Below are 53,782 nucleotides of genomic sequence, written 5' to 3'. Positions count from 1 at the left end.
GTTTTTTTTAGTTATTAAAGCAAATAAAACACGACAATCCCTGATAATTAAACCGCTATAAAAGCGCTCCTTTTGTCTTTTGAATATATTGATAAAATTTTAATAAAAAACTAGTGAAAATAAAAAGTCACAACTAGAATTGTGTTTTGGAAATTATTTAGGATAAGTTATGAAAATTACATCTAAAATAAGACTTGAAAATTTAAACCTATTAGTCAAAGAAGCTGGAGGTGTAACGCAACTAGCTAAAAGAGCAGGATATAAACAGTCTAGTTACTTATATCAAATAATTAATCGCACACCTGTTCAAAATGGCAAAGCAAAAAATATCGGATCAAATATGGCTTCAAAATTAGAAGAAGCCATGAATAAACCTAAGGGATGGATGGATCAAGATCACCAAAAAAATTCAAAATCAAATTCTGTGTATCTCGGCACTCTAGAAATCTGGGGCTATTCTAAACCTTCAGGTGACGTTGAAATAGAAGTACCGTTTTATAAGGAAATTAGTTTTTCGGCAAGTAATGATTTTGCAGAATACATCAAAGATTACAATATATATAAACTTTGTTTTGCGCGTTCTATTTTTGCAAAGCACGGCATTAATCCAGAATCCGTTGTGTGCGTTACAGCAAATGGCAATAGTATGTATCCTGTTATTCCAGATAGCAGTACTATCGGGATCAATACAGATGATAAAGATATTCGAGATGGCAAAATATATGCAATAAATCATAATGGATTACTGCGTATAAATATTTTAAAAAGACGCCCAGGAAACAAATTATTGATCCAAAGTTTTAATTCTTCAGAATATAAGGACGAAGAAGTCAATCGGGAAGAAATACATATAATTGGTAGGGTGTTTTGGTGGTCTGTTTTAGCTTAATGCGTAGATCTATTTAAGAATAAATTATAATAAAACTTTCTATCGATATTTATTACAAATAAAATGCCTAGTACACTAAGAGATCGTTTAATAGAATTAATGGCTGAGTGTGGGCTCAGCAAACAAATCGAACTAGCCAATATTGCTAAGTTTAGTAAAGAATTGGTTAATCAATGGTTTAATGGTGATACAGGCTTGGTAAAAAACCTTTGTTAGAACTGTCAAAAAATACAGCTTTTTCAGCTCAATGGTTAGCAGATGGAACAGATCCAAAATATAAAACAAATGACACTGATTCATTAGCTCAAAAATCAAGCACATTGGAAACAGTAAATAGCAATTCTACAATCCTGAAATTATATGATAGGAGTGCTTTTTGCGGTCAAGGAACCATAATTTCTGAATTTCCAGTACAGTACTTCTTAGGACAGTTGAGATTCCTAACGATGCTATTATAAAGCTATTAGGCACAACAAATTTACAAAGTGTTTAGCTTATGCCTCCTGACGGGGATTTAATGGAATCTACTATACCCAGACTCTCCATAACATTCATTAAAACTGATATAGATAAATTTCAAGATACCGGAATTTATCTTATAACATTTGATGGTTATACCTATATTAAAAGACTAGCAAGAGGGAAATCGGGGGTAATCAATGTAATATCTGATAATAAACTTTATTCATATACAGATTTTGATATTGCACCAGATGATTTAGATCGATTAATAATTCACGGTAAATTTTGGAAAGCATTACCTTTAGATTTTTTTGATATATAATTTAAATTAACAGTTTATTTTCATTATTTAAATGATTTCAGCCGTATTAACACAGTATTTTTGCATGTAAATACCGGCAGCTGTTTACCGGTGTTTTTTGTTTGAAGGACATCTAAATCTCTATAGTATACATTCCAAGCAACCATAATAAACTTGGTAGAAAAACTAATTAATTCTAAATGTTACACAGCTGATCAATTTCTAGGTAAACAATAGATTTTACAATTAACTATAATTCACAACTCTAATATTAGGATTTAAAAATGGATAGACGAGATAAAATATTGTATTTAATAAATAATTCATTCAACGGAAGCCAAGTAAAATTTGCAGAGGCAATTAAAAGATCTCCAGCTCAAGTTAATCAATGGGTAACTAATCGCAGGGCTGTTGGCGACGTTTTGGCTTTACATATAGAACGAACTTTAAATCTACCATCAGGTTGGTTAGCTAAAGAAGAAGACAATAAAATCAAAATTAATCAATCAAATGCCTTTCATCTAGGAGCACCCAGATATATATATGACGAATCATGCCCATTGGGGAATGATGAGATTGAAGTTCCTTTTTATACGGATAATATTTTAAGCTCAGGTAACGGATTTGTATCAGATATACAAAATTTTAATAATATGAAAATGCGCTTTTCACGAACAATGTTAAATCAAAAAGGTATTGATCTAAGATGTTTAGTATGTATTGTGGCTGATAATGATAGTATGGAACCAGCTATTCCAGATGGAGCAATTGTTGGAATCAATACGAGTAATACTCAGATTAAAGATGGTAAATTATACGCAATTAATCATGACGGTTTATTATGTATCAAAATCCTAAAAAGACGACCTGGCAACAAAATTCTGATACAAAGTTATAATTTTAACTCATATCCTGATGAAGAGGTTGATACAGGAGCAATTACTGTTATTGGAAAAATATTTTGGTGGTCAGTTTTGCTATAACATAAATTTATGTTTTAAATTGCAAGAAAAGAAAAAGAGAGAGATTATTACATTAAATTGCTATTTTATCTAAATAGCCGAAAACCTAGTCATTTATAGTGTGGAGGACATCAAAATTCGCACATATTAAATGGCAATACCTTGATAAATGTTGCCGCCCCAGTTGATTTTTTTCTCCCAGCTCCTTGGCTGCCTGTTGCATGGCTTCATTAATTGCAGCGAATCTTCGGGTCGTTATCTTTCCTATTGATAGGGTACGGATAAATAACCACCGCGCGCCTTGTTGCGTGCTTACTCGCCAGCGGTGTACTTACCCAAGTCACTTTTTTTTCATTCGGCCGCGCGTATTTCGGATCAACTCCCTTTTTCACGCATTCATTAGCTGTACACCCTTTACCGTAATTGATGAAACACTGTTCCTTACTTCTTTTCTCCTCAATAACGGTAAAATCCTGCTTAGAGATTTCAATGGCTCGCTTAACGACCTTAACCAGATTGGCATCAACGTCGCGTAAATTGTTCAGAGAACGACTGCCTAATTTGTACATATCAAACCTTTCATAAATAAAAAAAGCAGTCAGAACGGCTGCTATGTATAGACTATTTACATTTATTAATGTATTATTAAATTTAATCCCCTTTAATTAATTTAAAGCCCTCAAAAACTCCTCCGTCTTGAGGGTATTTTTTTGCCATAAAAAAAGCTGCCTACTGGCAGCTTATTCAATTCCCAAAAACTCACTTAGTCCATTTAATATCAAGCTTACGCTTATTTTCGGCGCAATCTTTTAAATACATATTCATTAAAACCTGATACGGTAATCCGGTTTCATCAGCCATATCTTTGAAATAAGTAATACTATCTTCATCAATCCGAATAGTGATTGTTTTCTTTAACTGTCCGGAATACGGATTGCGTTTTGCCTGACTAAAATCGTACTCTTTTTTCATAAATGTGCCTCGTATTGTTTGCGTTCTTGCTTGGTAGCAGTCCTTGCAGAAATCAAACGGATTGTATCGCCTCTTTCACAATGAATAACCACTAATATGCGTAAATTCTCACTCATCCCTAGCAATATGAAACGGTCTTCATCTTCGGAATGATCTGGATCATTAATTATCAAGGCATTTTCGTCCCAAAATACTGTAACAGCTTCATCAAATGATACGCCATGCTTTTTTGATATTGCTTGCTGCTTTTTCCTGATTCCATTCAAAGCCATTAATCATTCTATCCCCTTAGTTATAAATATATTATATTTATATGTTAAATATATAACAAGTAGTTAATTTTCATATAGATGATTTTTCATATCATCTATGGTATGGGTCTAACTTGGCAGCCGCAACAGAGAAAGCTAACAAGCAATCAAAGGTGGGAATCATCATTTTGATGACCCCTGCCAATGGCGACACTAAAGATGTTTGTTGTATTCCCTTGTGTAAGTTATTTTGGAGGTTAAATTATTAATTCCTTTGTATTTTTCTGCCATAATAATAGAATTAGCTACTGTAATAGTTGAATAAGCTATAATTAAACGTTCTGTAAAAAGTTGCTCTGAGACTGCAATAGAAAAGCCGGCATTTAGCCAGCTTGAATCTATTACACAATCAAATCACTATCAATATTAGATACTAAAACAGGGCAGTTGATTGCATAACAGAATCAAGTTGGCCCACCAGCCGGCACCCTATTTCTGATTATCATCTGTATCACCGATTATCTTTTCCGCCCTGTTACACACAGCATTAATCAGTTTTTTAGCCAGCTTTGGCGCAGTTGCTTTGTTAGAAGCCATTCCGGCAAACACACCGGCACCGGCAAACAGCCACGGGTGATCCTGTGTAAAGAAATACTCTGTTACTGCGGCTGAAAAAACCATGCCTATAATGATGAATGTCACAGTGAGCATGACGCCAGAGCGTCGGTAATCAGACACTACCAGCGAGCCCAGAAAGCCACCGGCAAGGGCAAAATAAGTCGCCAGTGTAAATGCTTCATTCATCATTCACCGCCTTTTTTATCTTCTGCCTGTTGCGTGTTTTTAATCAGATTCCTGCCGGCCAGTGCGCATATGATGGCAATCAGCGGATAAGTGGTCATGCCTGTGGACAGTGGCGGATAGGCGGCGATAAACGTTCCGGATATCACAAACCAGATCAGTGCCGACCACAATAGGCAACAACCGGAAAGAATATTGCTGCGGCTGGAATGACAAAAGGCAGTAAATAGCTGCCCGATGGCAACCATAATTAAAATGATCACAAACACCTTAGGGTATAAATGCGGGAATTTGCCGTATAAATCCTCCTTAATTATCTCGTCACCATGCAGGCCAAACACCAGTGCAAAACCCAGCATGGCGAATCCGTTCAGTACTTCGATTATTCGCGTGCCGGTACCGAACAGCCAGTTTTGCAGTCTGTCCGGTAAAAACCGGAAGTCCAGTAACCAGTAAAACCATTTAATCACTTTTATCATGACATATTTACTCCGTAAAAAAACCGCTTTTCAGCGGTTATCAGTTAATAGTTGCTTTTAGCTTCTTCCCATAGCCGGAACAGCCTGTCCTGATCAATATCCAAGGTATCAGTAAAAAACTGCCAGATATCATCATTTTCCAGTGTGAATGTCTCTGCTTCCATGATGGCATTACGCACTTTAATCAGATGAATACCAGTTAATTCTCGCTCAGCGATTTCCACCAGTTTTTCCTTATTTTTCCCGTACTCCAGCTCAATCTGAGTTAATATCTGGCTGCGATTCAGCATACCGGCATTTTTTCTTTTATCGAGCAGACGCAATTCGTCGGCATTAGACACTTCTATCCATGTTTCTGCCTTTTCTGACCATTCGCTATAGGGTAATGGCGCCTGCGTTGTTACATCATCCGGTAGCACTTCCAGTTCAGATATGCGAATGCGTTCGCTGGTTTGTTTGCTGTAAACGGTTTCGCCGCGATGATCTTCAATATATTTCCAGACGTTGCCCAACCATTGCGGAATGTAGCCTGCTTTTAATTCAGGCTCATCAGCGATGATGCACAGCCAAGGTATCAGGTAATTACCATCCGTGTTAAGAGGGTCTAAATCCGCTATAGTCATACCGATAAAATAGTTATTTTCGTCCAGCTGGCAAACGGGAATAGTTGGTGAATATTCTTTCATTCATTACTCCTTAAATTTTAATACAGGCAAGCAGTGCAATATTGCGTGGTCGTGTTTCTGCTGATGTTCTTGCTACTGCCGCATTGTCAAATTTAACTTTAAAGTTTAGTGTTAATGGTGTGACCGTTCCGATTTTTGCAGTACTTACATTCTCTCTGCTAAAAACACCATCGGAATAATCCTTACCCACAAAAGTGATATCACCAATTTCACCAGTCATACGCTGTACTGTATCTGACTGGCGGCTCCCTAACTGCCTGCCATCATCAACGCCTCTACCCTCATCATATGCGCGTAAAAACTCACCTCTTAAATCCGGCAGGTTAAAGGTAGTTTTCCCGTCCCCTGCACCGAAGCGTGTACCAATAGCCGCATACAGACTGGCATATGATATGCGTGATACTGCTGCGCCGTTAACCTTTAACCAGCCGACAGGTGCGGTATCCATAGCGAAAAACTGCACAGCTCCGGCAGGCGTGGCATTAATATCTTTGCTACCGTCAAACGGTATGCCATTAATACAGACTGCATTCTGTAGCCTTGTGGCAGTTGCGGCATTGCCTGTTGTATCTTGGTTACCTCTGGTATTCACGCCGGGCAGATCTATGTCCTGCGTACCGTCAAAGAAACCCCCGCCAATATTGCGTCCTTCAAATAATTTTGAGGCTGAAACAGCGTTAAGCCCTATGCCGGCAATAACCTCCCAGTATTGGGGATTCTGATTAGGGTTGTTGGTGTTCTTATCTGCAACTGAGATAAATACTTTCGTACCATCATCAGCCAGCAATATCGCACCTTTCTGATACCCGCCAAAAGCATCGCAATAGGCTTATCAAAATAGAACAGATTGCCTTTCTGCATATGTACAATAGTGGCGGATAAAGCGTTAAGGATACCGTTAAAGTCCATCCCCTTTGGAGGCAAGCCGCCCGATTCTATCGGCTGCATGGTTACGTTCGGGAAACCGTCGCTCCATGTTGCATCCTCTGGATCTTGCCCAGTCTGCCTTGTGTTTTGAATATTGTTTTTACTGCCGTTAGCCGCAAACGCCTGCGGGATTAATACTGGATTTTTACTCATGCGAAACTTCCCTGGTTAAATGGTTGAAAACCTGTTCCGGAAAAACCAAAAATCCCCGCGGGCGGGGATTCACGATAATCAATTAAGACGCCGGACGGGCGCGGTAATAATTGCAGGTTATAGATAATATGCCTTTCAAATTTATTGGGCGTGAATTCAAAAAAATACCGCCCTTTCATGTGGCCGGTAATTAAAAAATACACGCGCTTCTCCGGAAATATCATGCGCAGGTATTTATTAATATTTGGCGCCGTTGCATGAATAATGTTAGCGGCCGCCTTAATCATAATAAGCAAGCGGAAACGCTCATCCGATAACTTATAAGCAACAAATCGCGCTCCGGAGGCGCTAAATGGTTGGTTATTAAATGGTGTAAAAGCTTGCGGAGTGGTTTTAAAGCCGAAAGTATCAATATCATCAGGCGGAATACTGATATTGCGATTTACGCCCACAATCCGCCCCCAGATATCCAGCCCGAAACTCTGTGCAGTTTTCACATTGAAAGCCAGTCGGTAAAAATCATCAATTGATCTGGCAGGGTCTATGCATTCATTCATGCTTTCAATCAGATTGCAGATAACCGGACTGTTTGCATACTGTGACATTAAAGTGTCTTGAATATTTTTCATGATATTTTAATCTGATAAATAGAGGCTGTCGGGTATTCATCCACGCCGATTTCAAGCATGTCTGCCCATTTTTCACCGTCCTTACTCACCCGCAGCGACACAATACTTAAATGAGGAATAGCAGCAGCAACCGGACAGACAAATTTAGAAGCAATAACCGGCTGCCCGATTGCCGCTTTTGCGGCTCCGGTTGCAAAACCGGTAATAATGGCCTCTTTTACAGCCTCGCTATCCTGATATGACAGCAAATCAGGATCATCAACCATAACCTGAAAAAAAACCGGCACAAAAGCCGGTCGTAAAAATTTTACGGCGTATGTCGGCGGTCTGACAGGGAAATTTTCCGTATCCGCTATCACGCATTCTGTATTGCCATTAAAAGAACAGCCCGAGCCGGCTTTGTTCAAAATGGCACGGGCAATGGTTTCATCATCTCCGCCCACTACGGAAACCAGAATACTGTTACGGATAACCGGATAATTGGTGGTGCCAACCTGTATAGTCTCATCTGTCGGATTGTCGATAACATACACATCTTTAACATCGGCTAAATCAGCCACCGCGCCGTAAGTTGAGGCATTGGTATTTTTACTGTTAATGGCTACTGAAGCCCGCCGGCGTTTTTCAAAATCCAGCCGGCTTTCTTCTTCAACACCGGCAACGGCAGCATATGGATTGGTTACCCGATCAAGGCCGGTAATTGCTTTAGGGATACCGGTAATCGTATCGGGTACGGCATTGATATTGCCGGCAGATACGCACTGCGCATACACGCTTACTTTACCGTCCTGAGCAATGGTTGCTTCGTTAGTTAACTGCCATTTATTACCGTTATCATCATTAAATATCGTACCGGCTGGAATGGTTACCCCGGCCAGCCCGTTCAGCACCAGTATTACACTGGAATGTGTAGCCTGCTTGCGGGTCATAAAATAAATATAACCCAGCCCGTCCTGCCAGATACCCTGCGCATAACGCGGATCGAACTGATTCAGCAGGGTTATCATCTGATTGCGCTCATCGGTAATAATGGCGGCCAGAGAAGTTACTAACTGCCCTTGCGGTGTATTCATGGCCGTATTCAAGTCCTGCCCGAAAGCATTTCTGAACAGTTCCCATAAGCCACTAATTACTTCATCTGTAGACGGTGCAATAATCCCCTTATCAGTAACCTGTAATTGCGGAATGCTCATAAACCAATTACTCCCGTTTTATGATTGCTGTTGGTAAATTTAATCTGTCCGTGGATAATCCGGTCACCGTCAAGCATTAACTCTGCCTGAGCTGTGACGACTCCGGGGACGCTCAGCGCGGCATCATGAAGATGTTTGCGATATAAAGCCAGTGGATAGCGACCATTGCCAAGAATGCGCGTTAAATACGGTATTCCCTCCTGCTGGTTAAAATACATATCTTCTTTTATGGTACGGCAGGCGCTGGCAATGTCCTGTGCTTGCTGATAGGTACTTTCAGCGACAGCAATATTGCCATTAGCATCAAGCACCAGATCCCATGTATCAGGCATTAAAAATAATGTTTTCATGAATTGTGCTTCCCTGTATTGCCGTTACCAGTAGTCACACCTTTGTGAGTGTGATTTTGCAGACTGACTGAACCGGCTTTAACATCTCCATCGGCACTGATACCGCCACCACCGGTAAACTGCGCTGTCTGTAAAGCATTAACTGCATAGCTGCCTGTCGTAGTGGTTACCGCTGAAGCTTGCATGCTGATAGATGGAGCTTCCAGCGTGATACTGGTCGGTGAATGAATCACTATGCCGCTGTCTGAAAAACTGATGTACTGCTGCGGTGTGCCGTTTAAAAATCCGCCGATATACAGCCCGTCATTCCAGTCATGCTGGCGGCGGCTGCCGGGTGCGGATTCGGCTTTATTGCGCTTAACTGCGGATATGTCGCGTGAGGCAAAAGCACATAAGCCGATATCGCCTGCGACCGGATCGCAGATAACCGCATTGCTGCCGCCCTGTAAGCGGAAATACGGAACGCTGAATATTCTGCCTGGTGAGTAGACATTACCTGCACCGTCAAGCATCTGCACCAGCGGCTGTACGTTTACTTCACCCACCGGACTGACACCGGTACCTGAAACCGCCAGCACTTTGACAAGGGTTACGGTCTGAACCCGCGATATCAGGTTGGAAATAACCGCGTTAAATTCTGCTGCTCCGCCTAGTGAATGATTGATATTCAGGTTGTCCAGATTTTCATATTCTGCTGATTGCTGCATCTTTGCTGTCTCTCCATGTTGCGGCTATATCACAAAACCAGTTCCCGTCCGGCTGATTGGATTCAAGGCTTTTATGCATGCCGTATATGCGCCATTCGCCGTTACATACTTCAACCTGGCTATCCTGTATCTTGCAGATACCGCCGAAACGCAATAACGGGTCGTACAGGCATTTAAAAGTTACGCCGCGTATATCGGGTACCGGATAGCTGATCAACCCTGAGGCGGGCGTAATGACCGGAATTTTGATGTTGCGTGAGCCGCCTTTCGGTGTAACCGCAATCAGGTTATTCTCAATGTACATATCAAACTCAAAATCATGTTCAAGCGTTTTAAGCTTATCCAGATTAGAGCCGTTTAAGGTCAGGTTTTTGGTGATTGCAGATACGCCGTTATTCTCAAGCTGATAACCCATGCTGTCGCAGATATCCTTGATTGCATCGGCAATATCCACCTCGCCTTCTTTTTCATACGGCGGCTGCGGTTTTTTGTACTCCAGCATGGCCGCCTGAGATTCAATAACCAGACAGACATCGGGAGCCACGGAAAAATCCATCGTTGCAAAAGTAATATTGCCTTCAAATTCAGTAATCAGCTGCTCACCCTCTTCTCCGACTTCAACTTTTACCCTGTTCATCAATGCATCAAGCGTATTCCAGTGTACACGGAACAGTTTGGCCATTTTCTCCAGTGCCAGCCCGTAGATTCGTATTTGTGCTACCGGCATTACTGAGCCATAACCGAACATGATATTGCATATCACACGAAAGCCTGTTGCGCTGATCTGGTTATGATTGCCGGCAAAAACAATATGCTCACCCTGTTTGTCCTTGTCCCGCAGGGTAACGGTTACTTTTATCTGTTTACGTTTCATCGGTATATACCAAAAAAAACCGGCTATTTAAGCCGGTGTAAGTCGGGTTATCGCTGCCATGGGTATCTATAAATACAAGATTTTTGGTTATCGGCGTTCCGTTGAGACAGACGCGGTTTTGTACCTGTACGCCGTCTTTGTCGTTTTCTACGCTGGCAAAAAGCTGTCCCAGCCGTGTAAACAATCGGATATGCCAGCGACTGCCGTTAATCACAAAAGAAATATTCTGATTAGGATTAGCATCCAGCGGTATGGTTACTGTTCTCATTTAAACCACCCTTTAATAGCGTTTACTGCCTGATATAGCAAAGATTCCCCGGGTTTTTCGGGCTGCTTTTCTCCGCCGTCGCTTTCTTTTGCATCATCAGGATTTTTTACCTCTTCGGTATCGTATTTCACTACCACTTCGCGCACTTCTTCTAGATGGAGATTTACTTTAATCAGTTGCGCACCGTCTGACGCTTCACGCGCGGTGTCGTAACCGACAATACAGGCGTTGGTATAAACATATTCAGGTGTAATGATGTAAAACAGCAGTGTACTGGCAGCCAGTGTTTCAATCTGTCCGAGAAACACGCCGCGCATTAAAGTGCCTCCTGAGCCTTTGGTAAGCTGTACAGTGGCTTTATACGGATTGGCGACTTTGTTGTAACAGGCGAATGAGCCTTTTTCAACCGGTGCCTGTGCTATTTTGGCGGAATTACTGTACTTAAGAGAGGTAACGTTATCAGCCAGCAGAATGGGTATTCCATACTCGTTAAATACGCCCCAGTAATTACCGAATACGGCATTTATCAATGCTGCCCCGCCCAGACTGATCAGGGCATTAGTACCGGCAACATTCAAGCCTTTAAAGTTTGGTATGTTAGGAATACCGTCAATTGGCAGCATAGTCTACTCCAATAAAAAAACAGCCCGAAGGCTGCAATAGAAAAGCCAGCGCATGGCTGGCTTGAATCCGTTAAAATAAAAGAAAAAACACTAATAAATTAATTTTGAAGAAATTTTAATATCAATTCCCATATTTTTATTTGCGTTTGTGCTGAACGTATCTCTTTTTCTGCATTAGTTATTCTATCTTCATGAATTTGTATTTCATTGATCCGATTCGTTTTTTTTAATTCGCTAATCATAATATTAGCCATTTGAATTATATTAAGATACTTCTTTTCTATCTCTCTCTGAGTTATTACAAGCTTTTTAATCCACAAACAATGATCATCTTTATCACTTTCAAATTTACAAAATAAAAACATTATTATTAATGCTAGAGTATTTTTAGTAATTTCATCATTTGCAAGCCATACAACTATTTCTTCCATCATAATAATGAAATCTGATACAAACTCAAATGGCAATCCATTCTTTAACAGAAATGATCCCGCTAAGCTAACTGATGCACGTTTATTACCATCTATAAAACAATGATTTTTATTTATTGAAAAGATTAAATGAACTAATTTTGAAGAAAATGTTGGATAATACAAATCGTTTTGAATCAGTGTTAAAGCACTAATTAACAATCCCTCATCACGAAGCCCTAATAATCCTCCGCTTGCCAAAATTATTGCATCATGTTTGGCAATAGCTTCTTCTAATGTAATATACGTAATTGAATTCATTTATCACGCAAACGAATAAATACATTTAATATTTCTGGTTTTTTTAGTAATTCATCAAAGGCTTTATCTGCATCAACCGTTTTCATTCTCAATTGTCTTTCCTCCATAGATTCCTGAAATATCTTATCTGCTTTGGCTGAAACTTTATTGATAATATCTGTCTCTAATGACTTTATAATACTAAGATTTTTCTCAATATTTTCCATAATTTATTCCTCAAATTATTTTATTCTATCATACACTTTAATAAGAGTATAAAAAGCCGGAATGGTACCGGCTTGTTTTGTTAGGTGGATAATACCGTATTTAGTGGAACTACATCGGCGTATGATTTCTGACTAGCTATCCATAAATCATAATTAACCTGCAAATTAATCCAGAATTGCGGGCTGGTATTCAATAAGATGGATAACCTTACTGCCATATCAGTACTAATTCCAGCTTTCCCATTAATGATTCTAGATAGAGCTGGCCGTGTTATTCCTAAATGTTTGGCGGCTGTACTGATGCTGGTCTCACCTAAATATTCTTTTAATACTTCACCTGCATGGCAAGGATTGTACATGTTCATACGCCTAACTTTCTTTCTTTGATAATGAATTTTGATAATGAATAATTTGAATATTTTATTATAATTTTAAATAAAGTTTAATAATCAATTTTTTATGAAAATTTTAAATAAAGTTTAATAATCAATTTTTATGAAAATTTTAAATAACTAATATGTCTCAATGATAATCTTGGTAATCTACTAAATCTGCATCTTTTCCATCATATTTAAAAGTTAAACGCCAATTACCGCTTATAGTAACCGCCCAATGTCCATTTAAATCACCTTTTAACTGATGCAAATTCCAACCAGGCTTATTCATATCTTTAAGTTCTGCCGCAGCAGCCAGAGCTGATAATAAAATGCGTAACTTCTTACAATGTGCATTCTGAATACCTGCCTTAATACCTCTAAGATAAAATTGTTCAAGCCCCTTGTGTTTAAAACTATTTATCATAAGTACCTTATTGAGAAATGTATACTATAAGTATACATTAAATCAAGATATTTTACTATAAATTAAAAAAAACCACTCCTAAAAGTGGTTTTTAATATGCAATAAAATCAAATAATAAACTTAGGATGCAGCTCTTCAATCGGGCGATCTAGCCTTGAGCTGTCGCATTCCCCGTATATTACCCTCATGCGTTTTGCCAGCTCCATCAGATACTCTGCCTGCTGCTTTGTCTGTATCAACAGTTTTTTAAACACATCAGTCTTGATACAGTTATAACCGTTGATATTCTCTGCATATGTAACTCTGTTATTTTTAACAATTACCAGCCAGCGTCCGTCTGCATTGATAGTACGCAAAACATTGTTTTCAACAACAGCAGATTTAAACATATCAGGCGCATTCGGTATGCTTTCCAAGTATTTCAGAGCAGCGGTGTAATGTTCAACCGGCATGGCTCTGTAACTGTCGATGTTCAGATAGGTATGCAAACCGGCATATATTTTCTGATACGGCTCGCCTGTTCGCTGGCTGCGTTCTTCTACTGCGCGTTGTATTGTATCTGCCTGTTCTTTACTGATTAGGTGGCTGATGGCTTTATGCTGTATTCCTATAAATCGCTCACGCTCACATTGAATAAAATATTTTCGTACCTGACGACCGATTTCGGTTTTCTCAACCATCGCCAGCTCTTTAGCCATATCTAAAATTAGATAGTATTCAATTTTGCTTTGTCCGCCTCGTTTAGAATTATTCCCATTAGATGAGTTACTTAGATCGCTCGCCAATTTTGGCGAGCGAATAAAATCCACTCCATCTACAAAGCCATACTCTACAATTCTTCCCTTAATCCAATTTGATAAGTCCCGAACAACAGTGTAATTACATGTATTACAACAGACCACATTTAAATGCTAGATGTTGTGTAAAGAAATTTCCCCATTTGTATATATCAGCAATTTTACAATCACCATCTTTTTGACATCTTACCAAATAAGTAACAGTACCTTCTACATCCGTCTTTTTGGTTGCACCTACTGTTACTTGAACCATGTTTTCACTTGGCTCAGAAAACGTTAATTTAGCAGAAGGATCTAGATATAGACCCATCCATATAAATAGATAATAAAAATAATTACAATCTCTGCGTAGTCCGAGCGGTGTCTCATCTAAGCTCTTTTCTTTGGTATATTTAGAATATAGTCTTTTTATATTATCATCCAGATATTTTGAAAAAAAAGAGTAATGATCTTTAATAGTTCTATAATCTGATTTGTTATCTTTTGTTTCGTCTGCTTTTAATTTAGATATATTTGAATCATACATCCCCTTTATAAATTGTAATTGTGGACTTTCCGCATTTGCACATGCACCAATAAATAAACCTAATAAGACAAAAAGAATTTTTTTCATTTTTTTCTTTCTGATAAAAAATTTCAAAATATTTATTTAGCTAAGTTATGTTATTGAAACTCCAAACTGGTTAAATAAATAGTTTATTTATTTCGATGTTTTTTGATTTCGGTGCGATAAAAATCATCAAGACATTTAGACATTTTTTTGGTAAAAGGTTTTCCCCTTTCAAATATTTCGGTAATTTTGCAATCCCCGTCTTTTTGACATTTAACCTGATAAGTAACTGAACGCTGCTTCAAGTCTTTGGTTGCACCTATTGTTACTTTAACCCTACCTGTGCTTGGTTCGGTAAATGTTAGCTTGGCCTTTGGATTTAACTCATTCACCTGCCATAAAACATCATAATCAATACAAGCTATACCCTCAGTTGCCTCTCCGTATTCATCATTTCTATCGTATAATTTTCTGATGTTGCTATCAAAATATTTTACATAGGAATCATAATCATAATTTGTTTCTCTGGTCTCAAGCTTTACGCTTTCTTTATACATTCTTTTTATGTACTGCACTTGAGGGCTTTCGGCAAAAACGCCTGAACTGATACATAATCCCAAAACAGCAAGTAATAGTTTTTTCATATAACAGAACTTTCAAGTTAATTAAATATATAATTGTTTATTTTCTAAATCGCACGCTGTCGATTGTGTACAGCATGGCTGTTGAAACAATTAATTTCTTAATCATGTCATCAATACTCTAAACTGATTAAAAATATAGTTTTGTGTTTCTTTCATCGCGACCATAGTATTCAAACTAACAGTATTTGATAAATATTTAACATTTATGCTTTTATATTAACCACAACATTGCAACGTTCTTTTCCGAACACTTTGGCTACAAATTCACTATTTGATAGCACTGATAATCTCAGGCAATCTCCATGCAATTATAATCATCAGAATAATTAACGCAGCCGTCCACATGGTTTTACGTAATTCTTTGGGTGTGCACTACTTGAATTAAAAAAATCACTCCGAAAAGTGGTTTTGATTGCGTAACAGAATCAAGATTAAAGTTTATATCCCTCAAGCTCTTTGGTTTTGGCTTTTATCAGCTTTATTCTACAGTTAAACCGGTTAATTTCTATCTGCACCTCCGTATCAGCCGGCTTTTCTGAATTGCATTCATTATCCGCACTCTTAGTCCAACTTTTAAGGTTTGAGCTTAACTGATCTCTAATTGATTCTGGTATAGCATCCCATGTTGTTTCTAGTGTTTTTATTGAATCATCTGCTTCTTGCTTTAATTTCTGTAGCTTTGCTTCTTTTACGTTGGCATAAACTTGATCCTGCTGTGCTTGAAGTTCTGAAATACGGCTACGCGTCAATTCAGTCTCACAGTTTAAATATGCTATTTGGTTTTCTTCAGGTGAGGAGTACGCATTAGATTGACACTGTTTTTTCTTATCACGATTCCAAATGACTTGTTGAGATTTTAAATAATTTCGTACATCTACATCCATATTCTTCCATAAAGTATTTATTTCGTTATTCACTGCCGTATTTTCAAGTTTTGCACTTTGTAATAAAGCTTGAATATCTTCCTGAGATGTATTTTGATTATCTGTATTAGCAACTGTCTGCGTGTTATTTGATACTGGAGTATTTTCAGTCGTTTTTTTGTTACTTGAGCATGTTTCTAACAATACACCAACCACCACAAAAAAACCAATCGTTGCCAAGATGCTTTTTAAACAGCCGCCATTTTTGGCGACAGCAGTCGCGCTAGATGATGCAGCCGCAGATGCACTTTGATTAATGATAATCTGCGGCTTTGTCTCAGTTGGCTTTGTTTGAGCTGGATCACCATACCCATTATTATAGGTAGATGTATTACGGGCTTGGTTTAGTAATAAAGCTTTGTGTTCTTCATACTCTTCCTGAGTTATTGCCCCTTTTTCCAGTAATTCATACAAGCGTGTAAGTTCATTTGTTAATGATGGTTTAGACATAAAAAATCCTTATGCAGTATCAAAGTTTTTATCTAAGTTACTACAAACAAATCAAGATGAACAAAACCTCAAACATGCTATACCGGATAAAACAGATTTCTTCATGTTCTTCAAATTCCAAGCTGGTTAAACGTAAGTTTATTTCTTTCGATGTTTTTTGATTTCAGTGCGATAAAAATCATCTAGACACTTAGACATTTCTTTAGTAAAAGGTTTTCCCCATTCAAATATTTCAGTAATTTTGCAATCCCCGTCTTTTTGACATTTAACCTGATAAGTAACAGAACGCTGCTCCATGCCTCTGGTTGCACCTATTGTTACTTTAACTCTACCTTCACTTGGCTCAGAAAACGTTAATTTAGCAAAAGGATTCATGTCTTGCCCTTGCCATAAAACATTATGATCCAGACAGGCTATGTCTCCGCTTATTTCCTGATATTCATTATTTCTTGCATATAGTTTTTTTATATTCTCATCGAGATATTCTAAAAAAAAAGATTCATCAACATCTTGATAAATATTTAAAGCACTATCTTTTGTTATACCTCCTTTTAATAGAGATGCATTTAAATCATACATCCCCTTTATGTACTGTACTTGAGGGCTTTCCGCATTTGCACATGCGCCAATAAATAAACCTAATAAGACAAAAAGTATTTTTTTCATTTTTTTCTTTCTGATAAAAATTTCAAAATATTTATTTAACTAAGTTATGTCATCGATACTCCAAGTTGATTAAACATATAGTTTTGTGTTTCTTTCATCGCTGCTACAGTATTTCCACTAACAGTATTTGATGAAGTGTTAACATTCATATTTGGTATATTAACATTAACATATTTTCTATTGTCTGTATGTGTTGCTGTATTACCTCCAGCTAACTGATTGCCTTGGCTAACTCATTTTGATATTCGATTTGCGTTATACGCCATTTCCATATTAGCAGTCTGTTTAAAAAAAGTATCCCGTCTGTCATGCCCGCTCTTGTATTTTGGGTCATCCTGTCGCCAGATAATATAATTATCACCTAATATTTTGTGTCCTTTATCGTATGCGACATTCGGATTATCCAAAAATTCTTTTTTGGTTTTGGAGTACGCGGGGTTGTTGGATATTTCAGACAGCATATACTTAACCATTTCATCAAGTGAAGCTTTTGATCTGGTTATTTTCCCGTTTTTATATAAACCCTTTGCTGTTAATTCCGCAATTAGCTTTTTAGCCCGAATTCCCTGCCAAGAAATCAGTCCAATATTTGTTGCGCCATTTTTCGGGTCTGTATGCGAACCAAAAAGAAAATCCGGATTAAATGAATTTTCCCGACCAATCTCAGCAGTCATTATTCTCGCTTGCTGTGCGGACAAACCGTGTTCACGAAGAGATGTATAGATTTGCTGAGCATAATTCATATTTCCTTTTACAGGTACACTGGCTGCCGTTTTCTTCTGGTTTGGCGTTTCTGATGATTTCATACGTGCAATAACCGGCGTAATTTTACCTGCTTTGATCGCAGCAAAATAATCATCTCCAGGAGCAGCAGTGTTCCCTCTTTTGTTAGTCTGAATGTAATCTGAAACCCAATATTCACCATTAAATATTGCAACGTGCCCATGCGGATGCCCTGCTATGCTTGGTATGGACATAACGTCTCCTTTCTGGGCAATATACTTACCATTGTAGGCAATACTTTGAAATTTTCCTGTTTTAAGTAAATTACCTGCTACATCGCGCCCATGTCCCCAGATTTTAATACCCTGTGCTCTTAATGCGTTATTAACATATTCAGCACACTTTTGCGCACTAGCCTTTAAAGCATGTCCGGTGGCGTAATCCGCTGTTTTCACTGCTGTATCCGCAGAAGTACCGTTAGAAGCTCCTTTCTTTCCAATCACAATTGGCTTAGTTGGTGGTTTATAAGAGCCGTTTACTTCTTCATATGTTTTGCCTCCGTGAAATAAACGATACGCACTTTCACCGATGAAATCGGATATATCCTCTTTTTTCTCACCCGTCGCCTTGGCAATCATTTCGGTAGCCATATCAGAAAATGATGCGCTTAATTTTTTAAACGACTCCCCAAGTGCATCAATCATTATTTTGCTGTTTTTAATGCCATTAGCAAAGGCTGTCCAGTCAAACAGAGATTTACCGCCCTTAGCCCAAGTGTCGTAATCGTCTAATAACAACAAGAAAGCTGCACCTAAAGCAGTAATGGCAATCGTAACTGGGCTGATGGCTGCACCCAATAACCCAAATACTTTAATTAACGGAGTAAACGGAGCAATAAACGCCAACAATGCACGTCCAGCACTTAGTAAGGTAGGAATCAGCAGCATACCGATTACGATGGCTGCGGTCTGGAATACCGCTTTAACAACCTTTTCATGCCGTTGCAGAAACTCAAAGAAGCTGTTTACTACCTTAATCAGAGTAAGCAATATTGGTGTTAATGCATCACCCACCAACTGCTTCATGCTTTGCCAGTGTGCGCTCAATATCGCCTGCTGTTTGGTTAATTCGCGACTACGGACAATGGCTTCCCCGTCTGAGTGATACATTCTTTTCTGAATATCCAGAATTTCCTGTAACTCTTTGCGACCAGAAATTAAGGCGTTGATTGTGCCGTCATCAAAGCCCATTTTTTTACCGATTGTATAAGCCTGTTCTTTTGGCATTTTCTGGAATGAATCAGCCAGATCAAGCATTACATCATCCAGCTTGCGAACCTTACCGGCATTATCAACAACACTGACGCCCAAGGCGTTGAAATAAGGCAGCATGCTGGCGTCACCAAACATAACCAGCCCATTCATAGCCTGCTTAATGCTGGTTAAAGAGGCTGTCATACCCTGCGCACTGCCACCGAAAGCGCCTGCCGCATTCTGCCAGTCTGTAATACTCGCGGTAGCCATACCTAGCTGACCGGAAAGTTTTGACACTTCCATATTGGCATGCGCAGCATCATTAGCCAGTTTAAACAGCCCTGTTGAGCCGATGATTACAGCAAAAAATCCGGTTAGCTCCTTAGTTACTTTTGCAATGGCCTGACCGAATTTTGCTGTCTGTTCGATAGAGGAATGATATTTCTTCGCTAGTTCCTCGTTAGCCTTTCCAGCCTGCTTTGAGGCTTTTTCGGTTTTATCCAGAGACTTTTCTAGTGCCTGATTTTTCTTTTCCGCTTTATCTGCCTGCGCAGCAAATTTAGATGTATCAAGCATTAGCTCGACAAGCATTTGTTCAACTATATTCGTTGTCATACTTATTCACCAACATTTTGTTATGTTCAGAAACCTGATAAACCTCAAGAATATTCAGCACATCCTCAAGCCCCAGCACACTATCAAGCTCAACGTAAGAAGCCAGTCCGGCTGTAATAACCTGACTGGCTAAAGAAGAGACATTCACTGTTTGTGCAAGTACGCCTTCACGGAAAGGCAATCCCGCCGTTAGTTCATATCTAGGGGATTGCCGTTCGTTAAAAAATCGATATGCACCAGTAAAGCCTCTTTGCGTAATTCAAACAGTGTTTTTAAATCCTCAATATCACTTTCTACGTTCAGACTGCGCGCCAGTCCGCCAGATGGCACTATCTGCACGCAGGTAAGCAGTTCATCCAGTAATTCACCGCCTATCTGCGGGTCTATCCTGCTGATAACACTAATGGCCAGTTTTGCCATTTCCAGCATGCCGCCGTTCGGATTGATACCCGCTGTATCAATGCCGCTTCCGGCAAGGGCAAACAGAGCGCGTTGTGCCCATTTATCCGCCTGCATAATCGGCATTTCGGTGATCAGAAAGGTTTTACCTTTATCGCGACCAGTATCTATGTTGATTGTTCTTGTTTTACGTGCCATCAGTTAGTCTCCTCTGCGCCATTCAGAACTAATCTGAATGTGTACTGGCTGCCTGCCAGTAATTTCTGACCGGAAGCCCCGCCGGTTAATTTAACCAGTGCACCAGTAGCACTGTAGCGTTTTTTTACAGACGGGATTTCAACCACAATATCAATCGGGCGTGTTTCCATATTGGCATTAAAGTCTTTGCGAATATTCTCCATGTGCTCGATTGACGGGCTGTTTGCTTCTAAATGCAGCGTCCATTCCACTTCGTGCGGCGTATAGCCCATTGACTGTTTACCATCCACACCCATGCGGGTTTCTGCGATATTGGCATCACCAAAGCCCCATGCGTTATCTGCCTGAAAGCCTTGCATCGTAATATAGTTGTCGTATACACCTGTGCAGCGCAACATAAGTACGGAATTGGCTGATGTAATCGTTAGCGGGTTATGTCCCATTGGCATGATTTAATCTCCTAAAACTTCAAAATTGTTTAATAAGGGCTGTAACTGCTGTATATAAGACATTATTTTTGCCTGGTTAATTGGCTTTTCAGTTTGTCGTTTGCGTAGAATTTTGCCGGCTAGGCTCGCTGTGGCAAATGACTGTTTTTCTGCTTCTAGCGCAGCCAGCAATTTAGTCATTATTGATGTATTTAGATTATTGAGCATGGACTGCATGCAATTAAATTCTTTGATATATGCCACTTTAATCTGCATAGCCTGTTCAGTGCTGTAACCCATCACCAGCAACATAAAGCCGTCTTTGGTCATCTCATACATTGGGCGAAGCTGGCCTTTACCATCAATATATTCAACCAATCCAAAATTGGATTGGATAAAAGAATCAGGTATTTGTGCTGTAATATTCTTAATATCACGCATTACATGGAAGTGTTTCTTCCCAAATGCACCAGCCACTTTAAGGCTATTTGTTTTCAATTCTTCGCCATGTACAAATACTGAATTTTCAGGTAATTCAATTTGCATTGTTGTCTTCCTAAAATGAATAAATAAAAACCCGTACATTTTGTACGGGTTTTCAGGGTGGTTTTAGAGTTGTTCCCTTATTTGATTTCAGTGTTATTGCACCGCGATAGAAGCCAGATTCACAGTATGAACACTGCCGCCGTCTGCATACCAGAGCTTTAACGGCAGTGATTCGCGCTGACCGCGTACCTGTGCTGAAGCTTTATTTATCAGCAGGCAGTAACCGGCTGTTTCAATCTGCCGAGCTGCATCAAAACCGGCCTCATAATTAATCTGCGATTTCTGCGCTTCTGAAAGGTTTACCCCGCGCTGGATACCACCAAAATTCAGCATTTCATTAATCGGGTCTTGTGCAGCTGCGCGGTGAATAGCTATACCTTCAGCGTTATACGGGATAGCTTTATAGCTGATAAGCATATTCATAAACGCCAGTTGCAGTTGAGCGTTGAAATACACCTGATTCAGGTAAGTATCCACCCAGGCAAAATCGCCGCTTACTCTGGTATTTCTGAAAAAGATAAACCGCTCATTCGCTGTTGCCCACGCGCCATAATAGGCGTAGCCGTTGCTTTCCAGTGCCGTGGCATCTTTAAGGGCGGTGACAGAGGCAGCGATACCACTTTGCCGCTTGAATTCCATAGTCGAGCGACCGTTTTTTTCACTAAAGTTGATGGAGGCGGCATAACCGCAGGCCAGCCCTGCCTGTTCGAGTGTGCCGTAAATCGCTGTTGTTCCGGATATGGCATTTTCTTTAAGCCATGAGGCAAAGCAGTTGGTATTATTGGCAATCAGGGCAGTTGGCTCCTGCGCATAATAAACAAACCAGTAACGACTGTTCTGTTTGCTGTTCCACTTAGCCAGTGCTTTCAAAATATCCTGAGTAAATGCATCGCCAATGGTAGTAATAACAGCATAATTCAGGGTATAGCCTGATACTCGCTCCATTACAGAATCCGGACTGTCTGCCTTAGTGGCATTATCGGCAATCGCCCCAGTATTTTCAGTCAGGCAGAGGGCTTCTGCTGCTGTTCCGCTGGCAAAGGAAATAGCCGAACCTGTACCGGCAGACGGCGAGCTGATAATAAATGCCTGTAACTGCGTATCAAAGACAACATCGTTAGTTAAAGCCTCTTTGATTTTTATCGCGGCATCACTAAAGCTTTTGACTTTACTTAAATCGATTGTTGCAGTGGTTACCGTACCATCTATGGTTAGGGTTATTTCCCCTTTGATGGCTTGCAGTTCATTTAACTGCAATGATTTAACACTGGCACCAATCAGCCGTGCACTAATATCTGTCTGATTGTATCGGGCGATAAACAGGGTTGCGGGCTTGATGGTTGAACCGGCATAACCATCAAAATAACACTGAGCAAACTTATACTGTTCACTGTTATAACCGTATACAGTGCCTACATCGGCGGCACTGGCATACTGATTTATCGGGTAAATGCTGCTGTCTGACAGTACAACGGTATTTAAGTCCAGCGCATCACCGCCTGTACCGATTACCGCCGGATTGACGGTAACAATATTACTTGCAGGAATTGAAGGTAACATAATATTTCCTATGGGTTTTTCAAAGTTATAACCGGCATGTCCAGATAAGTCTGTTCATGCGAAAATTCAGGGTTGTATTGCAAAAGCAGCTCGACCATCCAGCGTTGCTCATAGCGTGACTGCTCATTGATAAACGTCATCTGTACAGGGTCTTTGCAGTAAAGCGGCTGGCAGGATATAAGCCGCGCTGTGGAATAGTGGCTTTTCCAGAGATTGCACAACTTACGCGCTTTATCGCCTGAATCAGCACCATAAAAATCAATTTGCAGGGTTATCTCAACAGACTGCTGTACAAAGGTCTGATTGTCTGCCGGCTCGTAATAATGCGCGGAGACATCCAGTGCCTGCTCAAACAGAATTGACATAACAATCGCCTGATCAGGTAAAGGTGCATCATTCTGGTAACCCTGTATGACTGATTCAGGCGGGCATAAAAAAAGCCCGAGCAGATATGCGCGGACTTCTGTGTAAATCTGTTTATGCGTTACTGTCGCCATAGCAGCACCTTGCACCATGCCGGAAAGGATTCCAGCACCTGTTTAACCATCCATTCTGATGTTTCGTTTTCGCCGTATGCGGTAAAAATTACCCGTTCCGCACCTTTGCCCTGTGAGCGGCGGATTGCAGCTATCTGACCGGTTAGATAGGCATAGATAAACTGCCCTTGCTGGTTAATCAGGTTAAGGTGCTCAAGGTCGGCAGAGGAAATGCTTTGCAACTGAATAGTTATAGGCTTTTCCTCAAAGCATGGCGCAACGGTACCGGATTCATCTACTGCTGAGCCGGAATTGATTTTTAATACTGCCTCCTGATCAGGATTAACCCCGGCAATAATGCTGTTAGCCATTCCTCTAAGATTCATCATTATCTGATACCTCTACACCGATCGATCTGGACATCTGCATAGTGTCACGCAATGGAGCGTCTCTGCCTTTTCTGGCGATAGTCGCTTTAGAGTTAGGCGGGTCTGTCCATGTCATGATTGATTCAACCAGATCGCCTTTCATAGCCTCGCCGACCAGTTCCAGTCCTTTAACCGCGCCATGCTGGCTGACCAGACCCGGTAAAGCCTTAATCCATTCGCCCTTATGTGTCCGTACTGTTTTACGAAAGAATGAGCGCGCCGGAATGTTGATTGTGTGCGCCGGTACGGTATGAGTAGTGGCAAAATTGGATTTAGACTGTTTAACAAAACGACCGTTAAGCCGGAAATCCCCGGTTTTTTCACTAACCAGCCGGTAAACGGTTACCTGATGTTCCGGAACCTGAATCTGTGCGCCGTATTCATTCCAATAAGCAACTTGCGCAACATGTAAAGGCTCGCCATCGGCTTTTGCATAGGTGGCTTCTTCAAAAATACCTGCCTGCACCTTTTTGTTTTTACCGGCTGCATATTTTTTCAGTGCATCCGATAAATCACCGATTTTTTTCATACTAACGCCTTACCGGCATGGGAAACTTGCCGAGCACATAAAAGAATGAGCGGTATTGTTTGATCAATGCCCAGTAACGCGCCCCGTATGGTGTCTGCTGGTACCACTTTTCCGACTGGGTAGTCTGGCCATTATCCAGTGATACAGACACACTGCCCTCAGCAGCACTGGCAACACGACCGACTGCCTCGTTACCGCTGTCTGTACGCTGCTGTAAGGTAGCAATATGCGCCACCAGCAGAAACAGCATCAATTCACGCTCATCAAGATTTTTAATAATGCTTTTATCGGTGTTATTGCAATGCATGCAGGCTTCAATAAAAAACATGCTAAGCTGATCATCTGTTGCAATGATTTTCGGGTACAGTTCCCGGAACTTTAAGAGGTTAAACTGAACAATACCGCTCATAGTTGCACCTTATTCCAGCTCGTTGTTTTTGGGTGGCGAAATAGGCTCTGTGCTGGATTTAGTTTTGCGTTTCTCTTTAGCTTCTGCCGTAGTGTCTTTGGTGTTGCTGTGCGCAAAAATCAGTCCGTTCTTAGTAATATCGCGATCCTTATTTTTGGCCAGCCATGCCTGCCAGAAATTCGCCGGCACATTTTCGGTAATACCATGCCCGCCAATAACATTAGATGTATTAAACCCGTTAATCTTTACGGTTTTATCATCAACCTGTAAAAGCAAGCCATTGGCTATCTTGCACCCGATAATAACTGTGTCATTCGACATATGAACTCCTAAAATAAAAACCACCCCTGAGAGTGGTCGTCTTTATATAAAAATTAAGAAGCCAGCATGCTTGCAATAAACAGCGGCCGGTAAATAATAGCCCCCAGTGTTCCCTGTGACCGCTTCTGCTCATAACCTGATGACATCTGAATCAGCGGGTGTACACGCATTTTTTCGGTAAATCCCAGTTCTACTGTTGGCTGACCTTCGTACTCGTCTACAATTAACTGAACTAATTCGCCAGCTTCGGTTTTATATTCCGGTATTGTGACTATTTTCAGATTCGGGAAATTTTTATTAACCTGATCGGTCACGTTTACATTGTAGGTATTGGTTTTCGTTAGTTGTACAGATGCATTTGGAGACAACAGCATAGTCATTGGTGTTTCAAGATCAACCAAGCCGTCCGTTTGTTTTATGAGCTGAGCGAAAAGCCGCTGGATTGAATCATAAACCTCTTGTCCGTCCATGTTCTCCCATGATGAATCAACTATTGACGGCAATAGTCGAGGATCATTTATCAAACCATAATTCTGCAAGCCTTCAATTCCGCGTAGATAGCTCTTGTTCTGGAATTTATTTAAAGTCAGGGCAGCCGCAATCTGCTTACGGCTTGCCCAATCCAGTCCGGCGGCACCAGCTATTGCTAATTCCCGTTCACCAATACGAATAAATGTCTGGTAGTGATAGGGCTGACGAGACGGATAGTTAACATTCGCATCACTTAGCCCGTTGTTATTGAAATCACCATAGGACGAAGTCTCACCAGTACTTTCCAGTACCTGAAATGTCACTGTTGTTGAGGTAAAGTCACCTTTTTTACATTCAGCGAATGCTTTTGCCGTTTTCATTGGCGTTACCAATACCTCAATAACCTTTGGATCAACATAAGTTGTAAACAAAGCGGGAATGCCGGCATTTGGCGAAGTTTGCAGGTTGCTGGCACTATCCATAGCCAGCGCCATTCGACTTTTATCGGTTAGCTCTACGGGAGCCTTACCCGTTGCAAATACAATCCCTGCACGTTGATTTAAAGTATTAAAATTTAATTCCATTTTAAATCCTTTTAATGTTTTGAAATCTTGGCTAATGCACCAGCTTCTGCTTTGCTGGCCACAATAAAGCCTGTTTCTTCATAACCGGCAGGGGCTGTATCGGCGGCAACAACACTGCCATTAGCCGTACTGGCAAAAACTTTCTGTCCGATATTTGCGCCACCAGCGAAACGAGCCCAAAAATCGCCGCCATCATATAGCGTTACGATAAAACCTTTTGGAATGGTTAAACTGGATTCAGCCAGATATTCATTAAGGAGTGCGGTATTGTCTCGGCGCACAAACCCGATTAATCCATTGGCAACTTTGGTATTAGTAGCCAATCCTGTTTCAGGATCGAACCATGCAAAGCTGCCAACAATTACACCTGTATCACCAGCTTTGATTTGCCCTTCACCTGCAAGTACAGAGTAATAGGGATTGGTAGAGGCAAAATCGCCCTCAACACCAACCGGCAGATCATTATTTAAATGTGTTTGAAATCCCATTTTTAATCCTTTATTTAAAACGTTCTGTAAGCTTATCCGCAGGTGCCAACATGCTATCCATCGCCACGGCGGGTTTAGGTGCCGTTGTAATAAGCATTTCAACCATTGCCTTATATGCACTAGGGTGCACGCCTTTGGTATTTACGCCTTTTTGCTGTAAGGCATATTCATAAACCGCCTCGGCACTGTCCATAGCCACTACACCAACCAGCGGCTTAACCTGTTCGCGCGCTTCAAACAGCGCAGTAACATCCTTTACCGCTGCCGCACGGATTGAATCGGCATCCATAGCCGGCTTGGATTTTTCTGTATCGTCCGGCTCTTCGTCTTCTGCCTTTTCTTCCTTGCTATCAGATTCCTCATCTTCGGCGGTTTTTTCTGTTTCATCTTCGTCTTCCGCTTCTTTTACCGGCTCTTCTGTGTCACTGGCAGCGGGTACCAGCATATTGTCTGCAACCGTTTTAATCACTCCCTCGACAACATCCGGCGTAATATCGCCATCCATGCCCATAATAGGCTTTAGCACTTCTGCTACAGCCTTAACTGCACCTTGTTTCAGCTTCATTGAATTCTCCATAAGTCCGATTGGTAAACCATCTGCAATAACTGCATCTCTTCCTATCCGTCCGCGTTCAACCATAGCTACATGATTGCCGTGGATATTCCTCATAATTCCGTCATATTTCTGTCCCTCAAATTCGCCCGAAGTCATATCTGCGGTGTAGGCATATCCGGCAGACAGTTCGTTCAGCTTTTCGTTTTCAATCAGTGCAATGGCTTCTTTGTCAAAAATACGCAAGCTGGCATAAACATCGTTACCCTCTAGCTGTGGGTTAATTACTGTCCCTACCGTAATATCGTTATGCGGCTCTTCTGCGCTGACCGGCGTATGCCTGAGCAGCAATTGCACCCCGTTAAAAGAAAGGAGAGCTTTTTCAAGCTCTCCCTTGTCACGTAGCAGGTAATAGATTTTGTCCGGTTGCAGTTGCAGCCTTTCATAATCCGGTATTTCCCGCCCGAAATACGGATTAACGGCAGCCTTACTGATAATTGTTCGTTCAACCAGTAAATGTCCGTTACCATCATAAGAACGCATGGATTTATCCATGGCCAGAGTTTTTTCGGTCATTGTCCTATCCCGTCTATAATGCTTTTACTGCCGCAGCGGCAATTAATCAGCATGCCCGGCTGTACCCATTCGCCGTCCAGATACATTCCTTTGCTCACCTCAAATACTTTACCGTTTGCCTGTAAATGTGATTGCCGTGGCTTTTTGCTGCGGTGTGAATGCAACCATATTGCTTTGGTAATACCCAGCTCCTGCCGTTTGGCGCATTCAATTACTGCATGTGCCTTTGCTCCCTGATCCCTTGCAATCAGTTCAGCACGGCGTTTACTGATGTCATAATTTTTTTTCAGTTCTGTTGCCAGCCCTGAAAGGTCATAACCGCTGGTAACACACTGCCATACCCGCTTCTGTACCCGCTCCAGATACTGTGAAGCAATGGATTTAATCTCCCCGACATTAGTTTCAATTGTCGCCTGTAACGCTTCACGCTGATATGGTGTTATCTGAAACCGGACAGTAAAACCGGCTTTGCGCATGTGTGTTTTTAACAGGCTTTCGTAGTTGGTTACGGTTTTACTGACAAATGCCTCAGCAATTTCCGGTGCCAGCTTGTCCAGCCTGTCTGACCATTCAGACGCCAGAAAATCAACTATGTGGGCAACCCAGTCGACTATGCCGTCCATAGCCATCTGAGCTTTTTCCTGAGCGGCACGTTTGCGAAATTCTGTCACCAGCACCTGATTCACTTCATCGGAAATCTGATTAAGCAGTTTAATAAGTGCTTTGCGGTAGCTGTTTTCTATACCGGCATTAGGCCATAGTGCCGGCAGTGTCGCCGGCTTCTTCCTGATTATTGCCATGATTAAAATCCCACTGCGGCTGTTCCGGTACGTCTTCCACATCAATACCTGAGTAATCGCCGCTTTCATCTTTAGCCAGACGCGCGCGTACTTCTTCCTGAGAAAGCACACCGGCGCTAATCAGTACATTGTCTCTTTCCGCCTTAACTTTATCGGTGTTGGCTTCCTGTTCTTTATTTAACTGCTCCAGCGGTTTAAATACAAAGACAATCTGCGGGTCTATTTCCCCGAACAGGTCAAGCTGAATCAGTTTGATAATGGCAGTAAGCTGTGGCAGCAAATGCGCCTCCTGCATACCGGAGATGTACTCGTGATAAACCTGAATCTCACCATCACTACTGGCGTTTAATCCGCTTGGTGTAATCCCCAGCAATTTAACCAGTGGCGTACGGCTTGGTGCGGCCATTTGTTCTTGTGATTTCTGCAGTAGGTTATCCAGCGTGGATAGCGGTGTGTTGAATTGGAAAAACTCTTCATTATCGTTATCCAGCAGCATCAGATTCTGATTGCCGCGTAATTGCGAAAACAGTTTAGAGCGCAGCAATAACTGAGTAACACCATCATCACCGCCGGCTAGGATATTGCTCATATCGGTTTTAATGCCGGTGAGAGAAAACGAATGAATCAGCTCAGACACACTGTCAACTGTACGCTGCCACCTTTCCACATACGGCTGCATAAGCTGCAACATGGATATACCACTGAAGTTATAGGCAGGCTTGAGCATATCCGTCACCGGACGCATAACCAGTGTTAGCAAACGGTCTGCATGTACCTCTTCGCCCATAACAAACCATTTTGACGGCTTAAAGAAATCCGCAGCAGTTGCATCACTGGCGTTGTAAAAACTTGGTGTAGTCCAGATCGGCTCAATCAGTTTAAGCCCTTTAAGGCAGCCTTTACCCAATACTGCCTTATCAATCAGAAGCGGTATGTCTTTTTGGTTTTCATGCCCTTTGATATTAATGAATATTTGCGAACGCCCGAAAATCATTTCATTTTCAATATGGCGGCGCATCAGCTCACGAATATTCAGCGCATCCATACGCGCTTCAATGCTTTTGATTTTGTCGCGGTAGTCTTTATCGTTGCTGTCACTGGCGACTTTGACTTCGCCCCATGTGCGGGTCATTTCCTGCGCAGTGGCTTCATAAACGCAGCGGTAATCCGTAGACTGGGACATGCTGGCCAGTGCCTGATACCCGATAAAGCATGGGTAAAAGTGAGGCGCGTTAATATCAAAAGTATATGAAGAGGTGAGACTGTCCTGAGCAATAGCCGGCTTTCTGCCCTTCGGTACCACACCAGCAGGAATATCAGGCATTTGGTAGCCTTGTGGTGGAGTATTCGCTGATTGCATTTCTTGCATAAAGGCAATTGCCCGCTCATTGGCCATACTTTGCTTATGCTTGGCTTCCAGCTCAAGCTTTTTAAGCCGGTTAGCCTCTTCCTGCGCAGCCAGCTCACGCTCTTTCAGTTTGTTGCGTTTCCAGAATTTCATCATAAATTATTCAGACTGTTAGGATTGATATTTAAACCAACGGATACCGGAGCAAAAGCCATGATTAAGGCATCAGCACGGTTAGGTGATGGAATGCCGCGTTTTTTCATATCCTTTTTACTTTCTACCCGCACCCGCCCGTTATCGTCATACGCTACCTGCGGCCGGCTTAATTCAGCCTTAAGATATTCAATATCCCTGATACTTCCATCCAGACTGATCAGCTCATCCGCAGGGTAGTTATCGCCTTTCTCAACTGCACGCCACGTCTTGTAAAACCGGTCGCGCACATGCCACCATGCCTGTGCTTTGATATTGGCAAACATATCTTTGTTCTTTTTAGCCGGCATATACAGCGATTCAGGCTTATAAACCTTGCCGCCGGCATTAAATCCCACTGTCTGAATGCGGCCTTTTTTACGCCCAAACTGAGCCTTGACGCCGGCACCCACACCAATACTGTCATATATAACCTTATCAATATTGGCCTCTATTGCGTCCTGATAGACTTTATCAGCGGAATAGATGACATCCTGCCCGCGCCATTCATCCATACAGAACACAATCGAGCCATGCCGGCTGACAGTTGCGTTAGCGTCCTCGCCCTCGTCTGCCACATCAAACCCTAAAATACGTTTGCCTGCTGCGGTTAAATCCAGACGGGTATGCGCATTTGTTGCCGCCTCAATCCATGCCGGTTTAATAATAGCCAGCTCACTGTCTGCCACCGGCTCACCAAGCCAGATATGCCGGTATAGCTCGTAATCCCGTTCCTTGCATGCTTCCATCTCTATTCGCAGCACTTCTGGGAAGTTCGGGTTATCTTAATAGTTGGCTTTAATAACAATTGCATTATCCGGAGGGCGGATTACAAAACGCTGGTGCGTATCGTCCAGCATATTTTTCGGATTGTAAGAAACCCATATCTCACTGCCCGGTGTCCGGATTGTAGGAATCAGCGTATCCCACATCTCCTGAGTGATACTCTCCGCCTCTTCTATCCAGCATACACCGGCGCCCTCAAGTGACTTAATTTTTCCCGGGTCATTCTTAATCCCGAAAAAGATAAAGTTTGTACCTGTGCCTCTATGGATAATGGTTGATTTCTGTACTTCAAATTCATCATCATAGCCAAGGCGGGAAATAGTATTTGAGAGTAGCTTGTGTACTGAATCAGCAATTGATAGCTGCAACTCACGTACACATGGGATAGTCGTTTTTGTACGTCTGGCTATTTCAATTGCCAGTTCAGCAAACATCCACGACTTACCCGATCCGCGACCACCATACGCAACCTTGTAACGCGCCGCTCTGGCAAATCTGGCAAAGTGTTTACTAATCATCTGCCTGCTCAAATATCGCACTAATCGGGCGTGTTTCTATTTTTAACTCGCCTGATACAGAAGTCTTTTCATTAAACGCCTGTACAGTTACATGCTTGCCCAGTAATTCAAGATTCTTCACCTTGTCCGGCCATTTAATCTTTTTGAGAATACTCTGGCCATCTTCTTTATCCATCATGGTAAGCACATCAAAACCGCTTAATGTCTTTCTCCATACTTCCGGCCATTCCTTAACCGGCAATACCGAGCCATCAGCATTAAGAATGTCCGCTACATCCATCTGATCAATCTCAACCAGACGTTGCAGAACATAATCAGCATTAATCTGTGTACGCATACAGCGTTTCTGCTTTGCTTCGTTCAGTGCCTTTACAATGTCAGGTTTTCTGAGGTTTTCATACCCTACTTCACTTGCCGTTCTGGCACTGTATCCTGCCCTGATTGCAGCCTGTGTGGCATTGAAATCTATTAGATATTCTTCAACAAAACGCTGCTGTTTTTCTGTTAATCCGCTCATGGCGGAGTTGTTGGTATCCACCATGGCAATCTCCAATAAAAAAAGCCCACGCGCGCGCGTTAGGCTTGTCTCTTTTTTTGACGGTTAATATGCATACACCAACAAAAAAAGCGGATTAGCTATTAGCCAAACCGCTATAAATATCTCATGTAATATAAGTAATTTGCTACTAAACCCAATAAAAAACCAGCCTTTTTTAGCTGGTTATATTAAAAAATTGGTTACGCTATACCGTAAAGTCATTTTAATTACCTTTTTCTCTGTCAATTTTGCACGCCTGTAGATACCGGCGTGGCAACATTCGAACTCAACATTGACAATATGCTGATAATTAAAAGCCCAACTTTAGTTTGTTGGTTTAATATACAATTATTATCAGTCATATGCAATAGTTATTTGATAAAAAAGTGAATAAATTTATTATGTTTCTGCATTAGCATTCAAAAATCATTTAATACCTTAACATCCCAGACTTCACTGTTAGTTTTATAGTCATATCTATCTACCATGAAAAAACCGCCGTACTCAAATGATTACAGCGGCTTTAAACATAATAATTTCAATTCTTACATATATTTTGCACGACTGTGCCAAATGATGTCAATAATTTTTTAACAGATTAACAGCTTATCAGTAAAACCAAACAGACACAGTTTGTGTGCTTGTTCGGCATACTCTTGCCTGTAGTCTGTTGGTCTTGCCATGTTATTAATTCCTTATTTCTTTGTCATCCTTTATATCGCCATGATTCGGTATTTTTATGATTCCTACCTTACACATTAAGTATTTGAAAGTATCTAAGATAATAGGGGTATAGAACTAATTTTGTCGTCTAACATTTTTATTAACTCATCTTGATTATTAGCGGTCTTATGACCAAAAGTGTCATCCCTTAAAGTAACCGGGTAAGTGCCATACTGAGTTTTTAGTTTGATTAGTGTCACTTTATCTGATTTTTCACGTATTATTGAAAGCTCAAATGGCACATCATCGCTAAATTCGATATTAAACTTATGATTATTAAATGAGTATTTATTGTTCAAATTTTCACAAAATCGATTTAATGTTTCTGTTATCTCAGAATCAATTTTTGCAGTTGCTTTCGCAGACTTTATAGCTTCAGACCCTTTAATCAGCATAGCTTCATATTTATCATCTTTAAGGTCATTAAATGTCGGCCAGCCTGATTGACAAATAAGCCTATATAAAGCTGATATCAGTACTGGTGTTTCTAGCATTCTGAATAATACTTTTTCAATATGTTTTGCACCTTTTAAAGTAATACTTTCAGAGGAACCTATGTGTCTAAACTCTTTAAAAGCACCAGTATCATCACGGTTGATTGTTGCCAGCGTTACAAATTCGCTACCCTTATGAGCTTGAATTAGAATAATGTCATTATTATCAGGACATGTGTATATAACTGAAACTGGGCTATCCTCGTCATTTGTAGGCTTATAAACATAATTACTGATATAACAATTTAATGTGTCTACGTAATCATTCAGAACTTCAAGCAGGGCTTTGGTCTCATTATGATTAAACAAAAACTCTTCCAGCCCAGTATAAAATGCAGCTATCATTTCATGTTTTTTTATCATATTTTTCTCCGATAACAAATCCCACGCATGCGTAGGATTGACTCTTTTTTTGGCTGGTTAATATGTATATTGAATCGCGTGAATAAGATTTATATATCTTTATCTAACGTCTTATCCGAAACATAGCATAATTATAAATTTTCACTCCCGCTCTTTCAATGCTAAAAGCTTGAATATTCCAAATTTTTACTTAATTTAATCAAAATATCACTCATTCCTACCTCTAGCTTATCTATACAGTCACAATGCAGCTTGTTAATGATGGTTTTAACATGGGATAACTTCCTGTTCAGCCTCTGCGCTCCCCAGTCGAATTTATCCTGTAGCTGTATATAGGTTTTATTTCTGGTAAATAGGTATTCCAGCAAGGCATCACACTCTAACGGCTGAATATATGAATCTCTGGCTAATACGTAGTTTGTTAAATCAATTATGCCAGACAGGTTATAGCCGTATTCTGCATTAATCAGCGTCCATTCAATATCATTTAAAATACGTTCTACACGAGTTAACAGCATAGAGCTGTTTGCATGCATATCATGCTGGCTTAGCCCTGATTTACTTCTGTCAACTACGCCTCTGGTTTTAATCCATTCCTCAATGCGTGCTGAATTACTTTTACCCATGATTAGCGTATTTTTTATGAAAAACACTTCACACAGCATGTGATCTATTGATTCATACATTATTCAGCTCCTAAGCTATTTGTATCAAATGCTGGCTGTTTAGTAGCAGTTGCGTCCTCAGTACGCCCTCTGCGTGGTACAGGTGCGCGGTTTCTACATCCAGTATTGTTGTTCTTCTATCCGCCTCATCATGGCAGGCACTGCACGCATACGCGCCTAAAAGGTCACTGGGTTTAATTCCGGTACCGCAACTACCTGCCAGTCTGTAATGAGCGAAAACCACTGTTTCAGGATTACCGTTACAAATACCAGGCATGCGTACCTGGCATTGCTGCCCTCGTGCTGATCGGGTGATTTTGCTCATAATTAATTCCCTAAAGATAAAAGCTGATCAATAGCCTGCTGTGCTTCATCTTTACTGGAGAAGCGGTTGCATAAAATCATGTTCCAGCAAACGGTGAAGCAGGCTTTATAGAAGGCGTTAAACTCGTTCTGCTCCATACTGGCAAAACTGATTGATTTAGGTTCTTTCACTACGCCTGCCGGTGTTACGCAAATATTAAAATATCCGGCTTCGATAGTTAGCCAGCGACGAAATGAATCAATATCTTTTTCTATAACGGGCAGTTTTTCGGCACGCTTTTTAGCCAGTAAGTTAAGTGCTTCATCTGCGGCAGTAACAATAATGCCTTTATTGCCGGCGAACTTGTCCAACCTCTTAGCTATCCACAGCACAACATCCCGTTCTTTAGGGCTGATAACTCCGCCTGCCGGTTGCCAGTACTCAAAAGCAAAAGGCAGTAAGCCACCAAAGAATAAACGGTGATGAGGCAGACAGCGGCCTTTTTGTCTTGTTACTTGTATCTTTACCGCTTGGCCAACCTTAACTTGTTTGAGACTATCAGCATCAATTGCTGTAACTGGTCGCAAGCTGTTATCAACTGCCTTAACTGCTACTAATTCCATGATTAAAATTCCTCAATGCTCCAGCCACCGCCGTTCTTCTTGGCTTGGCGTTTTACCGCAATAAATTTAAGCGGGTACATATCAGCGGCTACTTTGATTTTTACCCTTGCATCATCCTGCCAGAAGCCTTTTACTTCATGCATTTCCATAGTGCCGTCACTGCGCATCACGCAATAATCCGGTGTGTAAAAGGTGTTATCTCCCAGCCTGAGTTTTACGCCTTCAAACCGGTACCAGCTTACTGATCCGTCCTGCATGGCCGGTTTTAATACTTCCAGCTCATATGCCTGTTCTGTTTTGTTTTTTTGTCCGGTTTTTAATCTTCCCAGTGCGTAAAAATTTTTTGACATCTTTTCTCCAGTATTTGTTTTTCCAGTTTCTTAAGCCACGCAGCTTTGCTTCAATGTCATTCGGGCTTATATAGATTTCTGCTAGAGCGCAGACTTCTTGAAAACCTCTACTCCTGAAATAACCCATTTCCTGTTCAACCGCCTTATCCAGATCTCTGGAATCGCCTATAGCTTCAGTAGCGTCCTGCAATGCCTGAATAATGACCATTCCCCATAAGGCTCTGCATGCGTGATATTGTTCATAAGGGGATTCAACATAATCATCCGGCTGCTTATCCATGCTGCCTCCTGACATACTTACTCCGCTTATTATTTCGGGCTTCCCACTCTTCGCGCTTTATTCTCAGATCTTCGGCTATAGGCTCAAATTTGTTGTTTGCACATTCTCTGTGACCGGGGAAATAGTGCCATTTTTCATCATGAGCACAAATGCCAAATCCGAGTGCCGCCATTTCGTGGGGGACATATTCGCCTTTATTATTTTTTTCTCTCAGTATCCAGTGACGACATGCTATACAGGTATTTTCAGACACGATGTGATCCCCTGTTAATTCAGCGCGCATTTTTGCGTTATTAAATTAAGCAGTTTTCCTAACCGGGCTTTGCCCTCTTCTTTTTGTTTATCGGTTAGAAGATTTCCGGCTTCAATATTCATGCGCTCTTCGCCTGCTGGCAATAAAGCTAAGGCATAATCGTTTGTAATTTTCCCTGTTGCTGCCGCTTCTGTGATTAGTTGCGCTAACTGTTCTTTATCAAGCCCTGCGCTAACGTACCAATCTGGCTGTATACCTTTTGCCTTCTTCTCGCTAACGATGCGCTCATATGCAGTTTTAAACGCAAGCCCTGCACGGTATTTGTCTCCTGCGTTGAATAATGCTGATGCACTTTCTGCTGCATGCATAGCTGTGTGAATTGTAAGGAATGAATTAATGACATATCCTTTCTATCGTAAATCGTAGATACGCACACCCAGTCTCAGGCAATTAAATTTGCGCAAGGCTTCTAAGGGCGTTAAAGCGTTACCTGCCTGCAGGTATTTCAGAATTTGTTCTGATTGGGAATTTATTACTAACCCTCTTAAATTACCTAAACTCGTGCTTGGTTTTAATTGCAGTCATAACTAACCACATTCTTTTAGTACCGAAAAAAATAAACACTATTAATTAAAAAGTTATTAATAAAACTTTTAATTTTTACTTATAAAAGTATTTAAATATTCTTCTTTTCGCAGTGTCTTTAAATAATTTAGTTGAGCTTTTGGAATACCTCATTTTTCCCATTGCGAAACAGCACCGCGTGTTATACCGCATAATTTTGCTACAGCCGTATCGCTACCTAATATCTCTATGAATCTATTATCCTTTTCATACATTTTGTTAGCTTTTTATAGTTTAGAATACTAAACAAATAAAAGGACATTTATACTATGACAAATAAGCTAAAAGAACGTCTTCATGAATTAATGCGGGAGTATGGATTAAAAACCCAAACACAGCTTGCAGATTTTGCTAAGGTTAGCAAAGGATTAGTTCATCAGTGGTTTAATGGTGATACAGGTCTTGGGAAAAAGCCGTTACTAGAATTAGAGAAGAAAACACGATTTTCAGCACAATGGCTAGCAAATGGAACAGGAAATAAATATAAAGATAATGCTATTAATTTATCTGATTCATATAAAATGTATAGTCCATTGGAAGCAGCCGATAGTAATACCACAACCCTGAAATTATATGATATGAGTGCTTCTTGCGGTCAAGGAATCATAATTCCTGAATTTCCAGAACTTCTTAGAACTATTGAAATTCCTAATGACGCTCTTTTAGAGTTACTAGGAACGACTAATTTACAAGGAGTACAACTAATGCCTCCTGATGGCGATTCAATGGAGCCAACAATACCAAGGCGATCTATTACATTAATTAAAACAGATATAGATAAATTTCAAGATAGTGGTGTTTATTTAATTACATTTGATGGATATACATACATCAAAAGATTAGCAAGAGGGAAATCAGGTGTAATTAAAGTAATATCTGATAATAAATTATATTCAGATACAGATTTTGACATTAAACCTAATGAAATAGACCAGTTAGTTATCCATGGTAAGTTTTGGAAAGCTTTGCCCTTGGATTTTCTAGATATATAAATTTTAAAATGAATAATGAATATTGCATAAAAGCCGCTTTTAGCGGCTTTATATATTTAATTTTAAATACTTTGAACTACAGACCACCAAAAGGCTACACCGATGATCTCTATTTTATCAATTTTTACTAGCTCATCAGCATATGCTTTATCTTCTTGATTGTAACAACTAATTTTTAAGACATCGCTTGCGATTCTATATAATTTTCTGATTCTAACAAGGCTGCCCTGTTTAATCGCATAAATCCTTCCATCCTTAATAATTTTACTTGATGTATCTATAGCTACAATAGAGCCATCTTTTAAAACAGGCTCCATACTGCTGCCGGCAACTGTTATGCAAACTACGTTCTCTTTTTGGACGCCAAATTTTTTTAATAATTCTTTGGAACATGGCAATTTGAAATCAGATTGATTAAATTGATAACGGTAAATACCTGTTTTTGCGTCAAGTGCATAAGTGTCATGATACAAAGGTATCAGTACATAATGCCCAGAAAAGAGGGAATTTTCATCATACAAAAAGAAATCACCATATAATTCGATATTTGATTGATTATTAATTCCGTCGTTTGGATTATCGATAATTAATTCATTCCCAACTCCTGATACTAACCAATCTGGATTGATTTTTAATTTTTTCTGAATCAGCAGCAATCCTTGTTTTGAGATTCCTCTTTTTTCCCAGTTTACAATTGATTGCTGAACGACACCAAGAACATGAGCTAATTCACTTTGCTTGTGTATATTGTTATTTTTCGCCACGACTTTATACAATCTTGCTGCTGTTTCATGCATTTTCTTATTCATGTAGCTCTGTCAATAAATTAATTTAATATCTAATTGTTACATATTTTTTACATATCACTACCATTTTTATTTTTAAATTTAGTTTTCTAAACTTTTTATTGTTTAAAATCAGAATATAACGTCAATAATAGATAATTTGTTTATTTTTCTATACTCCAACCATTAAAACGATTTAATCAACTCAGTTGATTATTTTTATTCGTAGCATTATCCGCATCGACTCAAGGCAGCGGAATATAAAAGCCTGAGGCAAGTAGGAGCTTGCTGGCAAGCCGTTAAGCCTTCGCGGGCGGCCGAAACAAAATTGGTAAGTTCATGTAGGACTTACAAACAGAAAAGTCTAAAAATCCAAAGAACTTTATGAAAGGAGAACGACTTTAAATATTAATTTTTGATAGATTCATGAAACAACAAAAGTTAAATTAATATTAAATTTTCAAAGAAAGGAAACGTAATGAAAACTTACTATTTTTATAAATTATAAATTTAAATTCTTTTTCATACTTTAAGTTGATATACGGGCGAGCTAGTGAGTATGCCTGTTGGGAACATCGCCCGACCAGATTGCTAGTGCTGCAAGTTTCTAATTGACATTATGTTTTAATTTTTCCTAAAGAGGTGAACAAGATAACGCCTGATATAGAGGGATATTACAACGTCAGTAATTTAAGAAATGCGCGAACTATTATCAGAAAAGACTGGGAAGAGTTTGGCAGCTTAAATCAATCAGCATAACCAAAGATAAACAGAAATAATTTCTATATCTTTTTATCATTTTATTAATTCAGTTAATAAGTCCGGGGTATTAATCATGAGTAAATTTTCTAGTTATTATGATGATTTGGCTAATTTGATATCTAATGCTGATATTGTGGGAGTTGTAAATAGTTACGCAACGCCAATTGATGAGCAGTTTAAGCATATTAGCGAAGAGGACTTAGCGGATATTATATCGTGCTGCATTAACGTATCGGATAATTCCAACACGATACTAGAAGCATTAAGTATGCTACATATGGGATATGCTAATAAAGATGTGATTGCTTATTTAAAGCTTGAGGATTTTTTGGAGTTTGCAAGTAATATCACATCATTAATAGGCGGTGTTAATAATTGCTTAACACATATTATGTCTTTGGCGTGCCATCTGCAGAATGAAAGACAAGCCTCTGTATCTAATTAATTGATCTATGAATCAATCGAAATTTTAACAATTCAACTATGAGGTGAATAAAGCCAGCTAACCGCTGGCTTTTTAATTCTAACGAAAAGGAAGAAAACATGTAAATTAGATACCTAGGTTTAAAGTCTATTATTTAACCTTCATCGGGTGCTGTGTTAACATTTCATTACCCAGCAAAGGAATAAATAATGGACTTTAAAAACTTATATGCGCTTTTAAAAATAAAGCCGACAGCATCACAATCAGACATTGCCAAGGCAATGAGGCAAGCTGCGCAGCAACAGACAATCACTTTAGATGATTTAAAGCTGTGTAAACAATATCTTTTAAATGAAGAGGAACGCAATAAATATGACGAACGTTTATTTTCCGCATACCCGGAACTTTTAGCCCCTCCGCCTGAACCGAAATCCGAAAAAGCAGAAGAAGTTAAGCCATTAGAACCAGCAAAGACAAAGCAGGGCAATAAAAAGCTGTATCTGATTTTGGTTGTTGTAGCCGCTGCAATTGTGCTGATTGGTACTGTGGCTTATTTCAAACATTTTAAACCCATCGCAGAAGCAAAAGAGGCGGTTAGAGATTTATTGAAAGATCCTGATTCAGCCAAGTTTTATGATGTTAAAAAGGTTGTAAATACCCACAACAAAGAGATATATGTTTGCGGTGAAATGAATGCGAGAGCTCTTGCTGGAGGTTATGCTGGTAAAGAAAAATTTGTATATGAATTAAAATCTAAAAAAGCCACTGTAATCCCAGATAAAAGACCAGATAGTGTAATTGTTGAATATTATTATAGTACTTTATATAGAGTAGGCTGTTTAAATACTGATCCTGCAGAATTACTTAAGGCAATGGAAACTACAGGCGATTATGCAGGAAAGGTTTTATCTCTTATTGACAAAAGAAAAGTTTCTGAAAATAGTTTTGAAAGAGAAGAGCTAGCTAAATCTATAGCTAACTTATCCGCGAAGACAAAGGCAGAAGAGCAAAAGCTAACAATTTATACAAATAGTGATGACGATTGATTCAGTTATCACAGCATATGAATAAGTAACAAAGTAAGCAACACAAGCCAGCTAATAGCTGGCTTTTTTAATAGGTTAAAAAAATGAATAGGGTTATTAATAGTTGGAATGAAAATACAACAAACCCAGAACCTGTCGGATACCATGATTTGATAGCGTATGAGGAAGCCTCGCAAAGAGTAAGTGACGCAGCCAAAGAAAAGAAATAAGAAATACTGGAAAAGCTTGGAGACGATGAACTAGTATATATCGCTGGAGAAGCTACAAAATATTCTGATGAAGCGGACAGACTTATAAATGGAATAGTTAAGGCACTTGTATTGGGCTGCCATAAAGATATGACAGTAAGACAGCTATTAAGCCATCTGTCATTAGAGGCAGAAAAAATAGTAACTGATTATATTTTAATGCATGCTTATTAAATCAAAAGCCAGCCAAAACGCTGGCTTTAATTTTGAACTCAGGCTAATCAATCCAAGCACATTTAAACAAGTGCGCTTGTGTGGATTAGTAGACATATTTAACATTATTTAACATTTTCTGTGTGCTGTGTTAACATTTTGAAATGTATCAAGGGGAACATAATGGACATTAAAAATTTATATGCACTTTTAAATATAAAGCCGACAGCATCACGCTCAGACATTGCCAAGGCAATGAAGCAAGCAGCGCAGCAACAGACAATTACTTTAGAGGATTTAAAACTATGCAAACTAAATCTTTTAGATGTAGAGGCGCGCAAACAATACAATGCTCGTTTATTTGCAGAATATCCAGAACTTTTAACCCCTCCGCCTGAGCCTGAATCAGTAGAAAAAGCAAAACCACAGCCACCAGCAAAGACAAAACAGGGTAATAAAAAACTGTATCTGATTTTGGTTGTTGTAATTGCACTGATTACCGGTACAGCAGTTTACTTCATGCACTCTAAACTCATCGCGGAAGCAAAAGAGGCGGTTAGAAATACATTGAAAAATCTTGATTCAGCTGAGTTTTATCATGTTGAAATGTCTGTAAATACCCACTACAAAGAACATCTATATGTTTGCGGTGAAGTGGAAGGGAAAACTCTTGATGGTGGTTATACCGGTATAAAAAAATTTGTATATAGATTAAAATCTAAAAAAGCCATTGTAATTTCAAATAAAAGATCAAATGATATAATGCTTGAATATGCTGATAGTTTTACATATAGAGTAGGCTGTTTAAATGCTGATCCTGCCGAGTTGATTAAGGTAGTGAAAACTACAGACACTTATTTAGAAGAGCTTAGATCACTTACTTGGGGACCTGCTCCTAAAAATAATTTTGAAAGAGAAGAGCTAACTAGAGCTATAAATAACGTAATCGCGAAAATAAAGGCAGATCGGAAAAAGATAACAATTTATGCAGATAGTGATGACGATTGATTTAGTTATCACAACATATGAATAAGTAATAAAGTAAGCAACATAAGCCAGCTAAATAGCTGGCTTTTTTATTAGCTATAGAGGTGATATTCCAACACGATAAATTAACCCATGTAACAGCAACAACGAGGGAATTGTACATGATTAAAATTCTATAACTGGATTTATTGCAGTTTTTTTAATGTCTGCTGCTCTTTCAGTGTCCCCTGCTTTGTCTGATAAGGAGCAATTAGATATGCAGCGCAGTTATACAGCAAGACAAATGCAGCAGAAAGAATACCAGGCAGATCTGGAAGTAAAACGGTTAGCTGATACATATGCGCGCATGAGTGATAGCGAACGCATGAAAGGTGATGCAGAGCTTAAATGATTTTAGGTGATGATTGTTGACATTCCCGCCCAGCTAAATAGCTGGTTTTTTATGAGACGCGCTTAGAAAATGACTGGATCACAGGTGAATGTGATATTTATGACCCTAAAGAACGTTTTATTATTGATACAAAATGTTCTTGGGATATAGGCACTCACCCGTTTTTTATTGAAGAGGCGCAAAAAAAGGCAGAAAAAGCAGGATATATCTATCAGATGCAGGGTTATATGTGGCTATTTGATTGTGATAAAGCTGATATAGATTTTTGGCTATTCCCCTGCCCTGAAAATCTGCTGGGTACTTACGATAATCCGGCCATGTTGATTGATGCGGTTGAAGATATTCCTATCGCTAAGAGGTTAACAACGGTTACGGTAACAAGAGATGAAAAAATAATCGAAAAGATTAAAGAAAAAGTAGAAATTTGCCAGGAATATTATGACTTGCTGCTAAAACAGGTCGCATAAAAGGATTTCATTATGTCTGTTAATAAAGTAATTCTAATTGGTCGCCTTGGGCGCGACCCTGAAACACGATATATGCCCAATGGCGACGCCATAACGAATTTCTCGCTAGCAACTGATGAACAGTGGCGTGACCGTAATGGAGAACGCCAGACTCGTACAGAGTGGCATAACGTATCCCTGTACGGCAAACTAGGAGAAATAGCTAACCAGTACCTGAGAAAAGGTAGCCAAGTGTTTGTTGAGGGCAAAATTCAGAGCCGTAAATATACCGATAAAGATGGTATCGAACGCATGGCATACAATATTATCGGCAATGAGATGAAAATGCCGAGCAATCGTAATGATGGTTCTGATTCTGGCAATAATAACGCTGCACCACTTACATCATCGAACCCACCACCAGCACCACATCGGCAACCGCCTCAACATGAATCTACAACCGCGCCAATAGATGATATTGATGACGATATTCCGTTTTGATTGAAAAAAATTAAATTGATCAAAATCAAAAATATTAAACCTTTTAAATATTGAAATATTTAAAGGTTTTTTTATATACTCAAAGAAATGTAAATGTAATATTATAAATATATAAATTTTCTTATTGTGGAAAGAAAATAACTATGAAAAAAATCCTTTTTTTATTATTGCTTCCAATTACCTGTTTCGCACAAAGTGAAATAAGTAATTTTTGGGAATATGGCAATGGCACTCGGGCAATTAGTATTAGTTCCGTTATAAATGATAAAGTTGATTCATATATGATATATAAAGATGTAAAACAGGATTCAGATAGTTTTAGATTTCGTTATAGTCCAATTTTATATCTTAAGGCTGATGGTACTTACTTTTCAACGACCACTTCTGAATGTGGTAACGATTGTTTTTATTATTCGGACGGTATCTTTAAAAAAATTGATGAAACACATATACAATTACAAATTGAAGAATCCGGGCAATCGGATTTGTGTCCGGGTGGGAAAAAAGTCAATAGAAAACGACGAGATTTGGGTATTTTTGAAATTAAAACTGATGAAGATGATAGTATAGTAATGAAAAGACAACCCTCATTAATAATGAGGATCGAGCTGGACGAGGTGCTCAGAGCTATAACATCATCAATGAAAGCGGCTTTTACTGACTTATATTACATAGTCACAAAACTGAGGCTAAACAGTTTAAGAAATGGGTAACTAGTGAAGTCCTGCCCTCTATCCGTAAAACAGGCGGCTACTCTCTAACATTAAATAAGCAGCAGCAATATTTGATTAAAGAGGCTGTACTTAATAATGAATGCTGCCCAAACAGGCAAAACATATCAGTCTGTGTATAGAAGTCTCTATACCAAGTTTAAAGTACCCAGATACCAAGACATTCTTGCTAAGAATTTTGATGAGGCACTTTCATTTTTAGGTGGCTCAGTTAAGCCAATCAATAATCAGTCTGCATTATCTAATATGAATCAGGACGGACGCCGGCTGGTAATTGTCGAAAATTACAAAGTTACATATGCAGAGAATATCAACGGTTATAACCGTATCAAGGCCGATGTGTTTAGAAAGCTGCTGAAACAGACAAAGCAGCAGGCAGAGTATCTGGCAGAACTGGCAAGCCGCATGAAGGTAATATCAGGAGACTGCAACAGCTCAAGGTTAGATTACCCGATTGAGGAGCTACATCCTAAAATTATTATTTGATTCTGTAACAAAAATAAGCCAGCTAATTGCTGGCTTTTATTTTGGAGAAATTTATTTGTTGTTCTATAAAACAATATAGTTGAATTATCGAACCGATATAGCTGAATTATCGAACAGGTATAGCTGGATTATTGAACAAATGTCAAACTTGATAAGGAGGCACAAAAGGGACACATTTTACTGCATTTTGAAAATATCCCTATGACAGTTTTTGGCCTCACTTTAAAATAGCTACGTTGTAACCAAAATACAAAATAAGTAATCAATATTAAATTTTTTAATATGATAAGCCGCTTTTAAGCGACTTTTTAATGGGGATTACCATGATTGGCAATTATTTAAAGGAACCAGATAAATATTTATATGGAATTTTTGTAAGTGGAGATCCTGGAAATAATAAAAATTACGTGCATTGCTCTATAGAAGAAGCCATCTTTTTTGTTTTTTTGTTCGAGATATTTTAATTTATCATACACATGAAAATATAACAGTTTATATTTATCGGAGAGAGCAAATTGTACCTAGTGAATGTAACGGACAGCGAATACGGCAGGCTGCTGGGACTGACGACAAAAAACAAGCGAATGAATTAGCAGCTAAACATTATTATGAAATGTTTGAGGTGCAAAAGCTTGGTTATAGCCGTGAATACACATGGCGCGAATGTGTTGTTGAATGATTAAAAGAAAACCCGCATAAACAGGAGGATAAAACCACATTATCATATTTACGCTGGCTGGATCATTTTCTTGGTATGCTCACGGTTAATCAGATTGAGCGTGTAAATATTCGCGAAATACGCGACGCTAAGCTGAATCAAGGACGTAAACCAAGGACAGTAAATGCGTATTTAAATCAAGTTAAAACTGTTTTATTAGCTGCTAATAAATGGGGATGGCTGCCTAAAGTACCAGATATTGAGATGCTCAAGGAGCCAGAACCAAGGGAGCGATGGCTTACCGCTATGGAAAAAGAAAGATTGTTCAAGGAGCTGCCAGAGCATTTAAAACCAATTGTAACTTTTGCACTGGCGACAGGTTTTAAAAGGGCGAATGTTGCAGGCTTGAAATGGTCGCAAATTGATTTATCGCGAAGGATCGCATGGATTTTTGCTACTCAGGCAAAATCATCAAAGCCCATAGGAATTCAGCTAAATGATGAAGCCATGAGCGCAATTTTAAGCCAGCGAGGTAAGCATAAAACGAATGTCTTTACTTACAACGGTAAGCCAATTAAAAACCCTGCCGGCACCGCATGGAAAAAAGCATTAAAGCGAACCAAGATTGAAAATTATAGATTTCATGATAACCGGCATACGTGGGCAACTAATCACGCAGTACAAGGGACACCCACGCGGCAACTAACTGAGTTAGACGGCTGGTCTGGTGAAAAGATGGTAAAAAGATATGCGCGCATGAATGTATGATTGAGTTGACAAATAAAGTGCTGGAAACAGACCTGTAACTGAGCAAATCCCTAACAATCGTAAGAAAGAAAGTGCCATGACCCGCGCAAAACCCGCACAAAGATTTAGTAAATACAAAAATAGACGCTGGCGAGCGTCTAATTGTATTTACTAAACAATATGTTAACTGGTGGAGGTAAGCGGGATCGAACCGCTGACCTCTTGCATGCCATGCAAGCGCTCTACCAACTGAGCTATACCCCCACTGTGTGCAGCGAGTTACTGCTGAATAGGTTGCGCATTTTACCTGAACTACCGAATTTTGCAAGACCTGATTCAATCTTTGCTGAGAATGAGAGAAAATATGGTTTTCAACTGGTATGATTTTTGAATATAACACTTATCCCATAATAAACATGGATTGATAAAGTAGTCGCATCTGATAATTAAATTTATACTTACATGCTAACCCAGATTTTTTGTTCTCAAACAGGAAAGCGTTTATGCAGCGCAAAAAAAGACAGACTATACTTTTAATATTAACAGGCTTACTGGTATTTGCGCTGATGTGGGCAACACTTTTATTTCTGCCTAAAAGCAATACAGGCTATAGGTTAAAAGTACCGGCTGGCTACGGCATTAGCGGAGTAAGTCGTAATTTATCTGCTAATGATGTGATTTATAGCCGCTGGGTTTTTGTCGGTACTGCTTATATGCTGGGTATGGGAGATAAAATCAATCGGGGTAATTATCGCATTCCCCATTCAGCTTCCAGCTGGCAAATTTTACAAAGGCTGCGCAACGGTAAACCAGATAGTATTACGGTGCAGATTATTGAAGGCAGTACATTTGCGCAAATGCGCAGGTTAATTGATAACACACCGGATATTGAGCATATTACGAAAGACTGGCCGGACAGCAAATTGCTACAGCAGCTAAATGCTGAAAGTAATTACACTCAGGCGGAGGGGCTGTTTTTTCCGGCTACTTATGATATTAGTTCAGACAGTAGTGATTTATCTCTTTATCAGCAGGCATTTAATACGATGCAGCGACATTTACAGGCTGCATGGGAAGAGCGTCGCAGTGATTTACCCTATCAGTCTGCCTATGATTTACTAATTATGGCCAGCCTGATTGAAAAAGAAACCGGTCATGCTGAAGACAGAAACAATGTAGCAGCTGTATTTGTTAACCGGCTCAATCAGCACATGAGATTACAAACAGATCCTACTGTCATTTATGGTATGGGTTCCCGTTATAAAGGCAAGATTGGAAAAGCGGATTTACGCCGTGATACACCATACAATACTTATACTCGTTCCGGTCTGCCGCCTACTCCTATTGCTTTGCCGGGTAAAGCAGCGCTCGAAGCAGCGGCACATCCGGCCAGTAACAATTATCTTTACTTTGTAGCGCGAAATGATGGTACAGGACGCAGCCAGTTCAGCCATAATCTGAATGAACACAATGCTGCTGTTCGCCAATATATCCTGAAAAAGCATTAACCGGGTTTACTATAGATGAAAGCAAAATTTATTACTCTGGATGGAATTGACGGTGCCGGTAAATCAACTAACCTCAATACCATACGTAGCTGGTTTGAAAAACACCAGCTGCCGGTACTCTTTACCCGTGAACCCGGCGGTACGCCCATTGGTGAGGCATTACGCGAATTATTATTAAACCCGGCTACTCATGCTAATGCCCGTACTGAAACTCTGATGATATTTGCTGCACGCCAGCAGCATCTGGATGAGGTTATTAAACCGGCACTGGAAAAAGGCATACATGTAGTCAGTGATCGTTTTACCGATGCTACATTCGCCTATCAGGGAGGTGGCCGTGGTTTACCGCTGACAGATATCACTATTCTGGAAAACTGGGTGCAACAAGGTTTTCAGCCCGATTTAACTTTATTACTAGATGTACCTCTTACAGTTGCACAGCAACGTCTCAGCCAGAATAGCCATCCTGACCGCTTTGAACAACTCGATGCTGCGTTTTTTGAGCATACTCGCGCTGTCTATCTGGAACGAGCTGCGGCCACACCCCAACGCTATTCTATTATTGATAGCAGTTTGAATCTTCAGGATGTGGCACAGCAAATTAACCACGGGTTAGCACAGTTGTTTGGATTAGATTCATGATTTATCCCTGGCTTGAACCAGTATGGCAACAGATAGCCCGACACTGGCAGCAACAACCGCATGCATGGCTGCTTTATGGTCATCCGGGAATTGGTAAACGGGAATTCGCTGAATATCTGGCACAAGCATTATTATGCGAGTCTCCGGGTACTAACCATCAGCCGTGTGGTGAGTGTACATCCTGTCATTTATACAGTCAGCACAGCCATCCCGATTTTCTGCTGGTTACCCCCGAAGAAACTGATGGCGAAGGCGGAGAGCGTAAACAGCCACTGATTAAGGTGGAAACTATACGTAATGTTCTGGATTTTGCCCATCTGAGTGCTCATCGTGGCGGCAAACGTGTAGCTCTGATTTATCCGGCAGAAAATATGAACCTGCAAGCAGCCAACGCCCTGCTGAAAATTCTGGAAGAGCCGCCGCAAGGTATGGTATTTATTCTGGTAAGCCATCAGAAAGACCGTCTGTTACCAACAATTAAAAGCCGCTGCCGGCAAGTGGTGTTGACCATACCGGCGCCTGCACAGGCACTGGCTTATGCACAGCAGCAACACGGAGATAATGCAGCTGAACTGCTAGCCTTTCACGGCGGAGCCCCCTTGTTTAATGAAAACGACAGCCATACCCGGCTTCGTAACGAATTAATCGCCTTGCTGGTTAAGCCGCGTCTGATTGCTTTATTGGATTATGCCGCTACTTTTGATAAACACAAACTGGCACTGGCTACTTTTCTCGACTGGCTGGCTAAATGGTTACTTGATCTGTCACTAGCCCAGCAAAATATGCAACCCATGTATTACCCTGCATGGAGTAAAGCGTTAAATGAGATTAGCCGGCAAGCAGATACATTATCGTTGTTTGCCTTAATTGATAAAGTAAACAAACTTACCCCTTACGGTAAACATACACTCAATGTTAAAATGCAGCTGGAAGATTTATTAATTGAATATCTGAATATTTGGCAGCAAAAAAACACAAAATCTTAAAGGAAATCTATGGCTGAAGCTCCTGTTAATCTGCCGGGCAAAATGCTCAATTTAACGATACCCGACAAACCGGAACTGTATCGCAGTTACATGGCTTTTCTGCAGCATGGCGGTCTGTTTGCCCCTACCACTGATACATTTAATATGGGTGAAGAAGTATTACTGGTCGTTAACTTGCCAGAATTCAACGAAGCCAAATATTTGCGTACCACAGTAGTATGGATCAACACTGCTACCACTTCCACCGGGCAGCCACAGGGAATCGGGCTGGCATTTGGTAAAGATGAAGATAGCATTGCAGTAAAGCAGTCAATTGAAGATATTTTGCCCGGAATACTGTTAAGCGAACGCCCTACCTATACTTTGTAATCATGCTTATCGATTCACACTGTCATTTAAATATGCCTGATCTGGCAGCCAGATTGCCGCAAATACTGGACAATATGGTTCAGGCAGACATAGGTCAGGCTATTGCTATTAGTGTAGACCGTACCAGCGCTGCTGAAGTACTGGCGCTGGCAGAACAGCATACCAATCTGTTTGCCAGTGTTGGTGTTCATCCTGAAGATCAGAATTCAGTAGAAATGAGCGTGGATGAATTGGTTGCTGCTGCCCGACATCCAAAAGTAGTAGGTATTGGAGAAACCGGACTCGATTATCATTGGTGTAGCGGAGATTTGGCATGGCAGCATCAACGTTTCAGTACACATATTCAGGCATCAAATCAGACCGGCTTACCTCTGATTATCCATACACGAGAAGCTGCCAGCGATACATTGCGCCTATTGCATGAAAATCAAGCACAACAAGGTGTGATTCACTGTTTTACAGAAGATACTGCATTTGCCAAAGCTGTACTGGATTTAGGTTTTTATATTTCCTTTTCCGGAATTGTAACCTTTAAAAATGCCATACAGATACAGGAAGCCTGTCGCTATGTTCCGTTAGACCGGATACTAGTGGAAACTGATGCTCCCTATCTGGCACCTGTGCCTAAACGCGGTAAACAAAATGAACCGGCTTACGTGCGTTATACTGCCGAATTTGTAGCACAACTGCGCGGAGACAGCATCACCAGCATTGAAGAAGCTACAACGGCTAATACTTATCGGCTTTTTAATAAAATTCCGCCAGTCCGCAATTAGCCATGACACAGATTACCGTTACTGTACTTGGCTGTGGTAGCTCATCCGGTACACCGGTTATTGGGTGTGACTGTTCTGCATGTAGCAGCACAGATCCCAAAAATCGGCGTACTCGTTGCAGTGCGCATGTACAGATTGGTGAACAATACTGGCAAATTGATACTGGTGCTGATTTTTATCATCAGGCCTTACAACATAAGCTGCAGCGTATCGATGGGGTGCTTTATACTCATCCGCATGCAGACCACCTTAACGGCATTGATGATTTGCGTGCATTCTGCTACAGACAACGTGCAGCTATTCCTGTTTACGGACACCATGACACCTTGTCCAATATTCAGAACCGTTTCGATTATGCCTTTCTGGAGCAGAATAACCATTGGAACCGGCCGGTATTACGTGCATATGAACTGCCATTGAATCAAGGTAAGAATAGCGTTCTGACTATTGAAGGTGTACCTGTATGGCACTTTGGTGTCCCGCATGGTAGTTGGACAACCAGTGCCTTTCGTATTGGCAACATCGCCTGGTTTACCGATCTTAACCATATAGATGAATCTATATTTCCGTACTTAAACGGGCTGGATTATCTCTTTCTCGATTGCCTGATGGATACCCCATATCCAAGTCATCTGAGTACCGAACAAGCTTTTACTTATGCTAAGCGTATCAATGCCAGACAAACTTACTTTATTCATATGACTCATAGTCAGGAATATCACGCACTCAAACATCGCTGCCCCAAAAACTGCGCACCGGCTTATGATGGTTTAATTGTAAGCAGCTATTATTAATATACTTTTATCATAAATATCTTAACATTACTAATAATAAATTTTTACTATATTTTAATTATAAAAATCATCAATTTAAATTTTGAAAAATAAATCAAAATTACAATTCTGCTTGCTCATCATAATCATCCAATACCCCATCATTCATTCTGTCTAAATGCTTTTGTTTACTTAGTTCTTTCAGTTTACTATAAGAAATATAACTACAAATTTCAGATAAAGGGGCTTTCTCTAAAAGAGAAAAAACCGGTCTGAGTATTTCCTGAAAAACTTTTTCCTGTCTGTAATCGGGTGCAACAATATGTAATTTAATATTCATATTCGGTTGCAGTGCAAGTAAATCGGCCATTCTTAATAAACCCGAATAAACTGAAGTCGTATGCTCTACTTCGAATGCCCGAACAATTGAACGCCCTTTTAACCAAATAACATCTATTTGCTCAATCGTACTTATTGTCGCTTCATCATAATTAAGCGGTAATCTGTCCAATAAAGCTTCGGTACCTTTGTTCCATTCTTTTAAGACTCTGCTGCGATCAGCCTTAGGTAACCAAATTCGATGTCCCATACAAGCTCCTATCTGAGCCAGTAATGCCTGCATTTTAATTGATTCACGAACATCATTATTTTGACTGCCTTCATTATCATCTATAGATTCATCATTTTCAGGCACAGAAACCTGAACGACCTTATCTACACGATTCACAGTATGTTTTTTTAAGTTTTTCAACTCTTTTTCATCTAAAGGATAAGGAAAAGGATTATTAGCCTGCATCGATAGCATCTCTGCCAATAACTCTCCGTCTTTATCATTAAGTTTATTTAAACTGTTTCGCAGAATACCGGTCCAGATACTACTATTTTTAGGATATGACTGAGTAAAAGAAAGATGCTGCCAGATTTTATCGTCACGAATTGGGATTGAATCAGGTAAGGATAACCATACTTTTGGTCGTACATGAAAACACAAAACATGCTGATCGTCTGTTTCTACAAAATCAGGTTTAATAGCCCTAAACGGTTCGTTATCTAGTATTTCAAGTAAACCACACCAGCGAGAGATGCGGGTAACATAACAAACTAAAATATCTCCGGCTTTAACCCGTTTCGCAACCTCTTTATGTCGTTCATAAAAACCATCAATCGTTCGATCTGATTGAGTAAAAGCCTGATATGTTTCCGGAGTAAAAATTTCGGTGTAGTAAGCCATAGACCGCATCCTGTCCACATTTAATTATGATAACTATTATTGTCTATATCAGAATCACAAAAATTAATGACAGCTCTGAATAAAACTAAGTAAAACAATTATTTTTAATAATTACTGATTCAGATACAGAGTTATACACAATTTACTAAAATAAATTTCTCTATTAACTATATTATCCAAAAATAAAAAATATTTATACAAAAAATTATTAAAAAATTAACAATAGCATTAGTTCATTTTAATCATTATCCGGATAAATATAAGATTGTATTAACTTAAATAATGTGTTGTTTGTTCTAATATCTGCTGTAATGTTTCTGCGCTCAACCCTAATGCACGTATACATAAAGCACAATCGGCCGCCTGAGTAATCCCCCACAGATATTGATTATTTTCTAACGGCCAGTCTGGCTGTAGTGCAGAATAGATTTCGTTAACCAGTTGCCGGATTTCGTTTTTGCTGGCAGCGGTATTGACATAGTAAAGACAAGCCTGATGGGTATATTGCTCCATCTGTCCCAGTACATTCAATGGCTGCTGATGCGGCTGCCAGTATATATTGTCATTAAGCAATGTCTGCTGCCGGTAATCAATATTAATGCGTGAAGACAGATAACGAAAATCCCAGCTTTCCTGATTAAGCACGCGACCGCAGGCTATGATTTCACCTAGAATGAGCTGACAGTTATCTGACAGAATAATGTGCATGGTTTGTGTTAAAGCTGCATCACGATGCAATACCAAAGGATGAGGCAGATAGCATAGCCGGCTGTGTTCATGCAAGCAGATACGGGTATGCTGCTGTGCTTCCGTAGCAGCCGGCATGGATTGCACACGGGTAAATGCCTGAGTAAACAAATACAATTGGGTTTGCTCAGCCAGTTCTATGCCAATATCGATACTATCCCCTGCCAGTAATCCCGGTGATGAACTCATCTGTATCGCCGGCAAAGCCTGCGACCATACCGGTGATATCATTTGCGGTAAAGGCAGAATTTTCAGCGGTGGTGTATAAAAGCAACTGGCAAAGGTAGTCTGTCCGTGCCGGTTTAGCTGAGTAGATAGATGTAAGCGGCTGTGCATTAACGTATCAGACCGGCTGGTTCGTCTGTGTTCTCAAGTAAGGCGTATTTTTTAATCCATTTGATTACAGTGTTAATACCTTCCTCTGCCATCAGATTGGTAAATACAAATGGCTGCCCTTTTCGCATACGCTGTGCATCATGCTGCATCACTTCAAGGCTGGCACCTACATACGGCGCTAAATCAGTTTTATTGATAACCAGCAAATCAGAACGGGTAATACCCGGTCCGCCTTTGCGCGGAATTTTTTCTCCCTGCGCCACATCAATAACAAACAGCGTAACATCAGCCAGATCAGGGCTGAAAGTAGCTGAAAGATTATCACCACCACTTTCGATAAATAC

General features: G+C 40.0%; 76 protein-coding genes and 1 tRNA gene (1 of these 77 running past the window's edge). 19 read left to right on the top strand and 58 right to left on the bottom strand.

The annotated features are described in order from the left end of the window. Positions 1–169 precede the first annotated feature (169 nt). The 3 genes from GYX91_RS02430 to GYX91_RS02420 all read left to right on the top strand — a co-directional run bounded on the left by GYX91_RS02430 (position 170) and on the right by GYX91_RS02420 (position 2,635). A complete protein-coding gene (locus GYX91_RS02430; RefSeq protein WP_084585048.1) occupies positions 170–889 on the top strand; it encodes a helix-turn-helix transcriptional regulator in 720 nt (239 codons plus the stop codon). A 496-nt stretch (positions 890–1,385) separates the two neighbouring features. Further along, positions 1,386–1,673, top strand: coding sequence for a helix-turn-helix transcriptional regulator (locus tag GYX91_RS02425; protein ID WP_174829856.1), 288 nt, complete (start codon positions 1,386–1,388; stop codon positions 1,671–1,673). Positions 1,674–1,936: 263 nt separating this feature from the next. Beyond that, complete coding sequence (locus tag GYX91_RS02420; protein ID WP_174829855.1) at positions 1,937–2,635, top strand: S24 family peptidase; 699 nt, start codon at positions 1,937–1,939, stop codon at positions 2,633–2,635. 209 nt (positions 2,636–2,844) lie between these two features. Here the strand turns inward: GYX91_RS02420 and GYX91_RS02415 are convergent, their stop codons facing one another. The 53 genes from GYX91_RS02415 to GYX91_RS11210 form a co-directional block, all read right to left on the bottom strand. After that, positions 2,845–3,183, bottom strand: a complete 339-nt coding sequence (locus GYX91_RS02415; protein WP_084585045.1) for a hypothetical protein — start codon at positions 3,181–3,183, stop codon at positions 2,845–2,847. A 190-nt stretch (positions 3,184–3,373) separates the two neighbouring features. Continuing rightward, complete coding sequence (locus GYX91_RS02410) at positions 3,374–3,586, bottom strand: BrnA antitoxin family protein (protein ID WP_025330149.1); 213 nt, start codon at positions 3,584–3,586, stop codon at positions 3,374–3,376. Beyond that, the gene (locus tag GYX91_RS02405) at positions 3,583–3,858 is read right to left on the bottom strand and encodes a BrnT family toxin (protein WP_238791306.1); all 276 of its coding nucleotides are present in this window, start codon (positions 3,856–3,858) and stop codon (positions 3,583–3,585) included. The genes GYX91_RS02410 and GYX91_RS02405 overlap by 4 nt, the downstream gene beginning before the upstream one ends. Positions 3,859–4,326: 468 nt before the next feature. Beyond that, on the bottom strand, positions 4,327–4,644 hold the full coding sequence (locus GYX91_RS02400) for a hypothetical protein (protein ID WP_174829854.1): 318 nt from the start codon (positions 4,642–4,644) through the stop codon (positions 4,327–4,329). After that, complete coding sequence (locus tag GYX91_RS02395; RefSeq protein ID WP_174829853.1) at positions 4,641–5,117, bottom strand: hypothetical protein; 477 nt, start codon at positions 5,115–5,117, stop codon at positions 4,641–4,643. The genes GYX91_RS02400 and GYX91_RS02395 overlap by 4 nt, the downstream gene beginning before the upstream one ends. Positions 5,118–5,161: 44 nt before the next feature. After that, entirely contained in the window at positions 5,162–5,803 is a 642-nt protein-coding gene (locus GYX91_RS02390; RefSeq protein ID WP_174829852.1) for a hypothetical protein, read from the bottom strand. A 10-nt stretch (positions 5,804–5,813) separates the two neighbouring features. Beyond that, positions 5,814–6,590: a phage tail protein gene (locus GYX91_RS11020; RefSeq protein WP_238791305.1), complete on the bottom strand. Its 777-nt coding sequence runs from the start codon at positions 6,588–6,590 to the stop codon at positions 5,814–5,816. After that, positions 6,488–6,883: a hypothetical protein gene (locus tag GYX91_RS02375; RefSeq protein ID WP_084551412.1), complete on the bottom strand. Its 396-nt coding sequence runs from the start codon at positions 6,881–6,883 to the stop codon at positions 6,488–6,490. The genes GYX91_RS11020 and GYX91_RS02375 overlap by 103 nt, the downstream gene beginning before the upstream one ends. Continuing rightward, positions 6,880–7,488 (bottom strand): DUF2612 domain-containing protein, encoded by a 609-nt coding sequence (locus GYX91_RS02370; protein ID WP_174829851.1) that lies wholly within the window; start codon positions 7,486–7,488, stop codon positions 6,880–6,882. The genes GYX91_RS02375 and GYX91_RS02370 overlap by 4 nt, the downstream gene beginning before the upstream one ends. 20 nt (positions 7,489–7,508) lie before the next feature. Next, a complete protein-coding gene (locus tag GYX91_RS02365) occupies positions 7,509–8,705 on the bottom strand; it encodes a baseplate J/gp47 family protein (RefSeq protein ID WP_174829850.1) in 1,197 nt (398 codons plus the stop codon). After that, positions 8,702–9,055, bottom strand: a complete 354-nt coding sequence (locus GYX91_RS02360) for a hypothetical protein (protein ID WP_174829849.1) — start codon at positions 9,053–9,055, stop codon at positions 8,702–8,704. Before GYX91_RS02360 ends, GYX91_RS02365 begins: the two co-directional genes overlap by 4 nt. Then, positions 9,052–9,762 carry a Gp138 family membrane-puncturing spike protein gene (locus GYX91_RS02355; RefSeq protein ID WP_174829848.1) on the bottom strand — a complete coding sequence of 237 codons (711 nt, stop codon included), beginning with the start codon at positions 9,760–9,762 and terminating at the stop codon, positions 9,052–9,054. The genes GYX91_RS02360 and GYX91_RS02355 overlap by 4 nt, the downstream gene beginning before the upstream one ends. Then, positions 9,740–10,636, bottom strand: a complete 897-nt coding sequence (locus tag GYX91_RS02350) for a hypothetical protein (RefSeq protein WP_174829847.1) — start codon at positions 10,634–10,636, stop codon at positions 9,740–9,742. The genes GYX91_RS02355 and GYX91_RS02350 overlap by 23 nt, the downstream gene beginning before the upstream one ends. Beyond that, positions 10,626–10,904 carry a hypothetical protein gene (locus GYX91_RS02345; protein WP_174829846.1) on the bottom strand — a complete coding sequence of 93 codons (279 nt, stop codon included), beginning with the start codon at positions 10,902–10,904 and terminating at the stop codon, positions 10,626–10,628. Before GYX91_RS02345 ends, GYX91_RS02350 begins: the two co-directional genes overlap by 11 nt. Then, a complete protein-coding gene (locus GYX91_RS02340) occupies positions 10,901–11,527 on the bottom strand; it encodes a phage baseplate protein (RefSeq protein WP_100125163.1) in 627 nt (208 codons plus the stop codon). Before GYX91_RS02340 ends, GYX91_RS02345 begins: the two co-directional genes overlap by 4 nt. A gap of 98 nt (positions 11,528–11,625) precedes the next feature. Continuing rightward, positions 11,626–12,258 carry a type II toxin-antitoxin system death-on-curing family toxin gene (locus GYX91_RS02335; RefSeq protein ID WP_194240742.1) on the bottom strand — a complete coding sequence of 211 codons (633 nt, stop codon included), beginning with the start codon at positions 12,256–12,258 and terminating at the stop codon, positions 11,626–11,628. Then, the gene (locus GYX91_RS02330) at positions 12,255–12,464 is read right to left on the bottom strand and encodes a hypothetical protein (RefSeq protein WP_084585036.1); all 210 of its coding nucleotides are present in this window, start codon (positions 12,462–12,464) and stop codon (positions 12,255–12,257) included. The genes GYX91_RS02335 and GYX91_RS02330 overlap by 4 nt, the downstream gene beginning before the upstream one ends. An 80-nt stretch (positions 12,465–12,544) precedes the next feature. Beyond that, positions 12,545–12,829 (bottom strand): HigA family addiction module antitoxin, encoded by a 285-nt coding sequence (locus tag GYX91_RS02325; RefSeq protein ID WP_084585035.1) that lies wholly within the window; start codon positions 12,827–12,829, stop codon positions 12,545–12,547. 157 nt (positions 12,830–12,986) lie between these two features. Further along, positions 12,987–13,265 carry a type II toxin-antitoxin system RelE/ParE family toxin gene (locus GYX91_RS02320; protein ID WP_084585034.1) on the bottom strand — a complete coding sequence of 93 codons (279 nt, stop codon included), beginning with the start codon at positions 13,263–13,265 and terminating at the stop codon, positions 12,987–12,989. 107 nt (positions 13,266–13,372) lie between these two features. Then, complete coding sequence (locus tag GYX91_RS02315; protein ID WP_084585033.1) at positions 13,373–14,167, bottom strand: antA/AntB antirepressor family protein; 795 nt, start codon at positions 14,165–14,167, stop codon at positions 13,373–13,375. Continuing rightward, positions 14,154–14,675 carry a hypothetical protein gene (locus GYX91_RS02310; RefSeq protein ID WP_174829845.1) on the bottom strand — a complete coding sequence of 174 codons (522 nt, stop codon included), beginning with the start codon at positions 14,673–14,675 and terminating at the stop codon, positions 14,154–14,156. The genes GYX91_RS02315 and GYX91_RS02310 overlap by 14 nt, the downstream gene beginning before the upstream one ends. Before the next feature lie 83 nt (positions 14,676–14,758). Continuing rightward, the gene (locus GYX91_RS02305; RefSeq protein WP_084585142.1) at positions 14,759–15,256 is read right to left on the bottom strand and encodes a hypothetical protein; all 498 of its coding nucleotides are present in this window, start codon (positions 15,254–15,256) and stop codon (positions 14,759–14,761) included. Positions 15,257–15,687: 431 nt separating this feature from the next. Then, the gene (locus GYX91_RS02300) at positions 15,688–16,629 is read right to left on the bottom strand and encodes an SHOCT domain-containing protein (RefSeq protein WP_084585143.1); all 942 of its coding nucleotides are present in this window, start codon (positions 16,627–16,629) and stop codon (positions 15,688–15,690) included. 138 nt (positions 16,630–16,767) lie between these two features. Next, the gene (locus GYX91_RS02295) at positions 16,768–17,295 is read right to left on the bottom strand and encodes a hypothetical protein (protein ID WP_084585144.1); all 528 of its coding nucleotides are present in this window, start codon (positions 17,293–17,295) and stop codon (positions 16,768–16,770) included. 233 nt (positions 17,296–17,528) lie between these two features. Then, complete coding sequence (locus GYX91_RS02290) at positions 17,529–19,886, bottom strand: phage tail tip lysozyme (RefSeq protein ID WP_174829844.1); 2,358 nt, start codon at positions 19,884–19,886, stop codon at positions 17,529–17,531. After that, positions 19,867–20,067: a hypothetical protein gene (locus GYX91_RS02285; RefSeq protein WP_025330135.1), complete on the bottom strand. Its 201-nt coding sequence runs from the start codon at positions 20,065–20,067 to the stop codon at positions 19,867–19,869. The genes GYX91_RS02290 and GYX91_RS02285 overlap by 20 nt, the downstream gene beginning before the upstream one ends. Before the next feature lie 8 nt (positions 20,068–20,075). Continuing rightward, the gene (locus GYX91_RS02280; RefSeq protein ID WP_078474659.1) at positions 20,076–20,483 is read right to left on the bottom strand and encodes a hypothetical protein; all 408 of its coding nucleotides are present in this window, start codon (positions 20,481–20,483) and stop codon (positions 20,076–20,078) included. Beyond that, positions 20,483–20,932: a hypothetical protein gene (locus GYX91_RS02275; RefSeq protein WP_144235821.1), complete on the bottom strand. Its 450-nt coding sequence runs from the start codon at positions 20,930–20,932 to the stop codon at positions 20,483–20,485. Before GYX91_RS02275 ends, GYX91_RS02280 begins: the two co-directional genes overlap by 1 nt. Before the next feature lie 3 nt (positions 20,933–20,935). Next, positions 20,936–21,457, bottom strand: coding sequence for a Rha family transcriptional regulator (locus GYX91_RS02270; protein WP_144235822.1), 522 nt, complete (start codon positions 21,455–21,457; stop codon positions 20,936–20,938). 93 nt (positions 21,458–21,550) lie between these two features. Beyond that, complete coding sequence (locus tag GYX91_RS02265) at positions 21,551–23,017, bottom strand: DUF3383 domain-containing protein (RefSeq protein ID WP_174829843.1); 1,467 nt, start codon at positions 23,015–23,017, stop codon at positions 21,551–21,553. Positions 23,018–23,025: 8 nt separating this feature from the next. Next, positions 23,026–23,532 (bottom strand): hypothetical protein, encoded by a 507-nt coding sequence (locus GYX91_RS02260; protein ID WP_174829842.1) that lies wholly within the window; start codon positions 23,530–23,532, stop codon positions 23,026–23,028. Next, positions 23,502–23,882, bottom strand: coding sequence for a hypothetical protein (locus GYX91_RS02255; protein WP_232335767.1), 381 nt, complete (start codon positions 23,880–23,882; stop codon positions 23,502–23,504). Before GYX91_RS02255 ends, GYX91_RS02260 begins: the two co-directional genes overlap by 31 nt. Next, positions 23,869–24,450 carry a hypothetical protein gene (locus GYX91_RS02250; protein ID WP_174829841.1) on the bottom strand — a complete coding sequence of 194 codons (582 nt, stop codon included), beginning with the start codon at positions 24,448–24,450 and terminating at the stop codon, positions 23,869–23,871. The genes GYX91_RS02255 and GYX91_RS02250 overlap by 14 nt, the downstream gene beginning before the upstream one ends. A 1-nt stretch (position 24,451) precedes the next feature. Beyond that, positions 24,452–24,859, bottom strand: coding sequence for a DUF4054 domain-containing protein (locus tag GYX91_RS02245; protein ID WP_174829840.1), 408 nt, complete (start codon positions 24,857–24,859; stop codon positions 24,452–24,454). Positions 24,860–24,868: 9 nt separating this feature from the next. Continuing rightward, positions 24,869–25,180 carry a hypothetical protein gene (locus tag GYX91_RS02240; protein WP_174829839.1) on the bottom strand — a complete coding sequence of 104 codons (312 nt, stop codon included), beginning with the start codon at positions 25,178–25,180 and terminating at the stop codon, positions 24,869–24,871. A gap of 53 nt (positions 25,181–25,233) precedes the next feature. Continuing rightward, positions 25,234–26,235, bottom strand: coding sequence for a DUF2184 domain-containing protein (locus GYX91_RS02235; RefSeq protein WP_174829838.1), 1,002 nt, complete (start codon positions 26,233–26,235; stop codon positions 25,234–25,236). Positions 26,236–26,246: 11 nt separating this feature from the next. Continuing rightward, complete coding sequence (locus GYX91_RS02230) at positions 26,247–26,723, bottom strand: hypothetical protein (protein WP_174829837.1); 477 nt, start codon at positions 26,721–26,723, stop codon at positions 26,247–26,249. A gap of 10 nt (positions 26,724–26,733) precedes the next feature. Further along, positions 26,734–27,852, bottom strand: coding sequence for a DUF2213 domain-containing protein (locus GYX91_RS02225; RefSeq protein ID WP_174829836.1), 1,119 nt, complete (start codon positions 27,850–27,852; stop codon positions 26,734–26,736). Continuing rightward, entirely contained in the window at positions 27,849–28,652 is an 804-nt protein-coding gene (locus GYX91_RS02220; protein ID WP_174829835.1) for a phage minor head protein, read from the bottom strand. The genes GYX91_RS02225 and GYX91_RS02220 overlap by 4 nt, the downstream gene beginning before the upstream one ends. After that, entirely contained in the window at positions 28,603–30,156 is a 1,554-nt protein-coding gene (locus GYX91_RS02215; RefSeq protein ID WP_174829834.1) for a DUF1073 domain-containing protein, read from the bottom strand. Before GYX91_RS02215 ends, GYX91_RS02220 begins: the two co-directional genes overlap by 50 nt. Continuing rightward, a complete protein-coding gene (locus GYX91_RS11015; protein ID WP_238791304.1) occupies positions 30,153–30,941 on the bottom strand; it encodes a terminase large subunit in 789 nt (262 codons plus the stop codon). Before GYX91_RS11015 ends, GYX91_RS02215 begins: the two co-directional genes overlap by 4 nt. Before the next feature lie 36 nt (positions 30,942–30,977). After that, on the bottom strand, positions 30,978–31,496 hold the full coding sequence (locus GYX91_RS11010) for a PBSX family phage terminase large subunit (protein WP_238791303.1): 519 nt from the start codon (positions 31,494–31,496) through the stop codon (positions 30,978–30,980). Next, positions 31,489–32,037: a terminase small subunit gene (locus GYX91_RS02205; RefSeq protein WP_202983726.1), complete on the bottom strand. Its 549-nt coding sequence runs from the start codon at positions 32,035–32,037 to the stop codon at positions 31,489–31,491. The genes GYX91_RS11010 and GYX91_RS02205 overlap by 8 nt, the downstream gene beginning before the upstream one ends. A 773-nt stretch (positions 32,038–32,810) precedes the next feature. Further along, positions 32,811–33,614 carry a hypothetical protein gene (locus GYX91_RS02200; RefSeq protein ID WP_174829833.1) on the bottom strand — a complete coding sequence of 268 codons (804 nt, stop codon included), beginning with the start codon at positions 33,612–33,614 and terminating at the stop codon, positions 32,811–32,813. Positions 33,615–33,775: 161 nt separating this feature from the next. Beyond that, positions 33,776–34,300 carry a hypothetical protein gene (locus GYX91_RS02195; protein ID WP_174829832.1) on the bottom strand — a complete coding sequence of 175 codons (525 nt, stop codon included), beginning with the start codon at positions 34,298–34,300 and terminating at the stop codon, positions 33,776–33,778. 10 nt (positions 34,301–34,310) lie between these two features. After that, positions 34,311–34,604, bottom strand: coding sequence for a DUF1364 domain-containing protein (locus GYX91_RS02190; RefSeq protein WP_084551444.1), 294 nt, complete (start codon positions 34,602–34,604; stop codon positions 34,311–34,313). A 2-nt stretch (positions 34,605–34,606) separates the two neighbouring features. Next, complete coding sequence (locus GYX91_RS02185; protein ID WP_174829831.1) at positions 34,607–35,206, bottom strand: DUF1367 family protein; 600 nt, start codon at positions 35,204–35,206, stop codon at positions 34,607–34,609. A 2-nt stretch (positions 35,207–35,208) separates the two neighbouring features. Beyond that, positions 35,209–35,556, bottom strand: a complete 348-nt coding sequence (locus GYX91_RS02180) for a DUF1064 domain-containing protein (protein WP_174829830.1) — start codon at positions 35,554–35,556, stop codon at positions 35,209–35,211. Beyond that, positions 35,486–35,836 carry a hypothetical protein gene (locus GYX91_RS02175; protein WP_174829829.1) on the bottom strand — a complete coding sequence of 117 codons (351 nt, stop codon included), beginning with the start codon at positions 35,834–35,836 and terminating at the stop codon, positions 35,486–35,488. Before GYX91_RS02175 ends, GYX91_RS02180 begins: the two co-directional genes overlap by 71 nt. Then, positions 35,829–36,089, bottom strand: coding sequence for a hypothetical protein (locus GYX91_RS02170; RefSeq protein ID WP_174829828.1), 261 nt, complete (start codon positions 36,087–36,089; stop codon positions 35,829–35,831). The genes GYX91_RS02175 and GYX91_RS02170 overlap by 8 nt, the downstream gene beginning before the upstream one ends. 14 nt (positions 36,090–36,103) lie before the next feature. Then, complete coding sequence (locus GYX91_RS02165; protein ID WP_174829827.1) at positions 36,104–36,457, bottom strand: hypothetical protein; 354 nt, start codon at positions 36,455–36,457, stop codon at positions 36,104–36,106. Positions 36,458–36,499: 42 nt separating this feature from the next. Continuing rightward, positions 36,500–36,622 carry a helix-turn-helix domain-containing protein gene (locus GYX91_RS11140; RefSeq protein ID WP_084551498.1) on the bottom strand — a complete coding sequence of 41 codons (123 nt, stop codon included), beginning with the start codon at positions 36,620–36,622 and terminating at the stop codon, positions 36,500–36,502. Positions 36,623–36,823: 201 nt separating this feature from the next. Continuing rightward, positions 36,824–36,928, bottom strand: coding sequence for a Cro/CI family transcriptional regulator (locus tag GYX91_RS11210; protein WP_110413925.1), 105 nt, complete (start codon positions 36,926–36,928; stop codon positions 36,824–36,826). 54 nt (positions 36,929–36,982) lie between these two features. Here GYX91_RS11210 and GYX91_RS02150 point away from each other — a divergent pair, with 54 nt between their 5' ends. Further along, on the top strand, positions 36,983–37,705 hold the full coding sequence (locus tag GYX91_RS02150; RefSeq protein ID WP_084565087.1) for a S24 family peptidase: 723 nt from the start codon (positions 36,983–36,985) through the stop codon (positions 37,703–37,705). Between the two features lie 62 nt (positions 37,706–37,767). Here GYX91_RS02150 and GYX91_RS02145 read toward each other — a convergent pair whose 3' ends face one another. Continuing rightward, entirely contained in the window at positions 37,768–38,514 is a 747-nt protein-coding gene (locus GYX91_RS02145) for a LexA family transcriptional regulator (RefSeq protein WP_084551450.1), read from the bottom strand. An 811-nt stretch (positions 38,515–39,325) separates the two neighbouring features. On the opposite strand from GYX91_RS02145, the gene GYX91_RS02140 reads away from it, so the two are divergent. The 9 genes from GYX91_RS02140 to GYX91_RS02105 all read left to right on the top strand — a co-directional run bounded on the left by GYX91_RS02140 (position 39,326) and on the right by GYX91_RS02105 (position 46,091). Continuing rightward, positions 39,326–39,697 (top strand): hypothetical protein, encoded by a 372-nt coding sequence (locus GYX91_RS02140; RefSeq protein WP_174829826.1) that lies wholly within the window; start codon positions 39,326–39,328, stop codon positions 39,695–39,697. 188 nt (positions 39,698–39,885) lie between these two features. After that, positions 39,886–40,722, top strand: coding sequence for a hypothetical protein (locus GYX91_RS02135; protein ID WP_174829825.1), 837 nt, complete (start codon positions 39,886–39,888; stop codon positions 40,720–40,722). A gap of 584 nt (positions 40,723–41,306) precedes the next feature. Further along, positions 41,307–42,131, top strand: a complete 825-nt coding sequence (locus GYX91_RS02130) for a hypothetical protein (RefSeq protein WP_174829824.1) — start codon at positions 41,307–41,309, stop codon at positions 42,129–42,131. Between the two features lie 235 nt (positions 42,132–42,366). Then, positions 42,367–42,501, top strand: a complete 135-nt coding sequence (locus tag GYX91_RS11135; protein WP_255454428.1) for a hypothetical protein — start codon at positions 42,367–42,369, stop codon at positions 42,499–42,501. Between the two features lie 215 nt (positions 42,502–42,716). Further along, positions 42,717–42,968 (top strand): hypothetical protein, encoded by a 252-nt coding sequence (locus GYX91_RS02125; protein ID WP_174829823.1) that lies wholly within the window; start codon positions 42,717–42,719, stop codon positions 42,966–42,968. 12 nt (positions 42,969–42,980) lie between these two features. Continuing rightward, positions 42,981–43,448 (top strand): single-stranded DNA-binding protein, encoded by a 468-nt coding sequence (locus GYX91_RS02120; protein WP_084585134.1) that lies wholly within the window; start codon positions 42,981–42,983, stop codon positions 43,446–43,448. 143 nt (positions 43,449–43,591) lie between these two features. Then, the gene (locus tag GYX91_RS02115) at positions 43,592–44,161 is read left to right on the top strand and encodes a hypothetical protein (RefSeq protein ID WP_084585135.1); all 570 of its coding nucleotides are present in this window, start codon (positions 43,592–43,594) and stop codon (positions 44,159–44,161) included. A 96-nt stretch (positions 44,162–44,257) separates the two neighbouring features. Then, positions 44,258–44,665 (top strand): ORF6C domain-containing protein, encoded by a 408-nt coding sequence (locus GYX91_RS02110; protein WP_174829822.1) that lies wholly within the window; start codon positions 44,258–44,260, stop codon positions 44,663–44,665. Positions 44,666–45,419: 754 nt separating this feature from the next. Then, positions 45,420–46,091 carry a site-specific integrase gene (locus tag GYX91_RS02105; RefSeq protein ID WP_174829821.1) on the top strand — a complete coding sequence of 224 codons (672 nt, stop codon included), beginning with the start codon at positions 45,420–45,422 and terminating at the stop codon, positions 46,089–46,091. 167 nt (positions 46,092–46,258) lie between these two features. Here the strand turns inward: GYX91_RS02105 and GYX91_RS02100 are convergent. Continuing rightward, a tRNA-Ala gene (locus tag GYX91_RS02100) sits at positions 46,259–46,334 on the bottom strand. Positions 46,335–46,573: 239 nt separating this feature from the next. On the opposite strand from GYX91_RS02100, the gene mltG reads away from it, so the two are divergent. Genes mltG through GYX91_RS02070 form a run of 6 tightly spaced genes read left to right on the top strand, consistent with a single transcriptional unit; the run spans position 46,574 to position 51,145 of the window. Beyond that, complete coding sequence (gene mltG / locus GYX91_RS02095) at positions 46,574–47,578, top strand: endolytic transglycosylase MltG (protein WP_084551354.1); 1,005 nt, start codon at positions 46,574–46,576, stop codon at positions 47,576–47,578. 15 nt (positions 47,579–47,593) lie between these two features. Further along, positions 47,594–48,220 carry a dTMP kinase gene (gene tmk, locus GYX91_RS02090; protein ID WP_174829820.1) on the top strand — a complete coding sequence of 209 codons (627 nt, stop codon included), beginning with the start codon at positions 47,594–47,596 and terminating at the stop codon, positions 48,218–48,220. Then, positions 48,217–49,206, top strand: a complete 990-nt coding sequence (holB, locus tag GYX91_RS02085; protein WP_174829819.1) for a DNA polymerase III subunit delta' — start codon at positions 48,217–48,219, stop codon at positions 49,204–49,206. Before tmk ends, holB begins: the two co-directional genes overlap by 4 nt. 9 nt (positions 49,207–49,215) lie before the next feature. Then, positions 49,216–49,575 carry a PilZ domain-containing protein gene (locus tag GYX91_RS02080; protein WP_025330085.1) on the top strand — a complete coding sequence of 120 codons (360 nt, stop codon included), beginning with the start codon at positions 49,216–49,218 and terminating at the stop codon, positions 49,573–49,575. 2 nt (positions 49,576–49,577) lie between these two features. Continuing rightward, a complete protein-coding gene (locus GYX91_RS02075; protein ID WP_194240741.1) occupies positions 49,578–50,351 on the top strand; it encodes a TatD family hydrolase in 774 nt (257 codons plus the stop codon). 2 nt (positions 50,352–50,353) lie between these two features. After that, positions 50,354–51,145 carry an MBL fold metallo-hydrolase gene (locus GYX91_RS02070; RefSeq protein ID WP_174829818.1) on the top strand — a complete coding sequence of 264 codons (792 nt, stop codon included), beginning with the start codon at positions 50,354–50,356 and terminating at the stop codon, positions 51,143–51,145. A gap of 100 nt (positions 51,146–51,245) precedes the next feature. Here the strand turns inward: GYX91_RS02070 and GYX91_RS02065 are convergent, their stop codons facing one another. The 3 genes from GYX91_RS02065 to ureG form a co-directional block, all read right to left on the bottom strand. Further along, a complete protein-coding gene (locus GYX91_RS02065; protein ID WP_084551349.1) occupies positions 51,246–52,355 on the bottom strand; it encodes a hypothetical protein in 1,110 nt (369 codons plus the stop codon). Between the two features lie 270 nt (positions 52,356–52,625). Further along, positions 52,626–53,438, bottom strand: a complete 813-nt coding sequence (locus tag GYX91_RS02060; RefSeq protein ID WP_174829817.1) for an urease accessory protein UreD — start codon at positions 53,436–53,438, stop codon at positions 52,626–52,628. Beyond that, positions 53,438–53,782: the 3' portion of an urease accessory protein UreG gene (gene ureG, locus GYX91_RS02055; protein WP_025330080.1), read on the bottom strand. The gene runs 291 nt beyond the window's last position; 345 of the gene's 636 nt are visible here — the last part of the coding sequence; its start codon lies beyond the right edge, outside the window; it ends in the stop codon at positions 53,438–53,440. The genes GYX91_RS02060 and ureG overlap by 1 nt, the downstream gene beginning before the upstream one ends.

The sequence above is a fragment of the Snodgrassella sp. ESL0304 genome, from assembly GCF_013344995.1.
GTDB lineage: Bacteria > Pseudomonadota > Gammaproteobacteria > Burkholderiales > Neisseriaceae > Snodgrassella > Snodgrassella alvi.
This window is presented reverse-complemented; position numbering and strand designations above follow the sequence as displayed.

What these genes read in the sequence shown, in the direction of transcription:
- GYX91_RS02430 (WP_084585048.1), top strand. Translation starts at nt 170, where the DNA reads ATGAAAATTACATCTAAAATAAGACTTGAAAATTTAAACCTATTAGTC.
- GYX91_RS02425 (WP_174829856.1), top strand. Translation starts at nt 1,386, where the DNA reads ATGCCTCCTGACGGGGATTTAATGGAATCTACTATACCCAGACTCTCC.
- GYX91_RS02420 (WP_174829855.1), top strand. Translation starts at nt 1,937, where the DNA reads ATGGATAGACGAGATAAAATATTGTATTTAATAAATAATTCATTCAAC.
- GYX91_RS02415 (WP_084585045.1), bottom strand. Translation starts at nt 3,183, where the DNA reads ATGTACAAATTAGGCAGTCGTTCTCTGAACAATTTACGCGACGTTGAT.
- GYX91_RS02410 (WP_025330149.1), bottom strand. Translation starts at nt 3,586, where the DNA reads ATGAAAAAAGAGTACGATTTTAGTCAGGCAAAACGCAATCCGTATTCC.
- GYX91_RS02405 (WP_238791306.1), bottom strand. Translation starts at nt 3,858, where the DNA reads ATGGCTTTGAATGGAATCAGGAAAAAGCAGCAAGCAATATCAAAAAAG.
- GYX91_RS02400 (WP_174829854.1), bottom strand. Translation starts at nt 4,644, where the DNA reads ATGATGAATGAAGCATTTACACTGGCGACTTATTTTGCCCTTGCCGGT.
- GYX91_RS02395 (WP_174829853.1), bottom strand. Translation starts at nt 5,117, where the DNA reads ATGATAAAAGTGATTAAATGGTTTTACTGGTTACTGGACTTCCGGTTT.
- GYX91_RS02390 (WP_174829852.1), bottom strand. Translation starts at nt 5,803, where the DNA reads ATGAAAGAATATTCACCAACTATTCCCGTTTGCCAGCTGGACGAAAAT.
- GYX91_RS02375 (WP_084551412.1), bottom strand. Translation starts at nt 6,883, where the DNA reads ATGAGTAAAAATCCAGTATTAATCCCGCAGGCGTTTGCGGCTAACGGC.
- GYX91_RS02370 (WP_174829851.1), bottom strand. Translation starts at nt 7,488, where the DNA reads ATGTCACAGTATGCAAACAGTCCGGTTATCTGCAATCTGATTGAAAGC.
- GYX91_RS02365 (WP_174829850.1), bottom strand. Translation starts at nt 8,705, where the DNA reads ATGAGCATTCCGCAATTACAGGTTACTGATAAGGGGATTATTGCACCG.
- GYX91_RS02360 (WP_174829849.1), bottom strand. Translation starts at nt 9,055, where the DNA reads ATGAAAACATTATTTTTAATGCCTGATACATGGGATCTGGTGCTTGAT.
- GYX91_RS02355 (WP_174829848.1), bottom strand. Translation starts at nt 9,762, where the DNA reads ATGCAGCAATCAGCAGAATATGAAAATCTGGACAACCTGAATATCAAT.
- GYX91_RS02350 (WP_174829847.1), bottom strand. Translation starts at nt 10,636, where the DNA reads ATGAAACGTAAACAGATAAAAGTAACCGTTACCCTGCGGGACAAGGAC.
- GYX91_RS02345 (WP_174829846.1), bottom strand. Translation starts at nt 10,904, where the DNA reads ATGAGAACAGTAACCATACCGCTGGATGCTAATCCTAATCAGAATATT.
- GYX91_RS02340 (WP_100125163.1), bottom strand. Translation starts at nt 11,527, where the DNA reads ATGCTGCCAATTGACGGTATTCCTAACATACCAAACTTTAAAGGCTTG.
- GYX91_RS02335 (WP_194240742.1), bottom strand. Translation starts at nt 12,258, where the DNA reads ATGAATTCAATTACGTATATTACATTAGAAGAAGCTATTGCCAAACAT.
- GYX91_RS02330 (WP_084585036.1), bottom strand. Translation starts at nt 12,464, where the DNA reads ATGGAAAATATTGAGAAAAATCTTAGTATTATAAAGTCATTAGAGACA.
- GYX91_RS02325 (WP_084585035.1), bottom strand. Translation starts at nt 12,829, where the DNA reads ATGAACATGTACAATCCTTGCCATGCAGGTGAAGTATTAAAAGAATAT.
- GYX91_RS02320 (WP_084585034.1), bottom strand. Translation starts at nt 13,265, where the DNA reads ATGATAAATAGTTTTAAACACAAGGGGCTTGAACAATTTTATCTTAGA.
- GYX91_RS02310 (WP_174829845.1), bottom strand. Translation starts at nt 14,675, where the DNA reads ATGAAAAAAATTCTTTTTGTCTTATTAGGTTTATTTATTGGTGCATGT.
- GYX91_RS02305 (WP_084585142.1), bottom strand. Translation starts at nt 15,256, where the DNA reads ATGAAAAAACTATTACTTGCTGTTTTGGGATTATGTATCAGTTCAGGC.
- GYX91_RS02300 (WP_084585143.1), bottom strand. Translation starts at nt 16,629, where the DNA reads ATGTCTAAACCATCATTAACAAATGAACTTACACGCTTGTATGAATTA.
- GYX91_RS02295 (WP_084585144.1), bottom strand. Translation starts at nt 17,295, where the DNA reads ATGAAAAAAATACTTTTTGTCTTATTAGGTTTATTTATTGGCGCATGT.
- GYX91_RS02290 (WP_174829844.1), bottom strand. Translation starts at nt 19,886, where the DNA reads ATGACAACGAATATAGTTGAACAAATGCTTGTCGAGCTAATGCTTGAT.
- GYX91_RS02280 (WP_078474659.1), bottom strand. Translation starts at nt 20,483, where the DNA reads ATGGCACGTAAAACAAGAACAATCAACATAGATACTGGTCGCGATAAA.
- GYX91_RS02275 (WP_144235821.1), bottom strand. Translation starts at nt 20,932, where the DNA reads ATGCCAATGGGACATAACCCGCTAACGATTACATCAGCCAATTCCGTA.
- GYX91_RS02270 (WP_144235822.1), bottom strand. Translation starts at nt 21,457, where the DNA reads ATGCAAATTGAATTACCTGAAAATTCAGTATTTGTACATGGCGAAGAA.
- GYX91_RS02265 (WP_174829843.1), bottom strand. Translation starts at nt 23,017, where the DNA reads ATGTTACCTTCAATTCCTGCAAGTAATATTGTTACCGTCAATCCGGCG.
- GYX91_RS02260 (WP_174829842.1), bottom strand. Translation starts at nt 23,532, where the DNA reads ATGGTGCAAGGTGCTGCTATGGCGACAGTAACGCATAAACAGATTTAC.
- GYX91_RS02255 (WP_232335767.1), bottom strand. Translation starts at nt 23,882, where the DNA reads ATGATGAATCTTAGAGGAATGGCTAACAGCATTATTGCCGGGGTTAAT.
- GYX91_RS02250 (WP_174829841.1), bottom strand. Translation starts at nt 24,450, where the DNA reads ATGAAAAAAATCGGTGATTTATCGGATGCACTGAAAAAATATGCAGCC.
- GYX91_RS02245 (WP_174829840.1), bottom strand. Translation starts at nt 24,859, where the DNA reads ATGAGCGGTATTGTTCAGTTTAACCTCTTAAAGTTCCGGGAACTGTAC.
- GYX91_RS02240 (WP_174829839.1), bottom strand. Translation starts at nt 25,180, where the DNA reads ATGTCGAATGACACAGTTATTATCGGGTGCAAGATAGCCAATGGCTTG.
- GYX91_RS02235 (WP_174829838.1), bottom strand. Translation starts at nt 26,235, where the DNA reads ATGGAATTAAATTTTAATACTTTAAATCAACGTGCAGGGATTGTATTT.
- GYX91_RS02230 (WP_174829837.1), bottom strand. Translation starts at nt 26,723, where the DNA reads ATGGGATTTCAAACACATTTAAATAATGATCTGCCGGTTGGTGTTGAG.
- GYX91_RS02225 (WP_174829836.1), bottom strand. Translation starts at nt 27,852, where the DNA reads ATGACCGAAAAAACTCTGGCCATGGATAAATCCATGCGTTCTTATGAT.
- GYX91_RS02220 (WP_174829835.1), bottom strand. Translation starts at nt 28,652, where the DNA reads ATGGCAATAATCAGGAAGAAGCCGGCGACACTGCCGGCACTATGGCCT.
- GYX91_RS02215 (WP_174829834.1), bottom strand. Translation starts at nt 30,156, where the DNA reads ATGATGAAATTCTGGAAACGCAACAAACTGAAAGAGCGTGAGCTGGCT.
- GYX91_RS11015 (WP_238791304.1), bottom strand. Translation starts at nt 30,941, where the DNA reads ATGGAAGCATGCAAGGAACGGGATTACGAGCTATACCGGCATATCTGG.
- GYX91_RS11010 (WP_238791303.1), bottom strand. Translation starts at nt 31,496, where the DNA reads ATGATTAGTAAACACTTTGCCAGATTTGCCAGAGCGGCGCGTTACAAG.
- GYX91_RS02205 (WP_202983726.1), bottom strand. Translation starts at nt 32,037, where the DNA reads ATGGTGGATACCAACAACTCCGCCATGAGCGGATTAACAGAAAAACAG.
- GYX91_RS02200 (WP_174829833.1), bottom strand. Translation starts at nt 33,614, where the DNA reads ATGATAAAAAAACATGAAATGATAGCTGCATTTTATACTGGGCTGGAA.
- GYX91_RS02195 (WP_174829832.1), bottom strand. Translation starts at nt 34,300, where the DNA reads ATGTATGAATCAATAGATCACATGCTGTGTGAAGTGTTTTTCATAAAA.
- GYX91_RS02190 (WP_084551444.1), bottom strand. Translation starts at nt 34,604, where the DNA reads ATGAGCAAAATCACCCGATCAGCACGAGGGCAGCAATGCCAGGTACGC.
- GYX91_RS02185 (WP_174829831.1), bottom strand. Translation starts at nt 35,206, where the DNA reads ATGGAATTAGTAGCAGTTAAGGCAGTTGATAACAGCTTGCGACCAGTT.
- GYX91_RS02180 (WP_174829830.1), bottom strand. Translation starts at nt 35,556, where the DNA reads ATGTCAAAAAATTTTTACGCACTGGGAAGATTAAAAACCGGACAAAAA.
- GYX91_RS02175 (WP_174829829.1), bottom strand. Translation starts at nt 35,836, where the DNA reads ATGGATAAGCAGCCGGATGATTATGTTGAATCCCCTTATGAACAATAT.
- GYX91_RS02165 (WP_174829827.1), bottom strand. Translation starts at nt 36,457, where the DNA reads ATGCATGCAGCAGAAAGTGCATCAGCATTATTCAACGCAGGAGACAAA.
- GYX91_RS11210 (WP_110413925.1), bottom strand. Translation starts at nt 36,928, where the DNA reads ATGTATGAAAAGGATAATAGATTCATAGAGATATTAGGTAGCGATACG.
- GYX91_RS02150 (WP_084565087.1), top strand. Translation starts at nt 36,983, where the DNA reads ATGACAAATAAGCTAAAAGAACGTCTTCATGAATTAATGCGGGAGTAT.
- GYX91_RS02145 (WP_084551450.1), bottom strand. Translation starts at nt 38,514, where the DNA reads ATGAATAAGAAAATGCATGAAACAGCAGCAAGATTGTATAAAGTCGTG.
- GYX91_RS02140 (WP_174829826.1), top strand. Translation starts at nt 39,326, where the DNA reads ATGAGTAAATTTTCTAGTTATTATGATGATTTGGCTAATTTGATATCT.
- GYX91_RS02135 (WP_174829825.1), top strand. Translation starts at nt 39,886, where the DNA reads ATGGACTTTAAAAACTTATATGCGCTTTTAAAAATAAAGCCGACAGCA.
- GYX91_RS02130 (WP_174829824.1), top strand. Translation starts at nt 41,307, where the DNA reads ATGGACATTAAAAATTTATATGCACTTTTAAATATAAAGCCGACAGCA.
- GYX91_RS11135 (WP_255454428.1), top strand. Translation starts at nt 42,367, where the DNA reads ATGCAGCGCAGTTATACAGCAAGACAAATGCAGCAGAAAGAATACCAG.
- GYX91_RS02125 (WP_174829823.1), top strand. Translation starts at nt 42,717, where the DNA reads ATGCAGGGTTATATGTGGCTATTTGATTGTGATAAAGCTGATATAGAT.
- GYX91_RS02120 (WP_084585134.1), top strand. Translation starts at nt 42,981, where the DNA reads ATGTCTGTTAATAAAGTAATTCTAATTGGTCGCCTTGGGCGCGACCCT.
- GYX91_RS02115 (WP_084585135.1), top strand. Translation starts at nt 43,592, where the DNA reads ATGAAAAAAATCCTTTTTTTATTATTGCTTCCAATTACCTGTTTCGCA.
- GYX91_RS02110 (WP_174829822.1), top strand. Translation starts at nt 44,258, where the DNA reads ATGAATGCTGCCCAAACAGGCAAAACATATCAGTCTGTGTATAGAAGT.
- GYX91_RS02105 (WP_174829821.1), top strand. Translation starts at nt 45,420, where the DNA reads ATGCTCACGGTTAATCAGATTGAGCGTGTAAATATTCGCGAAATACGC.
- mltG (WP_084551354.1), top strand. Translation starts at nt 46,574, where the DNA reads ATGCAGCGCAAAAAAAGACAGACTATACTTTTAATATTAACAGGCTTA.
- tmk (WP_174829820.1), top strand. Translation starts at nt 47,594, where the DNA reads ATGAAAGCAAAATTTATTACTCTGGATGGAATTGACGGTGCCGGTAAA.
- holB (WP_174829819.1), top strand. Translation starts at nt 48,217, where the DNA reads ATGATTTATCCCTGGCTTGAACCAGTATGGCAACAGATAGCCCGACAC.
- GYX91_RS02080 (WP_025330085.1), top strand. Translation starts at nt 49,216, where the DNA reads ATGGCTGAAGCTCCTGTTAATCTGCCGGGCAAAATGCTCAATTTAACG.
- GYX91_RS02075 (WP_194240741.1), top strand. Translation starts at nt 49,578, where the DNA reads ATGCTTATCGATTCACACTGTCATTTAAATATGCCTGATCTGGCAGCC.
- GYX91_RS02070 (WP_174829818.1), top strand. Translation starts at nt 50,354, where the DNA reads ATGACACAGATTACCGTTACTGTACTTGGCTGTGGTAGCTCATCCGGT.
- GYX91_RS02065 (WP_084551349.1), bottom strand. Translation starts at nt 52,355, where the DNA reads ATGGCTTACTACACCGAAATTTTTACTCCGGAAACATATCAGGCTTTT.
- GYX91_RS02060 (WP_174829817.1), bottom strand. Translation starts at nt 53,438, where the DNA reads ATGCACAGCCGCTTACATCTATCTACTCAGCTAAACCGGCACGGACAG.